This is a genomic window from Streptomyces sp. NPDC052773 (assembly GCF_044547145.1).
Lineage (GTDB): Bacteria > Actinomycetota > Actinomycetes > Streptomycetales > Streptomycetaceae > Streptomyces.
In genome coordinates this window covers 338,013-394,342 of the sequence record NZ_JBITZX010000006.1, presented here as the reverse complement: position 1 = coordinate 394,342, position 56,330 = coordinate 338,013, and the positions used below count along the sequence as shown (strand labels likewise).

48 protein-coding genes, 1 pseudogene and 1 riboswitch (2 of these 50 cut by a window edge) are annotated in these 56,330 nt (G+C 71.7%); of the genes and pseudogenes, 22 read left to right on the top strand and 27 right to left on the bottom strand.

The features are described 5' to 3' along the window. A protein-coding gene (locus ACIG0D_RS16870) for a DNRLRE domain-containing protein (RefSeq protein ID WP_399801031.1) crosses the window boundary here: on the bottom strand, window positions 1-7,613 show its 5' portion. Its footprint begins 1,468 nt before the window's first position; 7,613 of the gene's 9,081 nt are visible here — the first part of the coding sequence; it begins with the start codon at window positions 7,611-7,613; the stop codon falls past the left edge of the window. 369 nt (window positions 7,614-7,982) lie between these two features. Here ACIG0D_RS16870 and ACIG0D_RS16865 point away from each other — a divergent pair, with 369 nt between their 5' ends. Continuing rightward, window positions 7,983-8,441, top strand: a complete 459-nt coding sequence (locus tag ACIG0D_RS16865) for a hypothetical protein (protein WP_399801029.1) — start codon at window positions 7,983-7,985, stop codon at window positions 8,439-8,441. Then, window positions 8,441-10,801: an FG-GAP-like repeat-containing protein gene (locus ACIG0D_RS16860; protein WP_399801026.1), complete on the top strand. Its 2,361-nt coding sequence runs from the start codon at window positions 8,441-8,443 to the stop codon at window positions 10,799-10,801. The genes ACIG0D_RS16865 and ACIG0D_RS16860 overlap by 1 nt, the downstream gene beginning before the upstream one ends. A gap of 20 nt (window positions 10,802-10,821) precedes the next feature. Here ACIG0D_RS16860 and ACIG0D_RS16855 read toward each other — a convergent pair whose 3' ends face one another. The 4 genes and pseudogenes from ACIG0D_RS16855 to ACIG0D_RS16840 all read right to left on the bottom strand — a co-directional run bounded on the left by ACIG0D_RS16855 (window position 10,822) and on the right by ACIG0D_RS16840 (window position 14,248). Continuing rightward, entirely contained in the window at window positions 10,822-11,298 is a 477-nt protein-coding gene (locus ACIG0D_RS16855) for a hypothetical protein (protein ID WP_399801023.1), read from the bottom strand. Between the two features lie 100 nt (window positions 11,299-11,398). Continuing rightward, entirely contained in the window at window positions 11,399-12,004 is a 606-nt protein-coding gene (locus ACIG0D_RS16850) for a hypothetical protein (RefSeq protein WP_399801021.1), read from the bottom strand. Between the two features lie 108 nt (window positions 12,005-12,112). After that, window positions 12,113-12,562 (bottom strand): annotated as a pseudogene (locus ACIG0D_RS16845) (hypothetical protein). Between the two features lie 75 nt (window positions 12,563-12,637). Then, complete coding sequence (locus tag ACIG0D_RS16840) at window positions 12,638-14,248, bottom strand: glycoside hydrolase family 20 protein (RefSeq protein ID WP_399801254.1); 1,611 nt, start codon at window positions 14,246-14,248, stop codon at window positions 12,638-12,640. Window positions 14,249-14,462: 214 nt separating this feature from the next. Between ACIG0D_RS16840 and ACIG0D_RS16835 the strand changes: the two genes are divergently transcribed. The 10 genes from ACIG0D_RS16835 (at window position 14,463) to ACIG0D_RS16790 (ending at window position 21,730) form a co-directional block, all read left to right on the top strand. Beyond that, window positions 14,463-14,987, top strand: coding sequence for a 2-oxo-4-hydroxy-4-carboxy-5-ureidoimidazoline decarboxylase (locus ACIG0D_RS16835; protein ID WP_399801251.1), 525 nt, complete (start codon window positions 14,463-14,465; stop codon window positions 14,985-14,987). Between the two features lie 251 nt (window positions 14,988-15,238). Then, window positions 15,239-15,619 carry a succinate dehydrogenase, cytochrome b556 subunit gene (gene sdhC / locus ACIG0D_RS16830; RefSeq protein ID WP_399801018.1) on the top strand — a complete coding sequence of 127 codons (381 nt, stop codon included), beginning with the start codon at window positions 15,239-15,241 and terminating at the stop codon, window positions 15,617-15,619. A 5-nt stretch (window positions 15,620-15,624) separates the two neighbouring features. After that, window positions 15,625-16,101, top strand: coding sequence for a succinate dehydrogenase hydrophobic membrane anchor subunit (locus tag ACIG0D_RS16825; protein ID WP_365761757.1), 477 nt, complete (start codon window positions 15,625-15,627; stop codon window positions 16,099-16,101). Window positions 16,102-16,118: 17 nt separating this feature from the next. Continuing rightward, window positions 16,119-17,873, top strand: a complete 1,755-nt coding sequence (gene sdhA, locus ACIG0D_RS16820) for a succinate dehydrogenase flavoprotein subunit (RefSeq protein ID WP_399801015.1) — start codon at window positions 16,119-16,121, stop codon at window positions 17,871-17,873. Further along, window positions 17,873-18,634 carry a succinate dehydrogenase iron-sulfur subunit gene (locus tag ACIG0D_RS16815; RefSeq protein ID WP_166001791.1) on the top strand — a complete coding sequence of 254 codons (762 nt, stop codon included), beginning with the start codon at window positions 17,873-17,875 and terminating at the stop codon, window positions 18,632-18,634. The genes sdhA and ACIG0D_RS16815 overlap by 1 nt, the downstream gene beginning before the upstream one ends. A 119-nt stretch (window positions 18,635-18,753) precedes the next feature. Then, window positions 18,754-19,164 (top strand): VOC family protein, encoded by a 411-nt coding sequence (locus ACIG0D_RS16810; RefSeq protein ID WP_399801013.1) that lies wholly within the window; start codon window positions 18,754-18,756, stop codon window positions 19,162-19,164. 108 nt (window positions 19,165-19,272) lie between these two features. Next, entirely contained in the window at window positions 19,273-19,680 is a 408-nt protein-coding gene (locus ACIG0D_RS16805) for a hypothetical protein (protein ID WP_399801010.1), read from the top strand. Between the two features lie 5 nt (window positions 19,681-19,685). Beyond that, complete coding sequence (locus ACIG0D_RS16800) at window positions 19,686-20,264, top strand: thiol-disulfide oxidoreductase DCC family protein (protein ID WP_399801249.1); 579 nt, start codon at window positions 19,686-19,688, stop codon at window positions 20,262-20,264. 9 nt (window positions 20,265-20,273) lie between these two features. After that, window positions 20,274-21,017, top strand: coding sequence for a TetR/AcrR family transcriptional regulator (locus tag ACIG0D_RS16795; RefSeq protein WP_399801009.1), 744 nt, complete (start codon window positions 20,274-20,276; stop codon window positions 21,015-21,017). Between the two features lie 92 nt (window positions 21,018-21,109). Further along, window positions 21,110-21,730, top strand: coding sequence for a Uma2 family endonuclease (locus ACIG0D_RS16790; protein WP_399801006.1), 621 nt, complete (start codon window positions 21,110-21,112; stop codon window positions 21,728-21,730). Here the strand turns inward: ACIG0D_RS16790 and ACIG0D_RS16785 are convergent. After that, complete coding sequence (locus ACIG0D_RS16785) at window positions 21,719-23,029, bottom strand: metallophosphoesterase (RefSeq protein ID WP_399801004.1); 1,311 nt, start codon at window positions 23,027-23,029, stop codon at window positions 21,719-21,721. The two genes, ACIG0D_RS16790 and ACIG0D_RS16785, sit on opposite strands and share 12 nt — an antisense overlap. A gap of 37 nt (window positions 23,030-23,066) precedes the next feature. Beyond that, window positions 23,067-23,306 (bottom strand): SCO4848 family membrane protein, encoded by a 240-nt coding sequence (locus ACIG0D_RS16780; RefSeq protein WP_365761745.1) that lies wholly within the window; start codon window positions 23,304-23,306, stop codon window positions 23,067-23,069. Between the two features lie 91 nt (window positions 23,307-23,397). On the opposite strand from ACIG0D_RS16780, the gene ACIG0D_RS16775 reads away from it, so the two are divergent. Beyond that, window positions 23,398-24,750, top strand: coding sequence for a D-alanyl-D-alanine carboxypeptidase family protein (locus tag ACIG0D_RS16775; protein ID WP_399801001.1), 1,353 nt, complete (start codon window positions 23,398-23,400; stop codon window positions 24,748-24,750). On the opposite strand, the gene ACIG0D_RS16770 is transcribed toward ACIG0D_RS16775, so the two are convergent. From ACIG0D_RS16770 to ACIG0D_RS16755, 4 genes are read right to left on the bottom strand one after another with little or no spacing between them, the layout of a single operon-like run. Beyond that, entirely contained in the window at window positions 24,704-25,678 is a 975-nt protein-coding gene (locus tag ACIG0D_RS16770; protein WP_399800999.1) for a YihY/virulence factor BrkB family protein, read from the bottom strand. The genes ACIG0D_RS16775 and ACIG0D_RS16770 overlap by 47 nt on opposite strands. Then, window positions 25,666-26,127: a GtrA family protein gene (locus ACIG0D_RS16765; protein WP_399800996.1), complete on the bottom strand. Its 462-nt coding sequence runs from the start codon at window positions 26,125-26,127 to the stop codon at window positions 25,666-25,668. The genes ACIG0D_RS16770 and ACIG0D_RS16765 overlap by 13 nt, the downstream gene beginning before the upstream one ends. Next, a complete protein-coding gene (locus tag ACIG0D_RS16760; RefSeq protein WP_399800993.1) occupies window positions 26,124-27,119 on the bottom strand; it encodes a decaprenyl-phosphate phosphoribosyltransferase in 996 nt (331 codons plus the stop codon). The genes ACIG0D_RS16765 and ACIG0D_RS16760 overlap by 4 nt, the downstream gene beginning before the upstream one ends. Next, window positions 27,112-27,678, bottom strand: a complete 567-nt coding sequence (locus tag ACIG0D_RS16755) for a phosphatase PAP2 family protein (RefSeq protein ID WP_399800990.1) — start codon at window positions 27,676-27,678, stop codon at window positions 27,112-27,114. Before ACIG0D_RS16755 ends, ACIG0D_RS16760 begins: the two co-directional genes overlap by 8 nt. 133 nt (window positions 27,679-27,811) lie before the next feature. On the opposite strand from ACIG0D_RS16755, the gene ACIG0D_RS16750 reads away from it, so the two are divergent. After that, on the top strand, window positions 27,812-29,167 hold the full coding sequence (locus ACIG0D_RS16750) for an FAD-binding protein (RefSeq protein ID WP_399800987.1): 1,356 nt from the start codon (window positions 27,812-27,814) through the stop codon (window positions 29,165-29,167). Between the two features lie 230 nt (window positions 29,168-29,397). After that, the gene (locus tag ACIG0D_RS16745; RefSeq protein ID WP_399800985.1) at window positions 29,398-30,153 is read left to right on the top strand and encodes a decaprenylphospho-beta-D-erythro-pentofuranosid-2-ulose 2-reductase; all 756 of its coding nucleotides are present in this window, start codon (window positions 29,398-29,400) and stop codon (window positions 30,151-30,153) included. 72 nt (window positions 30,154-30,225) lie between these two features. Here ACIG0D_RS16745 and ACIG0D_RS16740 read toward each other — a convergent pair whose 3' ends face one another. From ACIG0D_RS16740 to ACIG0D_RS16730, 3 genes are all read right to left on the bottom strand, one after another. Continuing rightward, window positions 30,226-30,804 (bottom strand): 2'-5' RNA ligase family protein, encoded by a 579-nt coding sequence (locus ACIG0D_RS16740; RefSeq protein ID WP_399800983.1) that lies wholly within the window; start codon window positions 30,802-30,804, stop codon window positions 30,226-30,228. Between the two features lie 259 nt (window positions 30,805-31,063). Next, window positions 31,064-32,077, bottom strand: coding sequence for a tryptophan--tRNA ligase (gene trpS / locus ACIG0D_RS16735; protein WP_365761727.1), 1,014 nt, complete (start codon window positions 32,075-32,077; stop codon window positions 31,064-31,066). A 101-nt stretch (window positions 32,078-32,178) separates the two neighbouring features. Then, the gene (locus ACIG0D_RS16730) at window positions 32,179-33,633 is read right to left on the bottom strand and encodes a glycine hydroxymethyltransferase (RefSeq protein WP_399800981.1); all 1,455 of its coding nucleotides are present in this window, start codon (window positions 33,631-33,633) and stop codon (window positions 32,179-32,181) included. A gap of 31 nt (window positions 33,634-33,664) precedes the next feature. Then, window positions 33,665-33,755: riboswitch (ZMP/ZTP riboswitch) on the bottom strand. Between the two features lie 103 nt (window positions 33,756-33,858). Between ACIG0D_RS16730 and rocD the strand changes: the two genes are divergently transcribed. Next, complete coding sequence (gene rocD, locus ACIG0D_RS16725) at window positions 33,859-35,067, top strand: ornithine--oxo-acid transaminase (RefSeq protein ID WP_399800979.1); 1,209 nt, start codon at window positions 33,859-33,861, stop codon at window positions 35,065-35,067. A 10-nt stretch (window positions 35,068-35,077) separates the two neighbouring features. Here rocD and ACIG0D_RS16720 read toward each other — a convergent pair whose 3' ends face one another. The 3 genes from ACIG0D_RS16720 to ACIG0D_RS16710 form a co-directional block, all read right to left on the bottom strand. Beyond that, window positions 35,078-36,262, bottom strand: coding sequence for a glutathionylspermidine synthase family protein (locus tag ACIG0D_RS16720; protein ID WP_399800976.1), 1,185 nt, complete (start codon window positions 36,260-36,262; stop codon window positions 35,078-35,080). Window positions 36,263-36,276: 14 nt separating this feature from the next. After that, complete coding sequence (locus ACIG0D_RS16715) at window positions 36,277-36,636, bottom strand: hypothetical protein (protein ID WP_399800973.1); 360 nt, start codon at window positions 36,634-36,636, stop codon at window positions 36,277-36,279. Window positions 36,637-36,822: 186 nt separating this feature from the next. After that, complete coding sequence (locus tag ACIG0D_RS16710; RefSeq protein ID WP_399800971.1) at window positions 36,823-38,205, bottom strand: PLP-dependent aminotransferase family protein; 1,383 nt, start codon at window positions 38,203-38,205, stop codon at window positions 36,823-36,825. A 47-nt stretch (window positions 38,206-38,252) separates the two neighbouring features. Here ACIG0D_RS16710 and ACIG0D_RS16705 point away from each other — a divergent pair, with 47 nt between their 5' ends. Together ACIG0D_RS16705 and ACIG0D_RS16700 are read left to right on the top strand one after the other, a co-directional pair. Then, entirely contained in the window at window positions 38,253-38,747 is a 495-nt protein-coding gene (locus ACIG0D_RS16705; RefSeq protein WP_399800969.1) for a carboxymuconolactone decarboxylase family protein, read from the top strand. A gap of 44 nt (window positions 38,748-38,791) precedes the next feature. Then, window positions 38,792-39,196 carry a carboxymuconolactone decarboxylase family protein gene (locus tag ACIG0D_RS16700; RefSeq protein WP_399801246.1) on the top strand — a complete coding sequence of 135 codons (405 nt, stop codon included), beginning with the start codon at window positions 38,792-38,794 and terminating at the stop codon, window positions 39,194-39,196. A gap of 18 nt (window positions 39,197-39,214) precedes the next feature. On the opposite strand, the gene ACIG0D_RS16695 is transcribed toward ACIG0D_RS16700, so the two are convergent. The 9 genes from ACIG0D_RS16695 to ACIG0D_RS16655 all read right to left on the bottom strand — a co-directional run bounded on the left by ACIG0D_RS16695 (window position 39,215) and on the right by ACIG0D_RS16655 (window position 51,096). Beyond that, window positions 39,215-40,171 (bottom strand): ABC transporter substrate-binding protein, encoded by a 957-nt coding sequence (locus ACIG0D_RS16695; RefSeq protein WP_399800966.1) that lies wholly within the window; start codon window positions 40,169-40,171, stop codon window positions 39,215-39,217. Between the two features lies 1 nt (window position 40,172). Continuing rightward, on the bottom strand, window positions 40,173-42,128 hold the full coding sequence (locus tag ACIG0D_RS16690) for an ABC transporter permease (RefSeq protein WP_399800964.1): 1,956 nt from the start codon (window positions 42,126-42,128) through the stop codon (window positions 40,173-40,175). After that, the gene (locus ACIG0D_RS16685) at window positions 42,128-43,231 is read right to left on the bottom strand and encodes a glycine betaine/L-proline ABC transporter ATP-binding protein (RefSeq protein WP_399800961.1); all 1,104 of its coding nucleotides are present in this window, start codon (window positions 43,229-43,231) and stop codon (window positions 42,128-42,130) included. Before ACIG0D_RS16685 ends, ACIG0D_RS16690 begins: the two co-directional genes overlap by 1 nt. Next, on the bottom strand, window positions 43,228-44,760 hold the full coding sequence (locus tag ACIG0D_RS16680; RefSeq protein ID WP_399800958.1) for a GMC family oxidoreductase: 1,533 nt from the start codon (window positions 44,758-44,760) through the stop codon (window positions 43,228-43,230). Before ACIG0D_RS16680 ends, ACIG0D_RS16685 begins: the two co-directional genes overlap by 4 nt. A 53-nt stretch (window positions 44,761-44,813) precedes the next feature. Then, entirely contained in the window at window positions 44,814-46,340 is a 1,527-nt protein-coding gene (locus ACIG0D_RS16675; RefSeq protein ID WP_399800956.1) for an aldehyde dehydrogenase family protein, read from the bottom strand. A 220-nt stretch (window positions 46,341-46,560) separates the two neighbouring features. Beyond that, window positions 46,561-47,550: a malate dehydrogenase gene (locus ACIG0D_RS16670; protein WP_365761703.1), complete on the bottom strand. Its 990-nt coding sequence runs from the start codon at window positions 47,548-47,550 to the stop codon at window positions 46,561-46,563. 587 nt (window positions 47,551-48,137) lie between these two features. Then, window positions 48,138-49,304, bottom strand: a complete 1,167-nt coding sequence (locus ACIG0D_RS16665; protein ID WP_399800953.1) for a DUF2690 domain-containing protein — start codon at window positions 49,302-49,304, stop codon at window positions 48,138-48,140. Between the two features lie 423 nt (window positions 49,305-49,727). Beyond that, window positions 49,728-50,192, bottom strand: coding sequence for a DUF3017 domain-containing protein (locus ACIG0D_RS16660; RefSeq protein ID WP_399801244.1), 465 nt, complete (start codon window positions 50,190-50,192; stop codon window positions 49,728-49,730). A gap of 49 nt (window positions 50,193-50,241) precedes the next feature. Next, entirely contained in the window at window positions 50,242-51,096 is an 855-nt protein-coding gene (locus tag ACIG0D_RS16655) for a bifunctional methylenetetrahydrofolate dehydrogenase/methenyltetrahydrofolate cyclohydrolase (protein WP_365767327.1), read from the bottom strand. Between the two features lie 261 nt (window positions 51,097-51,357). Here ACIG0D_RS16655 and ACIG0D_RS16650 point away from each other — a divergent pair, with 261 nt between their 5' ends. From ACIG0D_RS16650 to ACIG0D_RS16635, 4 genes are all read left to right on the top strand, one after another. Next, the gene (locus ACIG0D_RS16650; RefSeq protein ID WP_399800951.1) at window positions 51,358-51,954 is read left to right on the top strand and encodes a hypothetical protein; all 597 of its coding nucleotides are present in this window, start codon (window positions 51,358-51,360) and stop codon (window positions 51,952-51,954) included. A gap of 198 nt (window positions 51,955-52,152) precedes the next feature. Beyond that, a complete protein-coding gene (locus ACIG0D_RS16645; RefSeq protein ID WP_399800949.1) occupies window positions 52,153-52,983 on the top strand; it encodes an FHA domain-containing protein in 831 nt (276 codons plus the stop codon). A 29-nt stretch (window positions 52,984-53,012) separates the two neighbouring features. After that, complete coding sequence (locus tag ACIG0D_RS16640) at window positions 53,013-54,515, top strand: protein kinase (protein WP_399800946.1); 1,503 nt, start codon at window positions 53,013-53,015, stop codon at window positions 54,513-54,515. 143 nt (window positions 54,516-54,658) lie between these two features. Next, window positions 54,659-55,018, top strand: coding sequence for a hypothetical protein (locus tag ACIG0D_RS16635; RefSeq protein ID WP_399800944.1), 360 nt, complete (start codon window positions 54,659-54,661; stop codon window positions 55,016-55,018). Between the two features lie 62 nt (window positions 55,019-55,080). Here the strand turns inward: ACIG0D_RS16635 and purH are convergent, their stop codons facing one another. Further along, on the bottom strand, window positions 55,081-56,330 hold the 3' portion of the coding sequence (gene purH / locus ACIG0D_RS16630) for a bifunctional phosphoribosylaminoimidazolecarboxamide formyltransferase/IMP cyclohydrolase (protein WP_399800941.1). The gene runs 316 nt beyond the window's last position; the window shows 1,250 of its 1,566 coding nt (coding positions 317-1,566); its start codon lies beyond the right edge, outside the window — the gene reads right to left on this strand; the stop codon is at window positions 55,081-55,083.

Sequence of the window (56,330 nt, the reverse complement as noted above, 5' to 3'; positions counted from 1 at the left end):
TTGGCCGCGTCGGGCTTGTCGACGCCGGTGAACTGCTTGTCGTCGTCGGAGCCGTAGGCGGTGTAGCCGTAGGTCGCCCGGGTGGTGCCGGTGTCCTTGGTGATGGCCTCCACGTCACCCTTGGGGTGGTAGAGGAACTGCGAGTACTCCTTGGTGCCGTCGGTGCCGTGCTTGATCTGGGTGAGCTTCTGGCCCCACGGCGAGTACTGGTAGGACTTGGTCGCCTTGCCGGCGACCTCCTCCCGCAGCACCTTGTCCTCCATGCCCAGGTAGGTGAAGACGGTGGTCTTCCCGTTGGTCCCGGACGTGGTCTCCTGCGCCGTGCGGTCGAAGGCGTCGTACGCGTACGTCGTCGTCTTCGCGGACGTGCCGCTGCCGGAGGTGTACTTGGCGATCCGGTCGAAGCCGTCGTACGTGTACTTCTCCTGGACGGAGCCGTTGGAGGACACCGTGTCCAGGCGGCCGAGCGGGTCGTAGTTGTACGTCGAGGCGACACCCGCCGTCGTCGTCTTCAGCAGGCGGTTGCGGTCGTACGTGGAGTACGTGGTGACCGAGCCGACCGTCTGCTCGACGATGTTGGAGTTGCCGTCGTAGACGTACGTCTCCGTGCCGGCCGCGTCACCGGTCTTGGTGACCTTGGCGATGCGGTCCTGCGGGTCGTAGTCGAACGTCGAGACGGTGTTGAGGTACGCCGCCGCGTTGTCGGCGTTCATGACCTTCGCCGTGTCCTTGGAGCGGTTCCCGTTCGGGTCGTACTCCAGGTCGTGCTGGGCCACGACGGTGCCGGCCGAGGTCTTCTCGACCTGCTGCCTGACCGCGCCGTCGAGCCAGTAGGCGTAGTCGACGGTGTTGCCGTTCGGCTTGGTCTGCTTCAGCGGCTGACCGCGGTCGGTGTAGGTGAAGGTGGTGATCTGCTGGTTGCCGGCCGTCGGCGAGTCCGCGTTGGTGATCCGCCAGATCAGGTCGCGGACGTCGTACTCCGCCTTCGACCACGTCACGTCGTGGGTGGTGGTCAGCGGGTTGCCGTTGGCGTCGTAGGTCAGCGAGGTCGTGTTCTTGACCGTGCTGCCCAGCTTCTCCTCGACCTTGGTGAGCCGGTCGAGCTCGTCGTAGGACATCGTGTACGTGTCGGCCTTGGCCCCCGGCGAGAGGTCCTTGACCTCCGTCAGCAGGCTGTTGGCGTCGTACGTGTACGTGAAGTCCTTGCGCTCGTTGTCCGTCTCACCGGTGTTCGAGCGCACCAGCTTGATCGCGTCGGCGACCACCGTGCCGTTCGCCGCGTCGGTCAGGGTGACCTTCTGCGTGCCGGACTCGGTGAAGGTGTACGAGCCGACCGAGATCCAGGTGTCCGACCCGGTGGACTGGTTGACCGTCTTGGTCACCGTGCCCGTCGAGTGGGTGATCTGGAACTTGGCGTCGGTGGCCGCGCCGGTCACGTCGCCGTGCCGGACGAAGACCTCGTACGTGCCGTTCTGCGGGATGTTGAGCTGCCAGGTGAATGTGTCGGCGCCGGTGCCCGCGGCGTTCGTGCGGACGTCGTAGCCCCACTGGCCCATGGCCTGGGTCGCGCCCCAGCTGCCCTGGACGGCCGTGTTGTTGACGTCGGACGAGTCGACGACCACGACCTGGTTGCCCACCGGGATGCCGTCGTCGCTGCGCGACTTCTGGTTGCCCGACGGGTAGAAGTCCCACGTCATCGTCCGCTGCGAGGAGCCGCCGGCGGAGACGAGCGTGTTCTTCGTCTGCTGGCCAAGGGCGTTGTAGTCGTACTTCGTCGTGATGCCGAAGGGGTCCTCGGCCGACTTGGTCCAGCCGTTGTCGTAGTAGGTGTACTTGGTGTCGTTGCGGACCGTCTGGCCCTGCGACGGCGGCGCGGAGACCCGCTCCAGCTGACCGACCGCGTCGTAGTGGTAGTACGTGCGGTCCGGGGTGGAGTAGCGGGTGTCGTCCTTGTCGAAGGGCGACAGCACCTCCTTGACCCGGTTCAGCTCGTCGTAGACCTTCTCGGTGGTGTAGTCGGTCGGGTCGTCGGTGGTGGCGACGCCGCGCGGGCTGATCTCCTTGGTCTGGTTGCCGACCTCGTCGTACTCGAACCGGGTCGTCCGGTAGGTGATGGTGCCGGCGGCGTCCTTGGAGTGCGGGACCCTGATCTCCTTGACCAGGCCACGCCGGTCGTAGGTGGTCTCCGTGGTGTTGCCCTCGGCGTCGGTGGACCGGTCGGTCCGGCCGTCGAGGTCGTAGTGGACGGTGGTGAACTTGCCGGCCGCGTCCGTCGTCTTCACGACCCGGTGGTTCAGGTCGTAGTCGTACTGCGTGGTGAAGTCGTCGGGGTCGGCGGTGGCGTTCTTCTTCGGGTCGACGACCTTGATCAGGTTGCCGACGTTGTCGTAGTGGCTGGTGATCTTGTCGCCCTTGGCGTTGACCACCGAGACCGGCTGGTAGACCTCGTCGTAGGTGTACGTGGTCGTGTAGTCGCCGGCCGTGGTGGTCAGCGTGCCCTTGGGCTCGGTGACCGTCTTGACGTTGCCGACCTTGTCGTACGTCGTGACGGTGCGCCGCTCCGGGTCGGTGGCCACGTCCTTGGGCGTGATCACGTCGGTGACCTGGTCGGCCGCGTCGTACACCGAGGTGGTCTCGGCGCCGTTGGGCGCGTACGCCTTGGTGATGTTGTTGTTGGCGTCGTAGACCGGGGCCGGCGTGGTGATGTACACGCCCGCGGCCTGGTCCTTGGGCTGCTTCTGCTCCAGCGGGCGGCCGAAGTAGTCGTAGTCCTGGGTGACCTTGGCGCCCTTGGCGTTGATCACCTCACGGGTGTTGCCGCGCGCGTCGTAGACGAAGGTCGTGGTCGCCTGCTTGGCGTCGGTGATCTTCGTCGGGTAGCCGTGCGGGCCGTAGTCCGCGTAGGTGGTGGTGTTGCCGTTGGCGTCGGTGTCCTTCTTCGGCTGGCCGTACACGTCGTACTCGGTCGTCGACATGTAGTCGCCGGCCGTGGCGGACGCGACGCCCTCCGGGTCGGTCACGGACGTCTGGTTGCCGAACTGGTCGTAACCGAACTCCCAGACGTTGCCGAGCGGGGAGGTCTTGCGCCACAGGTCGGCGGAGTAGCCGTCGAGCCGGGTCTGGTACTCGTACTTCGTGGCGTTCGCCGGGTACTTCGCCGGGTCGCAGTAGTCGGTCTGGTTGAACGACGTCCACGTCTTGGTGACCTCGGCGTCCCACTGGCGCAGCGGGTAGCCGGTCTTCTGGTCGTAGCAGGACGCCGTCTTCGCGCCGTTGGCCTCCTCCAGGAGGGTGACGTTGTTGTCGGCGTCCCAGCCCAGCTTGGTGGTGCGCGCCTTGGCGTCGGTCAGCTGCACCGGGCGGGCGAAGTCGTCCGTCACATGGGTGGTGACGTGGTTCTCCGCGTCGGTCACCTTGGTGTCGGTGAACTTGGGGTTGGCCGTGTTCACCGCGTAGGCGAAGCCGGTGGTGTACCGCAGGCGGTCGGTGATGGTCTTGGTCCACCAGTGGTACTTGGGGTCGTCGCCGGCCTGCGGCGCGTAGTACGCCAGGTCGGTGGCGTTGCCCCGCGGGTCGGTGGCCTTGACCAGCTTGACGTTCTTGTTGCCCTGCGTCGCGTCGTAGGTGAAGCCGAAGACCTTCGGCTGGGACGAGTCGGGCCCGTCCGTCACCTTGGTCAGCAGCACCTGGTCCGAGTACTCGAAGGTGAGCTTGCGGCCCGAGATGTCGGTGATCGACTGGACGTGGTCCTCGACCTTCGGGAAGGGCGCCTCGGCCTTGTCGTAGTAGTCGATCGTCAGGGACTGCCGGCCCGCCGGGTCGGTGATGTACTTCAGGAACTTGGTCGGCTTGTTGTGCGACCGGCGCTCCTCGTACGTGAACGTCTGCGTGTTGCCGTCGTTGTCGACCGCCGACGTCAGGTAGCCGTCACAGCCGAACAGGAAACGGGTGCCGTCCGGGCGGGTGAGCGTCCAGGCGTCCGGGATGGGGTCCTTGGCCGGCTGGCAGTCCAGGCCCGCCTTCATCGTGACCTTGTAGTGGACGCCCGCGGGGGCCTTCCAGGTCCCGTCGGCCTGCTTGCGGAAGACGTGCGTGGTGCCGTCGCCGTCCGGCAGCCGGATCTCCGTCGTGTTGGCGTTCGGGTTCGGGTGGAAGTCCAGCGGGGCGCCGAGCCGGGTCGGGCCGGAGACCTGCGCGGACCAGCCGTGGCCCAGGACGGTGTCACTGGTGTCCAGCGAGTTGTACGCGAGCCGGACGAAGGTGTTCAGGCCCCGGCCCGGGTTGTTGATCGCGTTGTACTGCCAGACGCTGTTGCCGGCCGCCACGTTGTTCATCAGCGAGGAGCCGGCGCCGGTGTTCTTGCCCGCGTAGGAGTAGAACTTCTCCAGGCCGAGGGTGTTGGACGTCGGGTCCTCCACCGCCACGTTCTGCTTCAGCGGCGGGATGCCGCCGGTGCCCGCGGACAGCCAGGTGCCGTCGGAGACCTTGCGGATGTCCCAGCCGAGCACGTACTCGGTGCGCTTGCTGCCCGAGTCGGAGTTGACCGGCGTGGCGACCTTGGCCTGGATGGTGGCGGACTTGCCCGGCAGCAGCGCCGGGATGGCGGTGCGCAGCTGGTTGCCGCCGGTGGTGACGTCGGTGCCGTCGGGCAGCTTCCAGGTGTACGACAGTTCCCGCTCACCGGCCGCCCAGGCGGTCGCGGTGGTGTTGGTGACCGTGAACTCCACCGTGTAGGTCGAGTTGGGGGTCATCCGGGCGGGGGTGCGCGGCGCGTAGTACGTGTCCTCGGTGGTCGAGTCGACGTAGATGACCTGGATGTACGGGCGCAGCTGCGGGTCGGCGGCCTCGGCGGACAGGAACAGGGTGTGCTCCTGCGGGCCGGTGGACGACTCGTCCTTCAGCCGGACCGCGACGCCCTTGTTGCTGCTGGGCGTCTTCACCCAGGACTGGGTCAGGCCCGTGGCGTCCCACCAGTGGCGGCCGACGTCGGAGACACTGGCGACCGTGTCGGAGACGGTCGCGGACAGGTCGCCGCCGGGCGTGGTCCAGGAGGTGGTGGCGTTGGCCTTGTTCCAGGTGGCGCTCGCCGCGTCGAAGTCGCGGGTCATGCCGTGCAGCTCGTAGATCGCGCCGTCGGAGCCGGTGGTGGTCTCCGCGCCCCACATGTACATCTTCGAGTCCAGGACCGTGGCGGTCGTGGGGATCGAGGTGGTGGGGAACTTCAGCAGCGCGCGGGTCTTGCCGTAGGTGGGCGAGTCGTTGCCGACCTCCAGCCAGGTCTGCCGGGTGTTGGTCAGCGGCTCGGTCAGTCCGGGGCCGTAGTTGGTGTCCGGCTTGGCGGAGGAGAGCGTGGTGTCGGTGACCCCGCCCTGCGCGCCCTGGATGATCTTCATCGTCCGGCCGGCCTTGGGGATGCCCACCACGCGCGTCGGCGAGCCGAGCAGCTGCCCGTCCTTGGTCTTGACGGCCAGCTGGTAGTAGTACGACTTGCCGATCTCGCTCGCCGAGGAGTCCGGCGTCGGGACGGCGGTGGTGTCGGTGTACGTGGTCGCCGACTTGTCGATCGGCGCGACCAGCGTGGCCGCGGACGGGGTGAACGCCTGCTGCGTGGAGCGGTGCAGCTGGTACTCGACGATGTCCAGGTCCGGGTCGCCGGTGGTGTTGCTGTACGCCTTCCAGCTCAGCTCCGGGCCGGTGGAGTGGACGACGGTCGGCGAGTTCAGGGTGGTGCCGACCTTGCCGTACGTCACCGTCAGCCGCGGGATCGTCGAGGTCTCGCCGCCGTAGTCGCCGTCACCCGACTCGTAGCGGGGCCCGCCCACCGGGGTGGAGGTGGAGGTGTCGTTCTGGGCCTGGATGACGAAGCCGTAGTTCGTCGCCGTGCCCGAGAGCCACTTCTGGACGGTGTCGGTGACCGGGAACTTGTGCCACTGGCTGTGCTCGCCCGCGTTCTTGACGATCTGCGCCGGGTTCACCAGGCGCAGCGCGTCGGCGATGTTGCGGGTGGTGGAGCTGCCGGTGTCACCGAGGACGATCTTCCCGGCGGTGCCCTTCCTGAAGTAGTACTGCGTACTGCTCAGGGCCTTCCACGCGGCGGTCGTCCCGGACTGGTTCACGGTGTGGTTGGCCGTGCCGTCGCGGTGCGTGATCGTGTACGGGGCGGCCGTGGCACCGTCCGAGGCGGGCGGGAAGCGCCCCTCGACGCGGTACGAGGCCTCCTCGTTGATCTTCGGCTGCCAGGTGTACGTCTCGCCGGTGGCGGTGTTCTTGTTGTACGCGTAGTCGTCGTTGACCGCCGCGCCGCCGGTCGTCGTGGCGCGCGGCCACTCGCCGACCGCCGCGGTGCCGGTGTCGCCGTCGTCGATCTGGACGGTGGTGCCGGACAGCTCGCCGACCAGGCCGGTGGTGCTGTTCCAGGTGGCGCCGGTCTCGGTCCACGACTGGGTGGCCCGGCGCACCTCCATGGTGACGTTGTTGGTCTCCCCGGCGTGGACCTGGTCGAAGTACATCTCCAGGCGTGCCGAGTCGATCGTGGTGCCCGAGGGGATCTCGTCCAGCGGGAAGTAGATCAGCGAGCGGGAGATGCCGCCGGTGCCGGTGCGGCCGGCCGACAGCTTCCAGCTGGTGGCGTAGTTGGTCGTCGGGTACTCCGACAGGACCATGGTGTCCTGGGCGCTGGACGGGCTCGGCGCGATGGTGATGGTCGGGTCGATCTTCACCGGGTAGCGGCGGTCCTCGGACGCCAGCCACTTCGCGCTCGGGGTGACGGTGAGCTTCCAGTTCTTCCCGTCACGGGTCAGCTTCTGGGTGACCGCGGTGGAGTACGTGCCGCCGGTGGGCGAGTGCGGGACCTTCGCGGCGTCCGTCATGTGCGGCGCCGGGATCACAATGACCGGGGTGTGCGGCAGTTCGCCGTACAGCTCGATCGCGCCGTCCTTGCGCGCCTTCGGGGTCAGCCCGTCGGTGTCCAGGGTGAAGGTGTAGCTGACCGGGCCGGAGGGGGGCTCGGTCAGGACGATGTTCTCCTTCACCTGGCCGCGGCCGACCGTGTACTCGAGGTCGGCGTCGCCGACGGCGTCCTTGTAGGTGACCGTCGCGCCCTTGGCGGCGGGGGTCAGCCTGCGGTCGGCGCCGTCGAGGCCGAGGGTGACGGCACGGCCGTCGGGTGCCGTGAAGCGCAGCAGCTTGCTGCTATGGTCGCCGAACCAACTCCGGCCGGTGTTGGTGGTGTTGGAGAACTCGAAGCCCTTGGCGTCGGTCTTCTCCACCGAGGTGTCGATGGTCTTCCAGACCTTGCCGTCCCGGTACGACAGCGGCTCGGCCGACAGCTCGGCCTCGATCCGTCCGTCGGACAGCTGCCAGAAGCGCGCGGTCTCGGTGCGCTTGCCCTTGAGTTCCCTGACCCGCTCGGCGGGCGGCAGCACCTTGCCCTTGGGCAGTTTCTGCCGGCTGGGTATCTCCAGCCTGCCGCCGACCGGCGGCTTGTCGTCGCCCTCGTCGTCCTCGTCGTCCACGCCGAACCAGCCGGCGATCGTGTCGACGACGCCCTTGTCGTCATCGTCCGACGCCGTCGCCGGTGTGGCGTACGCGAGCTGGGGCAGCGCGGTGCTCATCACCGCCGAAACGACAAGGCAGGAGATGAGTCTCCCGTATCGGACTTTCACGTCCAATGCCCTTTCCGTCATACGGCGCGACCGTTCCCGAATCGACTCCGAATACGGGCACGCCAAACCGCCGACCGGGAATTCCCGACCGGCAAACGGCCTGTCTAATCAGACGCAGAAGCGCAGGTCAAGCGCCTGGACAAAAGGAGCAAGGGGCTCCGCATCGGAGCATCACGCCGCATTCCAGGAATGAATTCGCACCATTTGTCCAGCCACTGGAAAAGCCAGCCTGCCATGCGCTATAACCACCCGGCTCACCATCGGGTATTCACCTCCGAATCACCTGATCCGGCGGAATGACGGAGAAAGTCCAGGCCCATGTCAGCAACCGAAACCAAGAAAGCGGGCGGCGATCGCGGCGCCCTCGTCGTCGGCGGCACCGTGCTGGCCGCCTGCCTCGGTCTCGTCCTGTTCGGCGTGTTCGGCGGCTTCGGCGGCGAGGAGGAGAAGCCGGAGCGGAAGGTGCCCACCGCGGCGGTGACCTACGAGGTCACCGGCAAGGGCCGCGTCGAGGTCAGCTACCTCGCGCGCAGCGAGGAGGGCCGGGCCACCGTCGAGAAGAACGTCGAGCTGCCCTGGAAGAAGACCGTCCGGGTCCCGCTCGGCCAGCCCCCCACCGTGAACATCGTCCTGGACGGCAAGGGCGGTGAGGCCCGGTGCGCCCTCGCCATCCGCGGCCGGCACGTGCAGACCGCCACCGCCTTCGGCACCTACGGACGCGCCACCTGCTCGGGCGAACTGCCCGCGCCCGAGACCACGGAAGAGGCCGCCTCCTGATGCGTCTGCTGCTCCGCACCGCCGTCGCCACCGCCCTGGCGCTCGGCGCCATCGGTCTGATCGCCCCCGCCGAGCGGGCGCACGCCGCGCCCACCGGCACCGTCCACACCATCGACGTCCCCGGCGCCGACCCCCTGCACCGGGCCGTGTCCCCGCGCACCACCCGGCCGTTCAGCATGATCGGCATCACCTGGGACGACCCGCACGCCACCCTGCGCGGCACCGCCGAGGTGCGCACCCGCTCCGCCGAGACCGGCGAGTGGAGCGGCTGGCAGGCCCTCGACACCGATGTCCGCACCCCCGAGACGGGCCCCGACCACGACCGGTCCGGGGTGCGCGGCGGTACCCAGCCGCTGTGGACCGGCCCGTCGGACGGCGTGCAGGTCCGGGTGTCCGGCAAGGCACTGCCGCGCGGGCTGCGGGTGGAACTCGTGGACCCGGACGGCGGCACCGCGTCCCCGGAACGGGACACGGACTCGGGCGCGCTGCGCACCACCGCCGCCGAACCGACCGCCGCTCCCCGGCCCGCCGTCACCCCGCGCTCCGGCTGGGGCGCCGACGAGTCGATGGTCCAGGACCCGCCGACCTACACCACCGACACCAAGGCGGTGTTCGTCCACCACACCGCGGGCACCAGCGACTACACCTGTGCCGAGTCGGCGTCGATCGTGCGCGGCATCTTCACGTACCACGTGCAGAGCAACGGCTGGAACGACATCGGCTACCACTTCCTCGTCGACAAGTGCGGCACCGTCTTCGAGGGCCGCGCGGGCGGCATCGACAAGCCCGTCCTCGGCGCGCACACCTACGGCTTCAACACCGACACCAGCAGCATCTCGGTGCTCGGCGACTACAACACGGCGACCACCAACACCGCGGTGCGCGAGTCGGTCGCGAAGGTCGCCGCCTGGAAGCTCGGCCTGTACGGCGTCAACCCGTCCGGCACGGTGGTGCTGACCGCCGCCGCCGACAACGGCAAGTACACCGCGGGCCAGAAGGTCACCCTGAACCGGATCTCGGGCCACCGCGACGGCTACCCCACCGAGTGCCCCGGCAGGAACCTGTACGCCGACCTGCCCGCGATCCGCACCCTCGCCGCGAACGCCAACAAGCCCGCCGCGTCCGGTGACGTCAACCGCGAGGGCCACGCGGACCTCGCCGTCGGCGTCCCGCGCGCCAACCAGGTGTCCGTGGTGCCCGGGGCCACGCCCGGCCCCTACGGCGCGAACAAGCAGGTCGTCACCCAGGAGAGCACCGGCGTGCCCGGCAGCACCGAGGCGGGCGACGCGTTCGGCGCCGCCACCGCCTACGGCGACCTGGACGCCGACCGCGACGCCGACCTCGCGATCGGCGCACCCGGCGAGGGCGCTACCGACGCGGGCGCGGTGACCCTGCTCGACGGCACCGTCAACGCGCTCGCCCCGAGGGCCGCGGCCGTCTCCCCGGGCGTGGCCGGTGAGCGGTTCGGCGCGGCCCTCGCGAGCGGCGACTTCGACGGGGACGGCGACGCCGACCTCGCCGCGGTGGCCCCGGGCGGCGGACGCGCCTACCCGGTCGACGGCCGCACCGGCGCCCTCGGCACCCCGCTCGCCCTCGCCGACGGCCCGGTCGAGGACCCGGCCGCGGCGGCCGGCGACTTCGACCGGGACGGCTATACCGACCTGGCCGTCACCTTCCGCACCGCGGACGGCGCCACGCCGCTGGTGGTGGCGCGCGGCTCGGCGGCCGGACTGACGGCACCGACCGCGCTCCCGGGCACCGGGGGCCGCTCGCTCGCCACCGGCGACCTGAACGGCGACGGCTACGCCGACCTGGCCGTCGGCCGCCCCGCCGCCGGGGAGGTCGGCACCTTCCACGGCTCCGCCGACGGCCTGACCGGCACCGGCGCCGTCCTCACCCAGGGGACCGGCACCGAGGCGGGCGACGGCCTCGGCACCTCGGTCGCCGTCGGGGACACCGACGGCGACGGCTACGCCGACGTCCTCGCGGGCGCTCCCGGCGAGGACCTGACCGTCGCCGGGACCGAGCAGGCCGACGCGGGCGCGGTCACCCTGTTCCGCGGCGGCGCGGGCGGCGCGACCGAGGCCGGTGCGGCCACCTGGCACACCGACCTGGCGGGCGTGCCGGGCGCGGCCGAGGCGGGCGACCGGCTCGGCTCGGCGGTCGCCCTGGCCGACGTCACCGGCGACGGCCACGCCGACCTCGGCATCGGCTCCTCCGGCGAGAACGCGGGCGACGGGACCGTGCTCACCCTGAACAGCGGGCCGGCGGGCGTGATCGCCGCGAGCGGCCTGTACTTCGGTCCGGGCACCCTCGCCGTACCGGCCGGGCAGGGCATCGGGGACGTGCTGGCCCCGTAGCCCGCGCCGCTCGGAACCGCTCAGTGCCGGGGCGCGCCCGCGGTCGCGTCCCGGCACAGCAGGCGCAGCGAGCCATGGCCCGCGAAGCAGCGGCGGGCCTCGTCGATGGGGTCCCACAGCCGGCCGTCCGGGGTGCGCACCCAGTGGTCGCCGCCGCTCGACCACCACTCGGCGCCGGACTGCCGGGCGATCACCTCACCGGCGTACGCCCCGAAACCGCGCAGCACCGTCTCCACGGCCGGGTACGGGGTGTCCTCGCGGCGCAGCTCGTCGATGAACCGGTCGACGCGCCACAGGCTCTGCGCCGAGTAGTCGAGGCGCATCCGCGCCCCCTCCCGCATCGCCGCGACCGCGTCCGCCGCCCACCGCGCCGGCTTCGTCGCGGCGGAGGGCCTGCTCTCCTGCTGTGTCGTCGTCACATGGGGAAGAGCGCGCCGGACCGGTGAACCGTCACGCGGATCCGGCGGCTTCCCGCAACCGGCGCAGGACCGCCGCATCCGACCGCAGGACGGTCACAGAATTCTCGCGCCGGCGCGGGTTTACGCGTGATTCTCGCGCCCGACCGCGATTTCCGCGTGATTCTCGCTCCGGCGTGGGCTACGCGTGCCGCGCCCGCCGTGAGACGACCGCCCGCAGCACCCGGCGTCCCTCGGTGGAGACGTCGAGCGCGCGGCGCAGGCCGCCGGTGCCGTGCTCGGCGAGGAGTTCCAGGACGGTGATCTGGCGGCGCAGTTCGGCGGCGACGAGCGGGGACATGCCGTCGTTCCGGCTGGTGACGAGCGTCCCGCCGGCCGGCACCGAGTGGAGCGTCTGCCGCAGCGACTCGATGGAGTCGGCGTCCTCGCCGGGGTCGAGCAGCCGGTGCACCTGGAGGGCGGCGACGGAGCAGGCGTCGGCCCATACCCGGGCCTCGGGGGCGGACCGGACGGCGGGGGCGGCGGCCAGCATCCGCCTGACGAGCAGCGCGGCCTCGTCCTCGGCGTCCTCGTCGGCCATCTCGTCCGCGACGCCCAGCTCGGCGCGGACCCGCTCCAGCAGTCCGCCCCACGCGCCGGCGTCCCCGCCGTCCACGAGGTTCGCCCACAGCGGGCGCAGCACCTCGTCGTCCCCGCCGAGCAGCGGCACGCACCGATCCAAACAAGCCAGTCCGCTGGCGGCCAGTCCGCGTTCGTCGGCCTGCGCGATCAGTTCCACCAGGCTCATCCACGTCTCCCTGTCCGGGCCTGTTCCGAGGCCTGCTGAGGCCTGCGATGGGCGCCGACATCAACGGAGCCCGCACTTCCCCTTACTGCGTGCGACCGCCCGGTTGTGTCACAGGGGGACGACACCGAGCCGGTCGAGGAGGTGGAAGAAGAGGTTTTCGGCCAGGGGGTCGGGGTCGGCGGTGAGGACGTCGTACAGCGGCTCGGTCGACACGGCGCGCCCGGCCTCCGCCGCCCAGACGACCGCGCGTTCGGCGGCGTCGCGGGGCGGGAGGAAGCAGTCCTCCAGGGTCAGGACCTCGAGGCCGGCGCCGGGATACCGGGCCGTCGCCGCCCGCGCCAGACAGGTCGTCCACACCCCGCGCTCCTCCGCCGCCGCCTCCACGACCCCACAGGCGCTGTCCATGACCTACCCGAAGAGCGCGGGCGCCCCGGTCTCGCGGGCCGGCGCCTGCGCCCCGGCGATCTCGCCGTCCGCACCCGGCCACTCCCACACCTGCCAGCCGTCCGCCGCGCCGGCGTGCCGCCGCAGGCCCTCCAGGCCCGCCGGCGCCGGCAGCCCGGCCGGTGGCCGCTCCGCGCGGCCGACGACGGAGTACCCCCAGTAGCCCGTGCGCGCCGCCCCCGCCCCCGGTCAGTCCAGCTTGTCCGCCAATGTCCTGAACTCGGACCAGGAAAGCGAGGGTTCGCCCGGGTTCCAGAGCTTCTGCACCGTGGCCCGCAGCGGCATCCGGATGCCCGCCGCGACCTGCTCCTGGGTCTGCGACCCGGCGAGATCGCACCAGACGGCGAACACTCCGCCGAGGATCTGCCCGTCGTACCGCGCGGGCACGGCCTCGGTCCCGCGCAGCACCCGCGGCGTCCACTGCTCGTAGATCCGCTGCCCCGTCGGGTAGACGAAGGTCTGCGGCTGCCCGAGCACGTAGTACAGGAACTCGTCGTTGTAGTTGATCACCCGGCGTCCGGCGCTCAGATACTCGGCCGGCGGCCGGGCCCCGATCTCCTTGCCGGTCCAGTACGCGACCTGGATCCGCTCGTCGGCCCGCACGGACGTGTTCCGGTAGAAGCCGTCGTTCCACGCGCGCGGGGCGGCCTTGCCCTGCACCCGGACGGTCTCCGCGCGGTCGTTGAGCCAGCCGGTGGCGAGGTCGGCGACGGTGCCCCCCTCGCCGTCGGCCCGCCGCGCGGCGGCGGCCAGCTGCGGATACGACGCCTCGGGATCGGCCGCGGTGAGCGCCCGGTACTCGTCCCCGCCGAGATGCCAGGGCGTGCCGGGGAACAGCTCGGCGTACTCGTTCAGCAGGTCGTCGACGATCTCGGCGGCGTCCGGGTTCGAGATGTCGATCGCGCCGGTCGCCGCGACCCCCTGCGCGTTGCGCAGCTGGAGATCGGGGTGGGCGGCGATGACGGCGCCGAGATGCCCGGGCGAGTCGATCTCCGGTACGACGGTGATGTGCCGGCTCTCGGCCAGCTCGACGATCCGCCGCACCTGCGCCTTCGTCAGGTGGTCCTCCGACACGACCTCCGGGTGGGTGTCGGACTCGATCCGGAACCCCTGGTCGTCGGAGAAGTGCAGGCCCAGCTCGTTGAACTTCAGGTCGCCCAGCTCGCGCACCCGGTCCTCGATCCAGGCCGCGTCGAAGTGCTTGCGCGCGATGTCCAGCATGAACCCGCGGCGCTCCTTGGCCGGGTCGTCGCGCACCACGCCCTCCGGTGCGCCGCCGCCGCGCACGGCCTGCTTCAGGGTGCGGGTGCCGTAGAAGACGCCCGCGTCGTCGGGCGCGGTGATGGTGACCCGGCCGCCGCGCACGGTCATGGCGTACGACTCCGGGTCGGCCCCCTCGTCGTCGTTCAGCGCCAGCCGTACGTCACCGGTCCGCAGGTCCCCCTTCTGCCCGCCGTACGCCAGCCCCAGCTCCCGGGCGATCAGCCGCCCCTCGTCGGCGAGGTCCGCGTCGCTGACCACCACCCGGTGCCCGCGCTCGGGCCGCCACCCGGGCCCGCGCGCCGGCGAGTGCGCCCGTACGGCGGGAATGGTGCGCGGCGCGGAGGAGAGGGGGTGAGTGCGGCTGGGGCTCGGTGTCTGCCGCTGCTCCGGCGCGGCGGGCGCCCGCCGCTCGGGCTGCTCCGCGGAGGTCCGCCGGGCCGAGCCCACCGGCTCCCCGCCGCCCTCGCCGTCCCCGCCGGCCCACACTCCCAGCCCCACGCCGGCCAGGGCGACCACGGCGGCGGCCCCGGCGGCCATCGCGGCCACCCGCCTCCGCCTCGCCTGAGTCGCCGACACGCGGCGCCTGTGCTGGCTCACGCCGCCAACGTAAGCCCGAAGCGGACGGCGTACGTCCACGGGAGGTCCTTAAACCTCCCCGTCCGGGTGAAATTCGGGCATCCGTCGGACACACCGTGACCACTCTCGATAACGTGAGGGCACAACTTTCACACCTTCCCTTCGAGGACCCACGCTGCCCGCGCACCGTCTCCCCGACCGGCTCGCCCCACCGGGACAGTCCCGCGGCACCTGTGCCCCGCTGGACGCCTTCAACACCGCCCCCGCGGAATCCGTCCGGCAGTCCTTGCTCACCTGCCTCCACAGCCTCCGCTGGGCCACCAGCGTCACCACCCATCGCCCGTACCCCGACCTGGACTCCCTCCTGGCCGCGGCCGACGAGGCGGCGTACGACCTGTCACCGGCGGACGTGGCGGAGGCACTGGCGGCGGAGTCCCTGCCGGTCCTTCCGGACGGGACGTACGAGGCGGCACATACGGCCCTGAACGCGGCGTACGCCGCCTACGAGGCGCGATTCGGACACGTATTCGTCATCCACGCGAACAACGCATCGCCGGACGAAACCCTCAATCACATCCTGACGGCCATCCGGTCACGATTGGCGAACGATACGGAAGAGGAACGGGTCGTGGTCGTGGACGAACTCCGGCGCCTGGCGAAGGGACGTCTGGTCGAGCTCCTGAGGGGCGCGGGGCTGTAACCGACATGCGGCTACCGCCGCGTGGGCGTGACCAGCCACAACGGCGCCGCACCCGGCACATAACAGCACCCACTACCCCAGAACCCCCAAACCTCACCCATCCGCGTGCCAGTTTGATCACACCGACAGGCCCCGTGTAAGCGCCACAGGCAACCGTCGCTACGATGCTGGGGGCCGGTGGACCGTACCCGGCCGGGCCCGTCCGACACCGAAGCCGGCAGGCCCCAATCCCGCTCCCGGAGGGTTCTTCCGTGCCGGCTGGAACGCTGTACCGCGGACGGGAAGGAATGTGGTCCTGGGTGGCTCACCGAGTCACCGGCGTCCTCATTTTCTTCTTCCTGTTCGTGCACGTGCTGGACACTGCACTCGTCCGTGTCTCCCCCGAGGCGTACGACAAGGTCGTAGCCACCTACAAGACGCCGATCGTCGCCGTGCTGGAGTACGGCCTCGTCGCCGCCATCCTCTTCCACGCGCTCAACGGCCTCCGCGTCATCGCCGTCGACTTCTGGTCGAAGGGCCCGCGCTACCAGAAGCACATGCTCTGGACCGTCGTAGGCATCTGGGCCGTGCTGATGCTCGGGGCGATCTACCCCGTCCTCGGCCACGCCGCTCGTGAACTGTTCGGGAGCTGACGCCCATGTCCACCACTGAGACCACCGCTTCCGGCGTGGGCCCCGTCGAGGGCGGCTACAGCATCGACAACCCCGCGCCCTACATCGAGGCACCGCGCAAGCGCACCAAGAAGACCCCGAAGTCGACCCGGGGCAACTTCGAGCTGGCCGCCTGGCTCTTCATGCGTCTGTCCGGCGTGGTGCTGGTCGTCCTGGTCATCGGCCACCTGCTGATCCAGCTCGTGCTGGACGGCGGTGTCTCGAAGATCGGCTTCGCCTTCGTGGCCGGCCGCTGGGCCTCCCCCTTCTGGCAGGTCTGGGACCTGCTGATGCTGTGGCTGGCGATGCTGCACGGCGCCAACGGCCTGCGCACGGTCATCAACGACTACGCGGAACGCGCGAACACCCGGCTGTGGCTCAAGGGCCTGCTCTACACCGCCACGGTGTTCACCATCCTGCTGGGCACGCTGGTGATCTTCACCTTCGACCCGAACATCCGCTAGACGGGGCTACGAGACTCATGAAGATCCACAAGTACGACACCGTCATCGTCGGCGCCGGTGGCGCCGGTATGCGTGCCGCCATCGAGGCGACCAAGCGCAGCCGCACCGCGGTCCTGACCAAGCTCTACCCCACCCGCTCCCACACGGGCGCCGCGCAGGGCGGCATGGCCGCCGCGCTCGCCAACGTGGAGGAGGACAACTGGGAGTGGCACACCTTCGACACGGTCAAGGGCGGTGACTACCTGGTCGACCAGGACGCCGCCGAGATCCTGGCGAAGGAGGCCATCGACTCGGTCCTCGACCTGGAGAAGATGGGCCTGCCGTTCAACCGCACCCCGAACGGCACCATCGACCAGCGCCGCTTCGGCGGTCACAGCCGCAACCACGGCGAGGCCCCGGTCCGCCGGTCCTGCTACGCGGCCGACCGCACCGGCCACATGATCCTCCAGACGCTGTACCAGAACTGCGTCAAGCACGGCGTGGAGTTCTTCAACGAGTTCTACGTCCTGGACCAGCTGATCACCGAGGAGAACGGCGTCAAGCGCTCCGCCGGTGTCGTCGCGTACGAGCTGGCGACCGGCGAGATCCACGTCTTCCAGGCGAAGGCCGTGATCTACGCCTCCGGCGGCTGCGGCAAGTTCTTCAAGGTGACGTCCAACGCGCACACGCTGACCGGTGACGGCCAGGCGGCCGTGTACCGGCGGGGCATCCCGCTGGAGGACATGGAGTTCTTCCAGTTCCACCCGACCGGCATCTGGCGCATGGGCATCCTGCTGACGGAGGGCGCCCGCGGTGAGGGCGGCATCCTCCGCAACAAGGACGGCGAGCGCTTCATGGAGAAGTACGCGCCGGTCATGAAGGACCTCGCGTCCCGTGACGTCGTGTCCCGCTCCATCTACACCGAGATCCGGGAGGGCCGCGGCTGCGGTCCCGAGGGCGACCACGTCTACCTGGACCTCACCCACCTGCCGCCGGAGCAGCTGGACGCCAAGCTCCCGGACATCACCGAGTTCGCCCGTACGTACCTCGGCATCGAGCCGTACACGGACCCGATCCCGATCCAGCCGACCGCGCACTACGCCATGGGCGGTATCCCGACCAACGTCGAGGGTGAGGTCCTGGCGGACAACACCACCGTCGTGCCGGGTCTGTACGCCGCCGGCGAGGTCGCCTGCGTGTCGGTGCACGGCGCCAACCGCCTGGGCACCAACTCGCTGCTGGACATCAACGTGTTCGGCAAGCGGGCCGGTATCGCGGCGGCCGAGTACTCCCAGAAGGCGGACTACGTCGACCTGCCGGAGAACCCGGAGTCGTTCGTCGTCGAGCAGATCGAGCGGCTGCGCAACTCCACCGGCAACGAGCGGGTCTCCACCCTGCGCCGTGAGCTGCAGGAGACCATGGACGCCAACGTCATGGTGTTCCGCACCGAGCAGACGATCAAGACGGCCGTCGAGAAGATCGCCGAGCTCAAGGAGCGCTACAAGAACGTGGCGATCCAGGACAAGGGCAAGCGGTTCAACACGGACCTGCTGGAGGCCATCGAGCTGGGCAACCTGCTCGACCTGGCCGAGGTCATGGCGGTCTCCGCCCTGGCCCGCAAGGAGTCCCGCGGCGGCCACTACCGCGAGGACTACCCGAACCGCGACGACGTCAACTTCATGCGCCACACCATGGCGTACCGCGAGGTCGGCGCCGACGGGTCGGAAACCGTCCGTCTCGACTACAAGCCGGTCGTCCAGACCCGCTACCAGCCGATGGAGCGTAAGTACTGATGGCTACCCCTGTCCTGGACAAGGCGGAAGCGGCCTCCGCCGCCTCCCCCTACATCACCGTCACCTTCCGGGTCCGCCGGTTCAACCCGGAGGTCTCGGCGGAGGCGACCTGGGAAGACTTCCAGCTGGAGATCGACCCCAAGGAGCGCGTCCTCGACGGCCTGCACAAGATCAAGTGGGACCTGGACGGCACGCTCACCTTCCGCCGCTCCTGCGCCCACGGCATCTGCGGTTCGGACGCCATGCGGATCAACGGCAAGAACCGTCTGGCCTGCAAGACGCTGATCAAGGACATCAACCCCGAGAAGCCGATCACGATCGAGCCCATCAAGGGCCTGACGGTCCTGAAGGACCTGGTCGTGGACATGGAGCCGTTCTTCCAGGCGTACCGGGACGTGATGCCCTTCCTGATCACGAAGGACACCAACGAGCCGACGCGCGAGCGCCTGCAGTCGGCCGAGGACCGCGAGCGCTTCGACGACACGACCAAGTGCATCCTGTGCGCCGCGTGCACGTCGTCCTGCCCGGTGTTCTGGAACGACGGCCAGTACTTCGGCCCGGCCGCCATCGTCAACGCGCACCGCTTCATCTTCGACTCGCGTGACGAGGCGGGCGAGCAGCGCCTGGAGATCCTGAACGACAAGGACGGCGTCTGGCGCTGCCGCACGACCTTCAACTGCACGGACGCCTGCCCGCGCGGTATCGAGGTCACGAAGGCCATCGCCGAGGTGAAGAGGGCGCTGATCACGCGCCGCTACTGAGCCTCGCCGGCCCTCCGGCACCGTGGGCCCCCGTTCCCTTTCCGGGAGCGGGGGCCCACTCGTGTGTCCGGCCGCCGCCAATCACCCGATATGCCCGGTGCACCTCTTATTCTGACGGTATGTCAGATGACGAGTCGTACGAGCTGCTCGGGTTCGACAACGTGCTGCTGCCTGTCGGAGACATCGGTGCGGCCGTGGGGTTCTACGAGCGGGCCGGGTTCACGGTCGGGTTCCGGCTCGACGAGGCCGGGATCGCGCTGCTCAAGGTCGGGGGCGAGACGCCCGGGATCCTGCTGCGGCAGGAGGAGGGGCTGGGGCAGCGACCGCCACTGTGGCCCTCGCCGCGGGTCTGGCTGGAGGTGCCGGACGCACGGGTCGCCGCGGAGCGGCTGTCGGCCGCCGGTATCACTCCCCTGGAGGAGCCCTTCGCCGTGGCCACCGGGTGGACGGTCGAGATCGCCGATCCCTGGGGGAACGTCATCGGGTTCACGGACTACGGCAAGCGGCCGGAGTTGGGGCGCAGGCCCTGAGGCGGGGGTCACACCGGCCGGGCGACCCGTTCGGTTGAACACGTTCAAAAACAGGTCTACAGTCTCTCCCGTCAGCGTTTTGAACGCGTTCAAGAAAGGGTGGGGGACATGGACCGTACGGTCGTCGCCTACGTCATCTACCTGCTGGTGAGCGTCGCCCTGACCGTCTGGGTGGCCCGCACGCTGAGCCGCAACGGGCGGGTCTTCCTCGCCGACGTGCTGCACGGCAACGAGAAGCTCGCCGACGCCGTCAACCACCTGCTGGTGGTGGGCTTCTACCTGGTCAACCTGGGCTTCGTGGCGCTCTACCTGGGCGACGACGAGACCATCACCGACACCCGCGGCGTCTTCGAGGCGCTGTCGACCAAGCTCGGCGTGGTGCTGCTGGTGCTGGGGGTCATGCACCTGGGCAACGTGTACGTGCTGAGCCGGATCCGGCGGCGCGGGGTGATGGAGCGCGAGCAGGTTCCGCCGGTCGCGCCGCAGGGCTGGGTCGCTCCGACGGCCGGGGCGTGACGGCGGTGACCGCCGTCACCGGGGGCGCGGGGAGCGCCCCCACCGCCGACCGGGACGCCGCGCGCGTCCCGGTCCGCCGGCTGACCGTGCTGTACGACGCCGAGTGCGGCCTGTGCGCCTTCCTGCGCGACTGGCTGGTCCGCCAGCGCCGGCTGGTCCCCCTGGAGCTGCTGCCGGCGGGGTCGGCCGAGGCCCGGCGACGCTACCCCGCCCTGAACCACGGGGCCACCCTCGAGGAGATCACCGTCATCGGGGACGCCGGACAGGTGTATCAGGGGACGGCCGCGTGGATCGTGACGTTGTGGGCGCTGCGCGAGCACAGGGGACTCGCGCATCGCCTGAGCACCCCGTCGGGGGCGCTGCTGGCCCGGGGCGCGATGCTGGCCGCGGCGAAGTGGCGGGGTGCGCAGGGGGGCGGTAAGGGCTACCGCCGCGCGGACGGATGGGTATACGAACCCGGCCACGGCTGGAGGTACCACCCGCCCGGCTGCGTCGGCGGGGCCTGCCCGCCAGGCCCCGTGGGGCCCTCCCACCAGTCCGTGGGACCCTCCCACCAGTCCGTAGGACCTTCCCCCACTGGTTAGGCTCCTTCCGTGCCTGCGAAGAACGACAGCCCCGGTGCGGGCGACGTGCCCAGCAAGTCCGAGCAGACCCGTGCGCTGATCCTGGAGACGGCCATGCGCCTGTTCCAGGAGCGCGGCTACGACAAGACGACGATGCGGGCCATCGCCCAGGAGGCCGGGGTCTCCGTCGGCAACGCCTACTACTACTTCGCCGGCAAGGAACACCTGATCCAGGGCTTCTACGACCGGATCGCCGCCGACCATCAGGCGGCGGTCCGCCCCGTCCTGGCCCGGGAGACCGACCTGGAGGCGCGGCTGGCGGGCGTGCTGAAGGCCTGGCTGGACGTGGCCACGCCGTACCACGAGTTCGCGGTGCAGTTCTTCAAGAACGCCGCCGACCCGGACAGCCCGCTCAGCCCGTTCTCCCCCGAGTCGGAGCACGCGCGCCAGGAGGCCATCAGCGTCCACCGGCAGGTGCTGGCCGGGGCCACGAAGACCAAGGTGCCGGAGGAACTGCGCGAGATCCTGCCCGAGTTGATGTGGCTGGCCCAGATGGGCCTCTGCCTGTACTGGATCTTCGACCGCACCGAGGGCCGCGAGCGCAGCTACCGCCTCGCCGAACGCGGCGCCCGGCTCACCGCCCGCGGTGTCTACCTGGCCCGCTTCCGCGTCCTGCGCCCCCTGGTGCGCGAGGTCCACGAACTGTTCACGGACTTCCTGCCGGGGATGACGCGGGTGCTGCCGGATCCCGGGGACACGGGGCGGGGGCAGTGACCCTCTTTCCGGGTGAAGGGGGCGGAACGGGACGTCCAGCGTCCGGCCTGCCTACGATGATGCTCTCGACACCAGCCCACGGGAGGCACGTGATGTCCGCAGCACCTGTCGAGTACGGCCCCGAGGAACCGGCGCGCAAGCGGCCGAAGACGCTCCTCGACATGGCCAACGACATCTCGGACCGCTGCCCGGGCTACCGCGTCGAGATCATCGGAGGCCAGATCCTCGTGTCCCCGCCGCCGGACGCCGCCCATGCGCGGGCCCTGACCAAAATCATGGTCCCGTTCATCGCGGCAGGCCTCGACGAAGACGAGACGAGCGTCGTCCAGGGGGTGGGGCTCTGGCTTCCCGACATGGTCGATGACTTCGCCGTCCCGGATCTGTCCGTGGTCGACGCCGACATCGACAAGCACTTGATCAAGCACAACTGCTACGACCCCATCTGCTTCCGGCTCGTTCTGGAAGTCACCTCCAGCAACTTCCGCACGGACCTGCGCGTCAAAGTTGCCGCGTACGCCGAGGCCCGGGTCCCCGTTTACGTCGTCGTCGACCGCAAGCACCAGCGCCTCCACGTTCTCACCGACCCTGCCGGGGACGAGTACGCGAGCCACCGCGTCCACGCCCCCGGCGAGATCGTCGCCTTGCCCGACTCCGTCGGCGCCAAGGTCACCCTCGACGTCGCCCACATCCTCAAAGCAGGCTCACCGGGCTGACGCCAGCTCCACCACCGTGATGTCCGACGGCGCCCCCACCCGGGTCGGCGGCCCCCACGCGCCCGCGCCGCGGCTGACGTACAGCTGGGTGTCGCCGTAGCGCTCCAGGCCGGCCACCGTGGGGTTGGCGGCGGCCGCGAGGAGGCTGCCGGGCCAGAGCTGGCCGCCGTGGGTGTGGCCGGAGAGCTGGAGGTCGACGCCGTGTTCGACGGCGTCGTGGATCTGCACCGGCTGGTGGGCGAGCAGGACGCACGCGCGCGCGGTGTCCCGGTCGCCGAGCGCCTTGACGAAGTCGGGGCCCTGGCCCTCGTCCTCGCCGGCCACGTCGTTGACGCCCGCGAGGTCGAAGTACGGCAGCTCCGTGCGGTCGTTCTCCAGCGGGCGCAGCCCCAGGCGCCGTACCTCCTCCACCCACTGCTCGGCGCCGGAGAAGTACTCGTGGTTGCCGGTGACGAAGTACGCCCCGTGCCGGGCTCTGAGCTGCGCCAGGGGCGCGGCGGCCGGGCCCAGGTCCTTCACGCTGCCGTCGACGAGGTCGCCGACGACCGCGATGAGGTCGGGCTGGGTCGCGTTGATCGTGTCGACGACCTTCTGGGCGAAGCCGCGGCCGAGCACCGGGCCCAGGTGGATGTCGCTGACCACCGCGATCCGGAACCCGTGCGCCCCGCGCGGGAGCTTGGCCAGCGGGACGGTGACCCGCTTCACGCGCGGGCCGCGCAGCACGCCGTAGGAGCCGTGGCCGACGGTGCCTACGGCCGCCGCGGCGGCGGCGCCGGCGACCACGCGGGAGACGAAGAGACGGCGGGAGGGGCCGGAGGGCTCGGAGGGGTTCGAGGGCTCCGGTGCCGGGGAGTTCGCGCCGGGGCTCCCGGGTGCCTCGGTGTCCCGGCCGTCCTCGGCCGGGTCCGCCGTCCGGGGCGGGGCGCCCGCCGGTATCGGCTCGGGCCGGCGCACGTCGGCCGCGGCGGGCGGTGCCGTCGCGCGGTCCCGGCGCTCCAGGTACCGGCGCAGGAGCGGTCGTACGGCCTCGCCCACGAGCAGGGCGAGCAGCAGGTAGATCGACAGTGCCAGCCACAGGAAGCCGGGCCAGGCCAGGGTGCGCTGGAGCCAGAAGGGGGCGCCGGTGCGTTCGGCGACCAGCGCGGCGACGGCGAGCACCCAGCCGCCCGCGATCAGCGCCGCACCCGCTCGGCGGGCCGCCCCCGGGGCGCGGGTGGTGTCGCGGAACAGGCGGCGCCACAGGTACCAGTTGGCCGCCACGAGGACGCTCACCGTGACGAGCAGGAAGACGATCACCATGCCGTTGCTCTCTCCTGGAGGCGGTAGGGCCGCAGTGCTATGACGTTCGGCGCAGTGCGCGCAGTCCGCGCAACCCGATGACCCCGATGACCGTCCCCAATACGAAGGAAACGACGGCGAGCAGCAGGTGGACCCAGAAGTAGGTCGTCGGCTCGCCGTCGTCGAACGCCAGCCCGCTGCTGTCCTTGATCAGGTTTTTGACGAAAGTGACCCAGATGACCCAGCTCCATACCCCGAAGGCGAGCAGGAACCAGGAGATCGGGCGGCTGAGTTTCATGCGTTCAGTATCGCCGCCCGCCACCCGGAGCCTTGGCCGGGGTGGGGAGGGGGACGGGACTTCCGGGCGCCTGCCCTGTACGTTCTCGCTCGTGCCCGCACCCGAGAAGACCGCGAAGCGGCCCCTGTTGCTCGCTTCCGTGACCCTGTTGTCGCTTTCGCTGACCGCTCCCGTCGCAGTCGCGGCGCCGACGCCGACACCGGCCCCGACATCGAAGGCGACGTCCACGTCGAAGCCGGCGAAACCGTCTCCGTCCGGTTCGGCGAGCCCGTCGGCCACTCCCCCGGCGAACATGTCGACCGTCGGCGGTGAGCGGCTCGGGCAGCCGGGCACCCAGGTGAACCTGGCCCCGGGGGTGCCGGTGCTGCCGAAGGACGTCACCGCGCGGTCGTGGATCGTGGCCGACGCCGAGTCCGGCGAGGTGCTCGCCGCGCACAACGCGCACTGGCGCCTGGCCCCGGCCTCCACGCTGAAGATGCTGTTCGCCGACACGCTGCTGCCGAAGTTCCCCAAGGACATGAGGTACAAGGTCGCGGCCGAGGACCTGGCCGACGTCGGCGCCGGCTCCAGCATGGTCGGGATAAAGGAGAAGGAGACGTACTCGGTCCACGACCTGTGGCTCGGTGTCTTCCTGCGCTCCGGCAACGACGCCGTGCACGTGCTGTCCGCGATGAACGACGGTGTCGAGAAGACCGTCCGGGAGATGAACCGGCACGCCGAGGAGTTGCAGGCCCTCGACACGCACGTGGTCAGCCCCGACGGCTACGACGCTCCGGGGCAGGTCTCGTCCGCGTACGACCTGACGCTGATCGCCCGCTCCGGGCTGCAGAAGAAGGACTTCCGCGAGTACTGCTCCACGCTGACCGCGAAGTTCCCCGGCCAGACGAAGAAGAACAAGAAGGGCAAGACGGTCCGCGAGACCTTCGAGATCCAGAACACCAACCGGCTGCTGACCGGCGACTACGACATCGACCAGTACCAGGGCATCGCGGGCGTCAAGAACGGCAACACCACCAACGCCGGGGCGACGTTCACGGGCGTCGCCGAACGGGGCGGCAAGGTGCTGCTCGTCACGGTCATGAACCCGCAGAAGAGCGACCACAACGAGGTCTACAAGGAGACCGCGCGGCTCTTCGACTGGGGCTTCCAGGCGGCCGGGAAGGTGCAGCCGGTGGGTGAGCTGGTGCCGCCCAAGGGCGCCGCCCAGCCCGGCGCCCAGCCGGACACCACGGCCTCCGCGCCGGCGGGCGCGGGCGAGGCCGGGGGTGCCGCGGGCGGGGGCACGTCGAAGAAGCCGGTGGCGAGCGCCACGGCGCGCAGCGGCTCCAGCGGCATGGGCGTCGCCCTGGGCATCGCGGGCGGTCTGCTGGTGCTGCTCGGCGGTGCCGCGTTCCTGGTCAACCGCCGCTGGCCGCTGCCGGACCTGGTGCGCCGCCGGCGGTGACCCCGCCGGCGGTGACCCCGTCGGCGGCGGAGGCCCCGTCGCGGGCACCGGCCCGGTCGTCGGTGGTGATCCCGTCGGCCTCCTTGCTGGGCGTCGCCGTCCAGGATGCGCAGAACAGCAGCAGCTTGCAGGTGAAGTTGATCCACAGCAGCAGGGCGACCGGCACGCCGAACGCGCCGTACATGCTCTTCGCGGCCACGCCCTGCATATAGCCGCTGATCAGCAGTTTCAGCAGCTCGAAGCCGATCGCGCCGACCAGGGCGCCGACCACCAGGCGGTGCCGGGTCGGCTCGACGCCGGGCAACAGCGTCAGGACGTACAGCAGCAGCAGGAAGTCGGCGAGGACGGCGACGGCGAACGCGATGATCCGCAGCAGCACGCTGCCCCAGCCCTGCTCGTCCAGGCCCAGCTGGCGGGCGATCCAGCCGACGGCCGCGGAGGCGACCATGGACACGGCGAGGGTGACCAGGACCGCGCCGCCGAGACCGATCAGCACCCCGCCGTCCTTGGCCTTGCGCAGCAGGGGGTTCTCCTCGTCGTCCGGCAGTTCCCACACCGCGCGCAGGCACTCGCGCATGGAGCCGACCCAGCCGATGCCGGTGAACAGCAGCACGGCGCCCGCGATGATCCCGATGGTGCCGGCGTTGTCGACCAGACCGGCGATGTCCAACTGGTCGGAGATGCCGGGGATCTGCTCGGCGACCTTGTCCTCCAGCTCCTTCTGCCGGTCGGCGCCGAGCGTGCCGGCGCCGACCGCGGCGGCGACCGTGAGCAGCGGGAACAGCGCGACGAAGCTGGTGAACGTCATCGCCGCGGCCAGCCGGGTCCAGTGCACGCGGTCCAGCCGCTCGCAGGAGCGCCACGCGTGTGTGGCCATCAGCCGGGCGGCCCACGGCCCGACGACCGGAAGGTTCTTCAGCCAGTCCATGATCCGACCTTGCCCTCGCAGCGGAACACCCATGTTCTAGTGCCCCAGAATCGGAGGATCGTGGCCAGTGCCATGCCGATTCCCGCGCCGGAGACGGTGTCCGCGCGCTGCGAGGTGTAGCCGAGGCCGTAGTGGCTGACGGCGAGACAGAGCAGTTGGACGAGGGCGCCCGCGACGTTCACCGCGAAGAACACCGCGTACCGCCGCCAGGGGCTGCCCGTCGGGCGGTCCCGGTAGGTGCCGAGCGCGTTGCCCGCGTAGGCCACCGTGCAGCCCGCCACGAAGGAGAGCGCCTTCGCGGTGAGGGGATCGAGGGCCAGGGGGCCGCGCAGCCAGGTGAACAGGGCCAGGTCGGTGGCGTAGGCGAGGAGGCCGACGGCGGCGAAGGAGAGGAGTTCCCGGGGGCGGAGCCGGAGCCGGTGCCCCGCGCGGAGGGGCGCCTCGGTCACCAATCGGCCACCGCCAGGCCGTACATGGCGAGCCAGACCAGGCCGATGAGGGCGAGCGGCCGGTCCCGCAGCACCACGTCCTCGGGTTCGCCCGCGGTGCCGCGGTCGGCGAACACGGCGTACCGCAGGATCGCCAGGATGAAAGCGATCATCGACAGCTGCCGCCAGGGCAGCAGTCCGGTGTGCGGGGCGCCGCCCGCCTCCAGCGCCCACAGGCAGTAGCCGAGTACGGCGACCCCGGCGGCCAGCTGCCACACGAAGCGGAGGTAGCCGGTGGTGTACTCGGTGAGCAACGCGCGCGTGGCGCCCGCTTTCCCGGCCATCTGGACGGCCTCGGAGTAGCGCTTCGCCGAGACCATGAACAGCGCCCCGAACCCGGTCGTGATCAGGAACCAGCGCGACAGCGGGATGGAGAGCGCGAGCCCGCCGGCCATCGCCCGCATCAGGAACCCGGTCGTGACGACGACGAGGTCGACGACCAGGACGTGCTTGAGGCTGACGCAGTACGCCAGTTGCATGCCGAGGTACGCCGTCAGCAGTGCCGCGACCGCCGGGGACGCGAGCCATGCCGCGGCGGCCGGCGCGAGGACGGCGAGCGTGCCGCCCACCGCGTAGGCGACCGGCACGGGGACCTGTCCGGCGGCGACCGGGCGGTGCCGCTTGGTGGGGTGGGCGCGGTCGGCGTCCGCGTCGCGCGCGTCGTTGACCAGATAGACGGCGGCGGCGCAGGCGGTGAACAGCGCGAAGACCAGCGGCAGCCGGGTGAGCGCGTCCCGGGAGACCAGCTCGCCGGCGGCGGCCGGGGCGGCGACGACGAGGAGGTTCTTGACCCACTGCTTGGGTCGCGCGGTCTTCAGGAGGCCCTGGAGGACTCCCCGCAGGTGTGTGCCCGCGCGGGGCTCCTCGGGTGGGCGGGGGCGGGGCGTGCGGGCACCTAGGAGGGGCGGCTCCTGGGCGCGGGTGCCGTTCGCCATGGGCGCTGCCTCAGTCATGCCCGCTCCCTGTCGTGTCGTACGCGGTCATGCCGTACGCGCCCCTGTGTACGCCCTGTTGGACCCAGCGCGCCCCGATGCGCGCGGTGAGCGCCCCCAGGGCCGCGCCGGCCGCCACGTCGGAGGGGTAGTGGACGCCCACGACCAGGCGCGAGAGGCACATCGCGGCGGCGAGCGGCGGGATGACCTGGGCCCCGACGGTGCCGAGCGCGCCGTAGGCGACGGCCGCCGCGGCGGCGGAGGCGGCGTGGGAGCTCGGAAAGGAGTGCCGTCCGGCGGTGCGCACCAACGGCTCGACGTGCGCGGGGCGCGGACGGCGCACGATCCGTTTCACACCCATGCTGGCGATGTGCGCGCCCGCGATGAGCGCGGTACCGCGCAACCAGGCGCCACGGCGCGCGCCGTCCACGGCGGCTCCGGTGAGACCCGCCGCGAGCCAGAGCGCCCCGTGCTCGCCGGCCCAGGACAGGGCGCGCGCCGCGGCCGCGACGCGCGGGTCGGAGCCGTGGGCCCGGAGCGCCGAAAGGATTCGGTGGTCCATGTCGTCGAGGTCGTCCATGTGGACTCACTGTTCACGCCGACCCGGCCGTAAGTCCGGCAATATTGAGCGACATCCCATTAATCACCCATTTCGGGGAGGGAATGGATGTTTCACAACCAACCCCTCGCATAGGAGCGATACGGTCACCGACATGCCTGCCGAGACCGTCTCCGTCACGGGATGGGGCCGCACCGCCCCCACCACCGCCCGCCTGATCCGCCCACGGACCTACGAGGAGGCCGTCGCCGCCGTCCGCGACTGCGGGGCCCGCGGGGGCATCCCCCGGGGCCTGGGACGGGCGTACGGGGACGCGGCGCAGAACGCCGGCGGAGCGGTCCTCGACATGACCGGCCTGGACCGGATCCACGCGATCGACGCCGCGAACGGCACCGTGCTGTGCGACGCGGGCGTCTCCCTGCACCGGCTGATGCGGGTCCTGCTGCCGCTCGGCTGGTTCGTGCCGGTGACCCCCGGCACCCGCTATGTGACGGTCGGCGGCGCGATCGGCGCCGACATCCACGGCAAGAACCACCACGTCTCCGGGTCCTTCTCCCGGCACGTGCTGTCCTTGGAACTCCTCACGGCCGACGGCGGCATCCACGGCGTGAGCCCCGGCACCCCGCTCTTCGACGCGACCACCGGCGGCATGGGCCTGACCGGCGTCATCCTGACCGCGACGATCCAGCTCCAGCCGGTCGAGACCGCGTGGATGTCGGTCGACACCGAACGCGCCCGCGACCTCGACGACCTGATGGCCCGGCTGACCGACGGCGACCACCACTACCGCTACTCCGTCGCCTGGATCGACCTGCTGGCGCGCGGCGCCGCGACCGGCCGCGCGGTGCTCACCCGCGGCGACCACGCGCCCCTGGACGCGCTGCCCCGGGGCGCCCGCGCGCGCAGGGACCCGCTCGCCTTCCACCCCTCCCAGCTCCCGGCCGCCCCCGCCTTCCTCCCCGAGGGCCTGCTCACCCGGCGGACGGTGGGCCTGTTCAACGAACTCTGGTACCGCAAGGCCCCCCGCGCGCGGACCGGCGAACTCCAGAAGATCTCCACCTTCTTCCACCCCTTGGACGGGGTGCCACACTGGAACCGGATCTACGGCCGCGGCGGCTTCGTGCAGTACCAGTTCGTCGTCGGATACGGCCAGGAGGAGGCCCTGCGCCGGATCGTGCGCCGGATCTCCGAGCGGCGCTGCCCGTCCTTCCTGGCCGTCCTCAAGCGGTTCGGGGACGCCGACCCGGGCTGGCTCTCCTTCCCCTCCCCCGGCTGGACGCTGGCCCTCGACATCCCGGCCACCCTGCCCGGCCTCGGCGCGTTCCTCGACGAACTCGACGAGGAGGTCGCCGCCGCGGGCGGCCGGGTCTACCTCGCCAAGGATTCCCGGCTGCGGCCCGAGCTGCTCGCCGCGATGTACCCGCGCCTGGACGACTTCCGCGCCCTGCGCGCCGAACTCGACCCGCGCGGGGTGTTCGTCTCCGACCTCGCCCGCCGCCTCTCCCTCTAGGGGGTGTCTCGCCGATCACGCCGGGCTCCCGTCGCCTGGCACCGCGCCTCGCCGCGTTGTCGTCGGTCGCCGATTCCCCCACGCTCGGCTGCGCTCGCGCGGGGGCACCCCCATCGCATCGACTCCCTCCTCCGCCTTGCGATGCACGGCACCAGACGCCGCTCGCTGATCCGACCTGATCGACGAAACACCCCCTAGCCCCCGCTCTCGTCACCCTCTTAGGAGCCGCCGTGAAGGACGCCTTCGGCCTCCCCCAGTCCCTGCTCGTCCTCGGCGGTACGTCCGAGATCGCGCTGGCCACCGCGCGCCGGCTGATCACCCGCCGCACCCGCACGGTTTGGCTGGCCGGCCGCCCGTCCCCCGGCCTGGAGCAGGCCGCCGAGAGCCTGCGCGCGCTCGGCGCCGACGCGCGCACCGTCGCCTTCGACGCGCTCGACCCCGAGTCGCACGAGACGGTCCTCGGCAAGGTCTTCGCCGAGGACGACATCGACATGGTGCTGCTCGCCTTCGGCATCCTCGGCGACCAGGCGCGCGACGAGCGCGAGCCGGTGAGCGCGGTGCGCGTCGCGCAGACCAACTACACGGGCGCGGTCTCGGCGGGCCTGGTCAGCGCCCGCGCGCTGCAGGCGCAGGGCCATGGCTCGCTGGTGGTGCTCTCCTCGGTCGCCGGGGAGCGCGCCCGCCGCTCCAACTTCATCTACGGCTCCAGCAAGGCCGGCCTGGACGCCTTCGCCCAGGGCCTCGGCGACGCGCTGCACGGCACCGGCGTCCACGTCATGGTCGTCCGCCCCGGCTTCGTCCGCTCGCGGATGACCGCCGGACTGGAGGAGGCCCCGCTCGCGACGACGCCCGAGGCGGTGGCCGCGGCCATCGAGCTGGGTCTGCGCCGCCGCTCGGAGACGGTGTGGGTGCCGGGCGCCCTGCGTGTGGTGATGTCGGCGGTGCGGCATGTGCCGCGGGCGGTGTTCCGCAGGCTGCCGTTCTGAGCGGCCGGGCCGGCGCTGCGCGGGCGTCCGGCCGGGCGCACGCCCCGGTACGGCGGGCGGCGGGCCGGCGCCTCAGTGCAGGGTGCCCTGCTCCTCCGCGGGCGCCGATGCCTGCGTCGGCACGACCGAGCCGCCGAAGGTGAACTCGCGCAGCTTGCGCCACACCCCGTCGGCGCCCTGCTCGTAGAGGGCGAACCCGGTGCAGGGCCACTCGGCCTCGTAGTCGGCGAGTTCCTCGAACGCCCGGTCCATCGCCGCGTCGTCGATGCCGTGCGCGACGGTGACATGCGGGTGGTACGGGAACTGCAGTTCGCGTGCCACCGGCCCGGACGCGTCACGGACCTGCTTCTGCAGCCACGTGCACGCCTCGGCACCCTCGGCCACCTGGACGAAGACGACGGGTGACAGCGGACGGAAGGTCCCCGTCCCGGACAGCCGCATCGGGAACGGCCGCCCCGCCGCCGCGACCTCCACGAGGTGCGCCTCGATGGCGGGCAGCGCGCTGTCGTCGACCTCGGTCGGCGGCAGGAGGGTGACGTGCGTGGGGATGCCGTGAGCCGCGGCGTCGCCGAAGCCCGCGCGCCGCTCCTGGAGCAGGCTGCCGTGGGGCTCCGGGACCGCGATCGACACACCGATCGTTACGGTCCCCACGTCGTCTCCTGTCGTCGTGTCGGTACGTCTGTGCGGTACGTCTGGGTGAGCGCGGACGGCCGCGGATGCAGCCGTCCGGCTATCGACTGTACGGCCCCGGCCCGGCCCTGGGCAGGCGCAGCCGTAGTGATGTGCAGCGCTGTACGTGGTGCGGACCGAACCGGATCTTCCGTGCACGACCCGCGAGCCGTTCGGCACTCCGCCGGTACACGGCGCACTACGCGCCCCGTGCCCGGCTCGGTGCCCGGCCGCTCCCGGCTCAGTGCTTGGCCGGCAGGAAGCCCACGCGGTCGTAGGCCTGCGCCAGCGTCTCCGCGGCGACGGCGCGGGCCTTCTCCGCGCCCTTGGCCAGGATCGAGTCGAGCGTCTCCGGGTCGTCCAGGTACTGCTGGGTGCGCTCCCGGAACGGCGTCACGAACTCGACCATGACCTCGGCGAGGTCGGTCTTGAGCGCACCGTAGCCCTTTCCGGCGTACTGCTCCTCCAGTTCCGCGATTCCCGTCCCGGTGAGGGTCGAGTAGATCGTGAGGAGGTTGCTGACGCCCGGCTTGTTCTCCGGGTCGAAGCGGATGACGGTGTCGGTGTCGGTGACGGCGCTCTTGACCTTCTTGGCGGTGGTCTTCGGCTCGTCGAGCAGGTTGATGAGGCCCTTCGGCGTCGACGCCGACTTGCTCATCTTGATCGCCGGGTCCTGGAGGTCGTAGATCTTCGCCGTCTCCTTGAGGATGTACGGCTTCGGGACCGTGAACGTCTGGCCGAAGCGGCCGTTGAAGCGCTCGGCGAGGTCGCGGGTCAGCTCGATGTGCTGGCGCTGGTCCTCACCGACGGGCACCTCGTGCGCCTGGTAGAGGAGGATGTCCGCGACCTGGAGGATCGGGTACGTGAACAGGCCGACGGAGGCCCGGTCGGCGCCCTGCTTGGCGGACTTGTCCTTGAACTGGGTCATGCGGGACGCCTCGCCGAAGCCGGTGAGGCAGTTCATGACCCAGCCGAGCTGCGCGTGCTCGGGGACGTGGCTCTGGACGAACAGGGTGCAGCGCTCCGGGTCGAGCCCGGCCGCGAGCAGCTGGGCGGCGGCGAGCCGGGTGTTGGCGCGCAGCTCCTTCGGGTCCTGCGGGACCGTGATCGCGTGCAGGTCGACGACCATGTAGAAGGCGTCGTGGGACTCCTGCAGGGCCACCCACTGGCGGACGGCGCCGAGGTAGTTGCCGAGGTGGAACGAGCCGGCGGTGGGCTGGATGCCGGAGAGCACGCGGGGTCGGTCATTCGCCATGCCCACCATTCTCTCAGAGCGGTGGGGGTGGTCCCGGGGGTGGGGAACTGCGGACCGTGATGGGTCGGTCGCGCAGTTCCCCGCGCCCCTCACGGGGCGGTTCAGCCCAGGTCGATCTCCGGGTACAGGGGGAAGCCCGCGACGAGGTCCGTGGCGCGCTGGGCGATCTCCTGCGCGACCTTCTCGTCGAGGACGTGGGCGGCCTTGGAGGGCGCGCCGGACTTGGTGGTGCCGGGCTCGGCGGTGGTGAGGACGCGGTCGATGAGGGCGGCGACCTCGTCCATCTCGGCGGTGCCCAGACCGCGGGTGGTCAGGGCGGGGGTGCCGATGCGGATGCCGGAGGTGTACCAGGCGCCGTTGGGGTCGGCGGGGATCGCGTTGCGGTTGGTGACGATCCCGGACTCCAGCAGCGCGGCCTCGGCCTGGCGGCCGGTGAGGCCGTAGGAGGTGGCGACGTCGATCAGGTTGAGGTGGTTGTCGGTGCCGCCGGTGACCAGGGTGGCGCCGCGCCGCATCAGGCCCTCGGCGAGCGCGCGCGAGTTGTCGACGATGCGCTGGGCGTAGTCCCGGAAGGCGGGCTGCCGGGCCTCGGCGAGGGCGACGGCCTTGGCGGCCATGACGTGCGGGAGCGGGCCGCCGAGGACCATCGGGCAGCCGCGGTCGACCTGGTCCTTGAGGGAGTCGTCGCACAGGACCATGCCGCCGCGCGGGCCGCGCAGCGACTTGTGGGTGGTCGTCGTGACGATCTGGGCGTGCGGGACCGGGTCGAAGTCGCCGGTGAGGACCTTGCCCGCGACCAGGCCCGCGAAGTGGGCCATGTCGACCATGAGGGTGGCGCCGACCTCGTCGGCGATCTCCCGCATGATCCGGAAGTTCACCAGGCGGGGGTAGGCGGAGTAGCCGGCGACGAGGATCAGCGGCTTGAACTCGCGGGCCTGGGCGCGCAGCGCCTCGTAGTCGATCAGGCCGGTGGCGGGGTCGGTGCCGTAGGAGCGCTGGTCGAACATCTTGCCGGAGATGTTCGGGCGGAAGCCGTGGGTGAGGTGGCCGCCGGCGTCCAGGGACATGCCGAGCATGCGCTGGTTGCCGAAGGCCTGGCGCAGCTCGGCCCAGTCGGCGTCGGTCAGCTCGTTGATCTGGCGGACGCCGGTCCGCTCCAGGAAGGGCGCCTCGACGCGGTCGGCGAGGACGGCCCAGAAGGCGACGAGGTTGGCGTCGATGCCGGAGTGCGGCTGGACGTAGGCGTGGCGGGCGCCGAACAGCTCCTTGGCGTGCTCGGCGGCGAGCGACTCGACGGTGTCGACGTTGCGGCAGCCGGCGTAGAAGCGGCGGCCGACGGTGCCCTCGGCGTACTTGTCGCTGAACCAGTTGCCCATGGCCAGCAGGGTGGCCGGGGAGGCGTAGTTCTCGGAGGCGATCAGCTTGAGCATCTCGCGCTGGTCGGCGACCTCCTGGCCGATGGCGTCGGCGACGCGCGGCTCGACCGCGCGGATCACGTCGAGGGCGGCGCGGAAGGCGGTGGACTCGGTGGAGAGGGGAGCAGACGCGTCAGACATCGGGACCTCCGGACGTGGCGTTCGGCGTACACGGTTCGGCCCAGGCGCACGGCACAGTTTCCCGTTCGGGCCGCTCCCCGATGGTCGGTCCCATCCCAAGCGCGCCAGTCACGGCCCTGGGCTCAGCCTACCGGGCGCGCCGGAGAGCGAAGTTCCCGCGTCCACCATGCGAGCGAGGATAGGAAGGAGGGCGTCCTTGCTTCCGGTTCACCTTCTGGAGGGGCCATGACCGCCACGGACGACCTGATCGCGACCGCCGAGGCCCACAGCGCGCACACCTATCACCCGCTGCCGGTGGTGGTCGCCACCGCGGACGGGGCGTGGATGACGGATGTGGAGGGGCGGCGCTATCTGGATCTGCTGGCCGGCTACTCGGCGCTGAACTTCGGGCACGGCAACCGGCGGCTGGTGGAGGCGGCGAAGGCGCAGCTGGACCGGGTGACGCTGACGTCCCGGGCGTTCCACCACGACCGGTTCGGGGCCTTCTGCGCGCGGCTGGCGGAGCTGTGCGGGATGGAGATGGTGCTGCCGATGAACACGGGGGCGGAGGCCGTGGAGACGGCGGTGAAGACGGCCCGGAAGTGGGGTTACCGGGTGAAGGGGGTGCCCGCGGAGATGGCGAAGATCGTCGTCGCGGGCGGCAACTTCCACGGCCGTACGACGACGATCATCAGCTTCTCCACCGATCCGGAGGCGCGGGCGGACTACGGCCCGTACACGCCGGGGTTCCAGATCGTGCCGTACGGGGACGTGACGGCGATGCGCGAGGCGCTGACGGAGAACACGGTGGCGGTGCTGATCGAGCCGATCCAGGGCGAGGCGGGGGTGCTGGTGCCGCCGGCCGGTTATCTGCCGGCGGTGCGGGAGCTGACGCGCGAGCGGAACGTGCTGCTGATCGCGGACGAGATCCAGTCGGGGCTGGGGCGGACGGGGCGGACGTTCGCGTGTGAGCACGAGGGGGTGGTGCCGGACGCGTATGTGCTGGGCAAGGCGCTGGGCGGCGGGATCGTGCCGGTGTCGGCGGTGGTGTCGTCGGCCGAGGTGCTGGGGGTGTTCCGGCCCGGGGAGCACGGGTCGACGTTCGGCGGGAATCCGCTGGCGTGCGCGGTGGCGCTGGAGGTGATCGCGATGCTGCGGTCCGGTGAGTACCAGGCGCGGGCGGCGGAGCTGGGTGAGCATCTGCACCGTGAGCTGGCGGCGCTGGCCGGGACCGGGCGGGTGACGCAGGTGCGCGGGCGGGGGCTGTGGGCGGGGGTGGATGTGCATCCGCGGTACGGCACGGGGCGGGAGGTCTCGGAGCGGCTGATGGACCGGCGGGTGCTGGTGAAGGACACCCACGGCTCGACGATCCGGATCGCGCCGCCGCTGGTGATCGGCAAGGAGGACCTGGACTGGGGGCTGGCGCAGCTGCGGGCGGTGCTGGACATCGCCTGAGGTGCGGTCCCTAGAGGATCACGTGCGGCAGGAAGCGGGCGTACTCGTCGGTGATCAGGCCGGAGGACTCGCGGATGCCGAGGCCGGCGGCCTCGCCCTCGACGACCCAGGTGCCGAGGACGACGTGGTTGCCGTCGAAGGCGGGCAGCGGGGCGAGCTGCTGGTAGCAGCAGGGTTCGTCGCGGACGACGGGCGGGGTGCCGGGCGGGTGGACGGTGACGCCGGCGCCTTCGCGGCCCAGCAGGGGCTTGGCGACGTAGCCGGTCGTGGTGGCGAGGTCGCGGGGGCCGTCGAGGTGGGCGGGGAGGAGGTTGGGGTGGCCGGGGTAGAGCTCCCAGAGGACGGCGAGGAGGGCCTTGTTGCTGAGGAGCATCTTCCAGGCGGGCTCGATCCACAGGGTGGTGCCGGTGCCGCCGCCGTTGTCGAGGGTGTCGAGGACGTGGCCGGCGAAGCGGTCGGTGGTGAGCCATTCCCAGGGGTAGAGCTTGAAGCAGCTGCGGATGAAGCGGAGCCGCTGGTCGACGAAGCGGCCGGAGAGGCGGTCCCAGCCGATCTCCTCCATGGAGATCCAGCCGGTGTCGAGGCCGGCCTGTTCGGCGGTCTCCTTGAGGTAGGCGACCGTCATCAGGTCCTCGCCGAGTTCGTCGGCGCTGGAGTGGGCGAAGTAGAGCGGGCTGCCCGGCGGGAGGAGGCGGGCCTGCCCGCGCCAGGCGTCGACGAGGCGTTCGTGGAGGGAGTTCCACTGGTCGGCGCCGGGGAAGCGCTCCTCCATCCAGAACCACTGGGGGGAGGCGGCCTCGACGAGGGAGGTGGGGGTGTCGGCGTTGTACTCGAGCAGTTTCGCCGGGCCGTGGCCGTCGTAGCGCAGGTCGAAGCGGCCGTAGAGGGAGGGGAGTTCGGCGCGGCGGTGCCAGGACTCGGCGACGGCGGCGGCCACGCGGGGGTCGGTGATGCCGAGGTCGGCGAAGCGGTCGGCGGTGACGATGTGGTCGGCCGCGGCGAGGCACATGCGGTGCAGTTCCTCGACGACCTCCTCCAGGGCCTCGATCTCCTCCAGGGAGAAGACGTAGTAGGCGCTCTCGTCCCAGTAGGGGCGCAGGGAGCCGTCCGGGTGGCGGGTGAGCGGGTAGATCAGGCCCTGTTCCTCGACGGTCTGCTGCCAGCCGGGGCGGGGTTCGATGGTGCGGCGTTCCATGGTGCGGGTCGCGCTCAGCCGCCGCCGCTGCCGGAGCCGGAGCAGCCGAAGCCGCCGCGGTCGACGGCCTCCTCGCGGCTGAAGGTGCCGTGGTCGGCGTAGCCGCCGCTGACCTCGGCGTCGTAGTACCAGGCGGCGTCGGCGCGCTTGCCGCTGCTCTTCTTCTTGCCCTTGCCGCCCTTGCCGGACGAGGAGGATCCGGACGAGCAGTTCTTGTCGGCGATGACCTTGTAGCCGTTGACGTAGTCGTAGCTGTCGCGGTCGACGCAGCGGCGGTCGGGGTCGGAGCCGCAGGAGGTCAGCGCCGCGGCGATCACGCCCATCCCGCCGAGTACGACGGTGCTGGAGCGCAGCCGCCGCCGGTTGTCCGCCATGTCGTTTCTCCTCCCCCGGTTACCCGCCGCCCGTACGCTGCCCGTGTCCGCGGCGCCGGCCCGCGATCATACGGGGCCTGACAGGGACCGGTCACACACGGGTGCCCGGGGGGTGTCTCGTCGATCATGCCGGGCTGCCGGCGTCTGGTGCCGCTCGCTGATCCGGCATGATCGACGAGACACCCCCTAGGGCAAGACGTTGCACAGGGCCTGAAGGGTTCCCGTCCAGGCGTGGTCGGGTGGGGTGCCGTAGCCGACGACCAGGGCGTCGACGGGGTGGGCGGTGGCGGTGGGGTGCCGGTAGCGGGAGAGGCCGTGTACGGCGAGGCCGTGCCAGGTGGCGGAGCGGACCACGGACTGTTCGGTGCCGGGCGGGAGGCGGAGCACGGCGTGCAGTCCGGCCGCGATGCCGGTGACGGTCACCTCGGGGGCGCGGGCGGCGACGGCGGCGACCAGGGCGTCGCGGCGGCGCCGGTAGCGCAGCCGGGCGGCGCGGACGTGCCGGTCGTAGGCGCCGGAGGTGACGAACTCGGCGAGGGTGAGCTGGTCGAGGACGGGCACGGAGGAGCCGCCGAGCGCGCGCACCTCGTCCACCAGCGACGGGGGCAGCACCATCCAGCCCAGGCGCAGTCCGGGGGCGAGGGATTTGCTGGCGGTGCCCAGGTAGACGACGTGGTCGGGGTCGAGGCCCTGGAGGGCGCCGACGGGCTGGCGGTCGTAGCGGAACTCGCCGTCGTAGTCGTCCTCCAGGATCAGTCCGCCGCTGCCGCGGGCCCAGTCGACGACGGCCGCGCGACGCTCGGGGCGCAGGGCCACGCCCATGGGGAACTGGTGGGAGGGGGTCAGCAGGACGGCTCCGGCACGCTCCAGCCCGTCGAGCGCGGTGCCGGACGCGTCGAACGGCAGCGGCTCGGTGCGCAGCCCGGCCCGCTCGATCAGGTCCCAGTGCGCGTCGAGGCCGTACGACTCGACGGCGAGGGTGCGCCGGCCGCGCGCGTGCAGGAGCTGGGCGAGCAGCCGCAGCCCGTGGGCGAAGCCGGCGGTGACGACGATCCGGTCGGGGTCGGCGCGTACGCCGCGGGCGCGGGCGAGGTACCCGGCGAGCGCGGTGCGCAGTTCGATCCGGCCGCGGGGGTCGCCGTAGCCGAGGGCGTCGTTGGGGGCCGCGGTCAGGGCGCGGCGGGCGGCCTTGAGCCACTGGGTGCGGGGGAAGGAGGCGAGGTCGGGGGTGCCGGGGATCAGGCTGTACGCGGGGTGGCCGGTGCGGCTCGGGGTGGGGGCCGGGCGGCGCGCGGGCGGGGTCACGGCGCGGTCGGCGACCCGGGTGCCGGAGCCCTGGCGGGCGGTGAGCCAGCCCTCGGCGACCAGGTCGGCGTAGGCGCCGGCGACGGTGTTGCGGGCGAGGCCGAGGTCGGCGGCGAGCGAGCGGGAGGAGGGCAGCCGGGTGCCGGGGGCGAGGCGGCCGGTGCGGACGGCGTCGCGCAGGGCGTCGGTCAGGCCGCGGCGCACTCCCCCGCCGGCCGGTTCGAGGTGCAGGTCGATGCCCAGAGTGGCCCATGGTTTCGGCATGGAAATGGACCATACGCCTGGGCAGCTTTCTTCCTAGGGTCGAGGGCATGACCACAGAGACCGTGACCTACGCCCCCGAAGCCGCCCCGCGTCTGGAGTGGGCCAAGCTCGTCCCCGACGTCTACAAGGCGATGATCCGGCTCGACGCGGCGGCCCGGCAGGGCCTGGACCACAAGCTGTACGAGCTGGTGAAGATCCGCGCCTCCCAGATCAACCACTGCGCCTTCTGCATCGACATGCACACCAAGGACGCCCTCGCGGCCGGTGAGAGCGTCGAGCGGATCGTCCAGCTCGGCGCGTGGGAGGAGTCCCGGCACTTCTACACGGAGAAGGAACTGGCCGCGCTGGAGCTGACGGAGGCGGTGACCGTCCTGACGGACGGGTTCGTGCCGGACGAGGTGTACGAGCGGGCGGCGAAGCACTTCGAGGAGACGGAGCTGGCCCAGCTGATCGCCGCGATCACGGTGATCAACGCCTGGAACCGGTTCGGAGTGACCTGCCGGATGACGCCGGGGCACTACCAGCCGGGCGGCCACAAGTGACCACGGCCCGCACCACCCGCCTCTCCCCCGAGGTCCGCACGGCCATGCGGTCCCTGAGCGCCACCGCCAAGCGGGGCCTCGGGGACCCGGCCCTCGCCGAACTCGTCCAGATCCGCGCCTCGCAGCTCAACGGGTGCGCGTTCTGCCTGGACATGCATCTGGCCATCGCCCGCGAGCACGGGGTGAGCGAGCGCCGGCTCGACCTCCTCGCCGTCTGGCGGGAGGCCGGTGACGAGGTCTTCGACGAGCGCGAGCGGGCCGCCCTGGCGCTGACGGAGGCGGTCACCGTGCTCACGGACGGGTTCGTGCCGGACGAGGTGTACGAGACGGCCGTCAAACACTTCGACGACGCCGAACTCGCCCACCTCGTCGCTCTGATCACCGTGATCAACAGCTGGAACCGGCTGATGGTGACCCGGAGGATTCCGCCGGGGGCCACGGAGTGGTGACCGCGCGGCCGTCGCCGGTCAGCGCGGGAGCCACGCCTTCCAGGTGGCCTCGTGCCGCTCGACCCACCGCTTCGCCGCCTCCTCGGGGCTGAGCTTCTGCTCGGCGATCATGAGGGAGACCTCGTTCTGGTCCGCGGTGGTCCACTTGAAGTTCTTCAGGAAGGCCGCCGCGTCCCCGCCCTTCTCGGCGAAGCCGGTGTTGAGGTACTTCTGCAGCGGGGTGTGCGGGTAGGCACAGGCGACCTTCTCCGGGTCCGCGTCGCAGCCCTCCTTGTAGGGCGGCAGCTTCACCTCGGTCATCGGGACCTTCTCGAACAGCCACTGCGGGGAGTACCAGTACGTCAGGAAGGGCTTCTTCTCCTTGGCGAACTGCTTGATCTGGGTGATCTGCGCGGCCTCGGAGCCGGCGAAGACGACCTTGTAGTCCAGGCCGAGGTTCTTCACCAGGGCCTTGTCGTTGGTGACGTAGGACGGCGAGCCGTCCATCAGCTGGCCCTTGCCGCCGCTCTCCGCGGTGCGGAACCGGTCGGCGTACTTGTTCAGGTTCTTCCAGTCGGTGACGTCCGGGTGCCGCTTCGCGAAGTACGTGGGGACGTACCAGCCGATGTGCCCGGTCACCCCGAGGTCGCCGCCCCGGGTGACGGTCTTCTTCTCCTTGACGTACCGCTGTTCCTGTTCGGGGTGGCCCCAGTCCTCCAGGAGCGCGTCGACGCGGCCCTGGCTGAGCGCGTCCCAGGCGGGGACCTCGTCGACCTGAACGGTGTCGACGCGGTAGCCCAGTTCGTGCTCCAGCAGGTACTGGGCGACGGCCACGTTGGCCTGGGCGCCCACCCAGGACTGCACGGACAGGGTGACCGTCTTCGCGCCCTGGGCGTTCGCGAACGGCGAGGCCTGCTTGGTCATGTCGGCGGCGCCGCAACCGGTGGCCAGCGTCAGCACGGCCGCCGAGGCGGTCAGGGTGGTACGGCGGAACATGTCACGCTCCCTTCGTCGTACGGCGGTCGGTGGGCTGGGTCACCCGGTCGAGCATCAGGCCCAGGCAGACGATCGCGGCGCCGGCGACCAGGCCGGTCGCGAGGTCGCCCTGGGCGAGGCCGAAGACGACGTCGTAGCCGAGCGCGCCGCCGCCGACCAGGCCGCCGATGATGACGACGGCGAGGACGAGCACCACGCCCTGGTTCACCGCGAGCAGCAACGAGCGGCGGGCGAGCGGCAGTTGCACCTGGCGCAGCTGCTGGCCTCCGGTCGCGCCGAGCGAGCGGGCCGACTCCAGCGCGGCCGGATCGACCTGGCGCAGGCCCTGCGCGGTGATACGGACGACGGCGGGCAGCGCGTAGACGACGGCCGCGGCGACGGCCGGGGCGCGGCCGACACCGGCGAGCGCGACGACCGGGATCAGGTACACGAACTGCGGCATCGTCTGGCAGACGTCCAGGACCGGCCGCAGCAGCCGCTCGACGCGGTCGTTGCGGGCCGCCGCGACACCGGTCGCGACGCCGAGGACGAGGGTGACGGCGACCGCGGCCAGCACCTGCGACAGGGTGTCCAGGGACGGCTCCCACACGCCGAGGACGCCGATCGCGGCCATGGCGAGCACGGCGGTCAGCGCGGTGCGCCAGGTGCCGATCAGCCAGGCGAGCGCGGCGACGATCAGCAGCACCGACCACCACGGCAGCCAGGTCAGGCCGTCGCGGAGCGGGTCGAGGACCCAGGTGGTGAAGCGGGCCGCCCAGTCGGCGGTGCCGCCGATGACGGGCACCCCGGAGTAGAGGTGCGCGGTCATCCAGTCCACGGCCCGGTTGACCGGCTCGGCGATGTTCACCGTCCAGGCGTCGGGCCAGTCCGTACGGCCCGTCAGGCGCCCGGCGACGGCCACGGCCGCGGTGCCGACGACGGCGCCCAGGGCGTACGGCCACACCCTCCGACCGGGTGGGGCGGCACCCGCCGCACCCGCGCCCGCCGCGCCCGTCACACGGTCCAGGACGACCGCCAGCAGCACGATCGGGATGCCCGCCGCCAGGGCCGCGCCCACGTCGACCGAGGCCAGCGCCTGGTAGACGCGGTCGCCGAGGCCGCCGGCGCCGATCACCGAGGCGATCACGGCCATGGACAGCGCCATCATGATCGTCTGGTTGACGCCGAGCAGGAGTTCCTTGCGGGCCAGCGGGATCCGGGCGGTCAGCAGCCGCTGCCGCGCGGTCGCGCCCAGCGACTCGACGGCCTCCAGCACGCCCCGGTCGGCGCCGCGCAGGCCGAGCGCGGTGAGCCGGGCCATGGGCGGGGCGGCGTAGACGACGGTGGCGAGGACGGCGGCGGGCACGCCGATGCCGAAGACGAGGACGACCGGCAGGAGGTAGGCGAACGCCGGGAGCACCTGCATGGTGTCCAGCACCGGCCGCAGGACCCGGTCCATCCGGGCGGACAGGCCCGCCGCGAGCCCCAGCAGGATGCCCACGACGACCGAGGCGAGCACCGCGACCGTCATCAGGGCGAGCGTCTGCATGGTCGGCACCCACATGCCGAGCAGGCCGCAGGCGAGGAACGCCGCCGCTGTGCCGAGCGCGAGCCGCAGGCCCGCGGCCCGCCAGGCGAGGAAGGCGCCGAGTGCGGTCACGCCTGCCCAGCCGATGGTGAGGAGGGCGAGGTAGACGGCGCGTACGGACAGCACGACGGCGTTGCTGACGTGACCGAAGAAGTACAGGAACAGGGGGTGGCTGTCCCGGTTGTCGATGATCCAGTCGCTGGTGCTGGTGAGTGGGGCGGTGAGGTCGACGGTGAGCGCGTCGGGCCAGGTGCCGCTGGACCAGCGGGCGTGGGCCAGGGGGACGAGGATCGCCGCGATCACGGCGAGGGTGGCCAGCTTGGTGGCGGGGCGGTTGCGCAGCAGGGCGGTGGGGAGGGTGCGTACGGGAGTCGCGGTGAGCGTTGCCATCAGACGGCCTCCGCGGCTACCTGAGGACGGCTGCTCACCGGTGGCTTGTCAGCCACTCCCGCCACGACCTCCAGCAGGCCCTCGTGGTCGACGACCCCGAGGCAGCGCGGGCCGTCCATCACCCGGGCGGGTTCGCCGCTGCGGGCCACCGCCTCGATCGCCTCCGCCACCGTGGCGCGCGGGGTGACCGCCGGGCCGCTCCCCGCCTCCTCCGCCGACGCGGGGCGCATCGCCGTCCGTACGGTCATGACCTGTTCGCGGGGGACGTCGCGGACGAACTCGCGGACGTAGTCGTCGGCCGGGGAGCCGACGATGTCCTCGGGGGTGCCGAGCTGCACGATGCGGCCGTCGCGCATCAGGGCGATCCGGTCGCCGAGCTTGAGGGCCTCGCTCAGGTCGTGGGTGATGAAGACCATCGTGCGGCCCTCCTCGCGGTGCAGCCGGACGACCTCTTCCTGCATGTCCCGCCGGATCAGCGGGTCGAGGGCGCTGAACGGCTCGTCGAAGAGCAGCACCTCGGGGTCGACGGCGAGGGCGCGGGCGAGGCCGACGCGTTGCTGCTGGCCGCCGGAGAGCTGGCCCGGGCGCCGCTGTTCCATGCCTTCCAGGCCGACCTTGGCGACGACCTCGGCGGCCTTGGCGCGCCGTTCGGCCTTGCCCATGCCCTGGATCTCCAGGCCGTAGGCGACGTTGTCGAGGACCGTGCGGTGCGGGAGGAGGCCGAAGTGCTGGAAGACCATCGCCGCGCGGTGGCGGCGCAGTTCGCGCAGCCGGGCCTTGTCCATGGCGCGGACGTCCTCGCCGTCGATGACGATGGTGCCGGCCGTCGGCTCGATCAGCCGGGTCAGACAGCGCACCAGGGTGGACTTGCCGGAGCCGGACAGGCCCATGACGACGAAGACCTCGCCCTTGCGGACGTCGAAGGACACGTCGCGGACGGCCGCGGTGCAGCCGGTGCGCTCGCGCAGGTCGGCGGGGGCGAGGGCGGCCAGCTCGGGGTCGGCGGGCACGCGGTCGGCCTTGGGGCCGAACACCTTCCACAGGCCCTCGACCGAGAAGACGGGAGGCGTGAGGGTTTCGGGGGTGGGGTTGGCGGTACTCATCGGGCGTCACCGCCGATCAGGTCGACGGCGCGCTCCCCGACCATCAGCACCCCGATCATCGGGTTGACGGCGGTCATGGTGGGGAAGACGGACGCGTCGGCGATCCGGATGCCCTCCAGGCCGCGGATGCGCAGTTCGGGGTCGACGACGGCCAGTTCGTCGTCGGCGGCGCCCATCTTGCAGGTGCCGGCCGGGTGGTAGACGGTGTGGGCGACCTTGCGGGCGTACTCGCTCAGCTCGGCGTCGCCGACGACCTCGGGGCCGGGGCAGACCTCGCGCTTGAGCCAGCCGGCCAGCGGCTCGGTCTTGGCGATCTCGCGGGCGATGCGGATGCCGTCGACGAGGGTGCGGCCGTCGTAGTCGTCCTCGTCGGTGAAGTAGCGGAAGTCCAGGGCGGGCTTCACGGCCGGGTCCGGGCTGGTCAGGTAGAGCCGGCCGCGGGACTTCGGCTTGGGGATGTTCGGGGTCATGGACACCCCGTACGGGGGCCGCTCGTAGCCCAGGCGCTCCGGGTTGTCCGTGAAGGGGATCTGGTAGAAGTGGAACATCAGGTCGGGGCCCTGGTGTTCGGGGTCGCGGCGCACGAACAGGCCCGCGTCGGAGTCCATCGCGGAGTTCTCCGGGATGGGGCCGTGGGTCTCCCAGACGATCACCGACTCGGGGTGGTCGAGCAGGTTCTCGCCGACGCCCGGCAGATCGTGGACCACGGGTATGCCCAGCGCCTCCAGGTCCGCCGCCGGTCCGATGCCGGAGTGCAGCAGCAGCCGCGGGGAGTCGATCGCGCCCGCGCACAGCACGACCTCGTTGCGGGCCCGGATCAGCAGTTCCTCGCCGTCCTTGGTGCGCACGTGGACGCCCTCGGCGCGGGTGCCGTCCAGCTCGAGCTTGTACGCCCAGGTCTCCAGCAGGATCGTGAGGTTGGGGCGCTCGTCCATCACGGGGTGGAGGTACGCCACGGACGCGGAGGACCGCTTGTTGTCCTCCGGGTGGTAGGCGAGGTCGAAGAAGCCGACGCCCTCGGTGAACGGCTTCTTGTTGAAGCCCTCGACGCGCGGCACGCCGAGCGCGGTCTGCGCGGCGTCGACGAAGTCGCGGGCGATGGCGTTCCGGTCCTTCTCGTCGACCGGGACGATGTTGTTCTTCAGGCGCGCGAAGTACGCCTCCATGGCGACCGCGCCCCAGCCCTTGGCGCCGGCCTCCTCCCACTCGTCCCAGTCGGACGGCAGCGGCTTGAAGGCGATCAGCGTGTTGTGGGAGGAGCAGCCGCCGAGGACGCGGGCGCGGCTGTGCCGGATGTGGGAGTTGCCGCGCGGCTGCTCGACGGTGGGGTAGTCGTAGTCCAGCTCGCCGCCGAGCAGGCCCATCCAGCGGCGCAGGGTGAGCACGTCGTCGCGGCCGACGTCGCTGGGGCCGCCCTCGATGACGGCGACGGTGACGTCCGGGTTCTCGGTGAGGCGGGAGGCGATGACGGAGCCTGCCGTACCGCCGCCGATGACGACGTAGTCGTAGACGTGGTTGTTCTCGGGCATGGGGGTACTCCAGGTGGGGCTGGGGCAGGGGAGCGTGCGGGAGAAGGTGGAGGTCAGCCGGCGAACCAGCGGACGGGCTTCGGGGCGAGGTTCTGGTAGAGGTGCTTGGTCTCGCGGTACTCGGCGAGCCCGGTGGGGCCGAGTTCGCGGCCCGTGCCGCTCTTGCCGAAGCCGCCCCACTCCGCCTGCGGGAGGTAGGGGTGGAAGTCGTTGATCCAGACGGTGCCGTGCCGCAGCCGGCCGGCGACCCGGCGGGCCCGGCCGGCGTCGGCGGTCCAGACGCCGCCCGCGAGGCCGTACTCGGTGTCGTTGGCGAGGGCGACGGCCTCGTCCTCGGTGCGGAAGGTCTCGACGGTGAGGACGGGTCCGAAGACCTCCTCGCGGACCACGCGCATCTCGCGGTGGCAGTGGTCGAGGACGGTCGGCTCGTAGAAGTAGCCGCTCTCGGGCCGGATCTCGCTGGGCTCCGGGCGCTTGCCGCCGCAGCGCAGTACGGCGCCCTCCTCCAGCGCGGAGGCGACGTACGCCTCGACCTTGGCGCGGTGCTGCTCGGAGACGAGCGGGCCGCACTCGACGCCGTCCGCCGTGCCCCGGCCGAGCCGGATCCTCTGCGCGCGGCGGGCGAGTTCGGTGACGAAGCGGTCCCGGACGGACTCCTCGACGATGAGCCGGGCGCCGGCCGAGCAGACCTGGCCGCTGTGGATGAAGGCCGCGTTGAGGGCCTGGTCGACGGCGGTGTCGAAGCCCTCCTCGGTGGCGCAGGCGTCGGCGAAGACGACGTTGGGGTTCTTGCCGCCGAGTTCGAGGGCGACCTTCTTCACGGTGGGCGCCGCGGCCTGGGCGACCTTGACGCCGCTGACCAGGCCGCCGGTGAAGGAGACCAGGTCGACGTCGGGGTGCTCGGCGAGGCGGGCGCCGACGGTGTGGCCGGGGCCGGTGACGATGTTGGCGACACCGGCGGGCAGTCCGGCCTCCTCCAGCAGCGCGATGAGGGCGATCGTCGTCATCGGCGTGATCTCGCTCGGCTTGACGACGAAGGTGTTCCCGGCCGCGAGCGCGGGCGCGATCTTCCAACTGGCCTGGAGCAGCGGGTAGTTCCAGGGGGTGATCAGCGCGCAGACGCCGACCGGCTCGTGGACGACCACGCTGTGGATGTCGGGCGAGCCCGCGTCGACGACCCGGCCGGGGGCCTCCGCGGCGACGAGGTCGGCGAAGTAGCGGAAGGCGTCGGCCACGCAGTCGATGTCGACGCGGCCCTCCTCGACCGTCTTGCCCGCGTCGCGGCTCTCCAGCAGCCCCAGCTCCTCGCGGTCGCGGACCAGCAGGTCGGCGACGCGGCGCAGCAGGGCGGCGCGCTCGGCGACGGGGGTGCGCGGCCAGACGCCGGCGCCGCCGTCGAAGGCGGCGCGGGCGGCCTCGACCGCGAGGTCCGCGTCCTTCTCGTCGCCCTCGGCGACCAGGGCGAACGGTGCGGCGTCCGCGGGGTCGAGGATCGCGCGCGTGGCCCCGGAGACGGCGTGCCGCCACTCGCCTGCCGCGTGGATGCTCTTCCGAGCCTGGAGTTCCGTACTGTCCGCCATGCCTGGTGTTGCCTCTCGTTCCTGTGTGTCCCCCCGCTCAGGACCGTGAGCACCTGCCCTTGCCCCTCGGATGCATGCGCAATCCCTGTCCGAAAGTGCGCTGCGTCACTAAGGATGCGGACATTAAGGACAATTCAGCAGCTCGGACGTGGCGGGGACCACCGGAACGCCGAAGGCCCCGCCGGGGGCGGGGCCTTCACGAAACGCGGGGAGCGAGGGCTCAGATGAGACCGAGGCCGCGGACCGCCTCGCGCTCCTCCTCCAGCTCCTTGACGGAGGCGTCGATGCGGGCGCGGGAGAACTCGTTGATCTCCAGGCCCTGGACGATCTCGTACTTGCCGTCCTTGCAGGTGACCGGGAAGGAGGAGATCAGGCCCTCCGGGACGCCGTAGGAGCCGTCCGACGGGATGCCCATGGAGACCCAGTCGCCCTCCGGGGTGCCGTTGACCCAGGAGTAGATGTGGTCGATGGCGGCGTTGGCGGCGGAGGCGGCCGACGAGGCGCCGCGGGCCTCGATGATGGCGGCGCCGCGCTTGGCGACGGTCGGGATGAAGTCCTCGGCCAGCCACTTCTCGTCGTTGACGACCTCGGCCGCGTTCTTGCCGCCGACGGTGGCGTGGAAGATGTCCGGGTACTGGGTGGCGGAGTGGTTGCCCCAGATGGTCAGGCGCTTGATGTCGGAGACCGTGGAGCCCGTCTTCTTCGCGAGCTGGGTCAGCGCGCGGTTGTGGTCGAGGCGGGTCATCGCGGTGAACCGCTCGGCCGGTACGTCCGGGGCGGCGGCCTGGGCGATCAGGGCGTTGGTGTTGGCCGGGTTGCCGACGACGAGGACGCGGATGTCGTCCGCGGCGTGGTCGTTGATGGCCTTGCCCTGCGGCTTGAAGATGCCGCCGTTGGCCTCGAGCAGGTCGCCGCGCTCCATGCCCTTGGTGCGCGGGCGGGCGCCCACGAGGAGGGCGACGTTGGCGCCGTCGAAGGCCACGTTCGGGTCGTCGGTGATCTCGATGCCCTGGAGCAGCGGGAACGCGCAGTCGTCTAGCTCCATCGCGGTGCCCTCGGCGGCCTTCAGGGCCGGCGTGATCTCCAGGAGGCGCAGCTTGACCGGCACGTCCGCGCCGAGCAGCTGGCCGGAGGCGATGCGGAAGAGCAGGGCGTAACCGATCTGGCCGGCCGCGCCGGTGACGGTGACGTTCACGGGAGTGCGGGTCATGGCGTTCTCCGTATGACAGCTGGCGGTGGGGCGTCCCTGCCCCGGGGGTTCGGATGATCGATCTCTTGGCGTCAAGAGATAATCCGCGGGTCAGGCTATCGCGCATCCGGGATCCCGGACCGCCGGGCCCGTGTGGCCCAGCCCACAGACCGCCCGAGTGCCGCATCCGGCCCGCGCCCATGCGAAGAATCCGGCCAATGCCCGTATGAAGGTCCCACCCGAGCCCATCGGAAGAATCCGGCCGAAGCCCGTACGAACTCCGGCCGGAGTCCCGGCGCGGAGGCCGGTCCAGGCCCTGACGGAAGAAGCCGATCCAGGCCCTGACGGAAGAAGCCGATCCAGGCCCTGCGAAAGAAGCCGATTCAGGCCCTGACGGAAGAAAAGGCGGCCGCCCGTCCGGGAGAGGGGGAGACGGAGGCGGCCGCCGTGCGGGGGTACCGAGTCGTGCCGGACTCCCGTGGGGGTACCTTCCGCCTGCCCCCGATCCGCACGGCCATACCTGTTTTCCCCGGCTTTTCCCCGACCGGTTTCCCCGAGCGGTTCTCCACGGCCGGGGACACCGCCTCCGGTACGGCCGTCCGCGGCCGTCACGGCTGCTGCGTGCAGCCCTTCCGCCCGGTCGCCAGCGTGGCGCAGGCGATCGCCTCGCCCGCGTCCTTGACGGCCACCATCGGGGTGTACGCGATGGTGTCGCCGGCCACGGTGATCGAGCCGTTCTCCCGGGCCTTGCCCGCGCTCACCTCGACCTTGTCGCCCTGCGCGGCCTGGGTGATCCGGCCCCAGGCTGCGCCGCAGGTCCGGCTGTAGCGGACCTCGACGACCGTGGTGCCGACGGTGGCGGTCTGGGCGGTGGTCACCAGGTCGCCGCTGCACCCCATGCTCTCCGCGTCCTTGCCGGTGCAGCTGTCGCCGCTGCACTTCACGCCGGGCGGCAGTTCGGCCTCGGTGGTGACGGAGGGCGAGGGGGAGGCCTTCGTACCGGCGTCGTCGTCACCGCCGCCGCCGAGGTAGAAGGCGCCGGCCACCACGACCAGCACACCGACGAGGCCCGCGGCGAACATCGTCATCCGTCGCCTGCCGCCGCCGGCGGGTGCGGCGGCCGGTACCGGCACGCCCCCGGACGCTCTGCCGCCCGCGCCGCCTCCCCCTTGGGCCGCGCCGCCCGCCGCCGCGCCGGCCGGACGGCCGCCCCTCGGCGCCGGTCCGGCGTATCCGGCCATGTTCCAGGAGTTGGCCGCCGTCGTGCCGCCGGAGGTCCGCCGGCCGGCCGGTGACGTCCGTCCGTCCGCGTCGGCGGCGGTCGGCTGCGGCGGCACCGTCGGGGCGACGCCCGCCGGGCCGGCGATACCGGGTGTGGCGGTGGCGCTGCCGCCGCGGCGGGCGGTCTTGCCCTTGGCGTTCGCGGGCGGCGGGCCGAACTCGCTGAGCGCGGCGCGCGCCTGGGAGATCCGGATGGCCTCCATGGTCATGTCGTGGCGCATCTCCGAATGGCTCCAGGCGCGTTCGGCGAGCTCCCACATCGTGGTCAGATGGATCGGATTGGTGCCGGTGACCTCGGCCAGGGCCACGATCGCGCCCTTGGGTGCGAGCAACCGGCCGCCCAGGTAACGCTCCCAGGACGTCTTGCTGTAGCCGGTGCGGTCGGCGAGCGCGGCGACGCTCAGGCCGCTGCGGTCCACGAGCCGCCGCAGCTGGCTGGTGAACTCCCTGATCTGCGGATCGAGTTCCTCCGGCAAGGCCTTCCAACGAGGCATTGCTTCCCCCCTCTTCCCCCCGGGTAGTGCTGGCTGTTCCCCCGCCCACTGGGATGCGCGTCGTCAGGGTCTCAGTTCCCCCGGCGGCGGCGCACCCCCGCACTGTCCTGATTGCCCGGCCTTATGGCCCGATGGGACAGATTAGTCAAGCTGTGCGGCGCCTTGGCCGCACATCCCCGAACTTGTCAATACATCGACACAACGGGGGCACATGGTCCGTCTCGTCCGTATCAGGCCTTGTCAGGCCGCCCACCGGCACCGTCGTGCCGATGTGCGACAGCGCGCGGACACCGTAGCGGAACGGTCACTTCCGTGCCACAGCGAACGGACAGACGTTGAACGGGCCGTTCGGGTGCGGAAGGTTGGTCGTGGGCGGCGGCCCGTCCTTCCTCGGGGGAGAGGACGGGCCGCCGCACCCGGCGCTCAGCCGCTGACCGTGAAGTGCAGCGTGTCCTTCAGGAACGGGATCTCCAGCTTGGGATCCGGCTGCGCCATCAGCGCCAGCAGGACGATCACCGTGCCCAGCGCGCCGTACGTCGCGATGTCCGTGAACCGGGACCGTACGGCGAGCATGCCGACGCCGGGCAGCAGCCAGCGCAGCACCGCGCCGCCGAGCAGCGCCGCGCCCACCAGCAGCGTGCCGATCCGGAACGCGTCGAACGCGGTCAGCAGCAGGCCCAGGCCGACCGTGGCGAGCACGGCGAGCATCGGCCACTGCCGGGCGGGCGCCGGAGCGTCCCCGGAGGCGGCCCGGCCGCCGCCCTCGGGGCGGGCGGTGTCCCGGGTGAACAGCGGGAAGCGGCGGGTGACCCGGCGCGGCCTGCCCTCGGCGTCGGGGGCGCTGATCGGGTCGCGCACCTCGACGGTCTCGGGGGTGTCACCGATGATCCGCGGTTCCTCGTCGGCGGCCGGGTCCGGGCGCCGCGCGTCCTGGTGGTCAGCCGACACTGCGCTCCGCCGCCTCGACCACGTTGACCAGCAGCTGCGCCCGGGTCATGGGGCCGACGCCGCCCGGGTTCGGGGAGATCCAGCCGGCCACCTCGGCCACCCCGGGGTGGACGTCGCCGACGATCTTGCCCTCGGCGTTGCGGGAGACACCGACGTCGAGGACGGCCGCGCCCGGCTTGACGTCCTCGGGGCGGATCAGGTGGGCGGACCCGGCGGCGGCGATGACGATGTCCGCGCGGCGCAGATGGGCCGACAGGTCACGGGTGCCGGTGTGGCACTGGGTCACGGTGGCGTTCTCGCTGCGCCGGGTGAGCAGCAGCGGCATCGGGCGGCCGATGGTCACACCGCGGCCGACGATCACGACCTCGGCACCCTTGATCTCCACGCCGTAGCGGCGCAGCAGGGTGAGGATGCCGTTCGGCGTGCAGGGCAGCGGGGCGGGCTCGTTGAGGACGAGCCGGCCGAGGTTCATCGGGTGCAGGCCGTCGGCGTCCTTGGCCGGGTCCATCAGTTCCAGGATCCGGTTCTCGTCGATGCCCTTCGGCAGCGGGAGTTGCACGATGTAGCCGGTGCAGGCCGGGTCCTCGTTGAGCTCGCGGACGACCGCCTCGATCTCCTCCTGCGTCGCCGTGGCCGGCAGTTCGCGCTGGATGGAGGCGATGCCGACCTGGGCGCAGTCGCGGTGCTTGCCGGCGACGTACTTCTGGCTGCCGGGGTCGTCCCCGACCAGGATCGTGCCGAGGCCGGGCGTGACGCCCTTCTCCTTCAGCGCCGCCACGCGGGCGGTCAGATCGGACTTGATCGCGGCTGCGGTGGCCTTGCCATCGAGAATCTGGGCGGTCATGGCCCCATCCTCCCGGATGACCGGCCCCCGGTTCCAATCCGGGGCCGTTCCCGCCGGTCCGCCTCGCCCCGGCCCTCGGCGTTGTTGCACTTGCACAACACCTGGGAAACCCGGCTGGACAATCCGCAGGTGGCTGAAGAACGATGAGGACGGCAGTGCCGCGGGGCAGTACCGGGGGGACGAACCGCATCCAACAGAAACCTTCCTCCGCATCGCGCCGCGCCTCGTCCCCGCATCCAGGCAAACGGAGGAAAGACCGCCATGAGTTTCGGCGACCCGAACAACCCCTACGGGCCCCCGCCCCAGCAGCCCTCCCCCGGCGCTCCCGGCTACGGCTACCCGCAGCAGCCCCAGGCCCCGGGCTACGGCTACCCGGCCGCACCCGGCTTCGGCGGCGGCTACCCCGCCCCGCCCGCGGTCATGCCCGGCAGCGTCAAGGCCGCCCGCGTGATGCTGTTCATCCTCGGCGGCTGCCAGGCGATCATCGGCCTGCTGATGATGATCGCCAGCGCCTGGTTCGCCGACTACTTCAGCGAGATCGCCTCCGACGACCCGAGCATCTCGGCCGAGGACGCGGACGCCGTCGCCAGCTTCGGCGCGGGCGTCATGATCTTCTTCGGTGTGCTCGTGCTCGGCTTCGCGTTCTGGGCCATCTTCACGGGCGTCAAGTTCGCCTCCGGCCGCGGCGGCGTCCGGATATCCGCGATCATCTACGCCTCGTTCGTCACGCTGTTCAGCGTGATCAGCCTGCTGGGCGCCAACGTCTTCGCGCTGATCAGCCTGGTGCTCGGCATCCTGATCATCGTCTTCTGTGCGAACAAGAACGGCAGCTACTGGTTCAACCGACCGCAGTACTGAGCGAAGCGCCGAGCGCGGTACCGGCACGCGAGCGCGGTACCGAGCGCCGGCCGCACCGTCCGCGCGCCGTTCACACCCAAGGGCCGTGTCTCACCCGATCGAGGGGGGACACGGCCCTGGTGCGTCGCCCTGACCTGGCCTGGGTAGCTGTCGAGCCCGACAGGCTGTCGGGCACGGGCCGGGCACGGGAGACGCACCTTGTACAGCATCATCGTGGTACCTCCGCCGACCGAGGAGGACCCGCGCGGCGACCGGCGGTTCCGGCTCGCCCCCGGTGAGCGGCTGGCCTTCGGACGCGGCGCCGGAAACGACCTCGCCATCGCCCACGACGGTGTCTCCCGCAGGGCCGGACAGATCGCCGCGCAGGGCGCGTTCTGGCTGCTGAGCAACCTCAGCCGGGAGCAGACGTACGTCGTGGAGAACCCGGAGGGGGCCGGCGAGCACATCAAGGTCGGCCCGGGGCGGCTGGACGCGCCCGTGCCCTTCGAGTTCTCCCGGATCGTGCTGCCCGCCGCCGGTGATCTGCTGCCGCTCGAGGTGTGGGCGCCGCGCCACGACTATCTGGGCCCGGAGTCCGGGCTCGACGGTGCGACCACCGCGCCCGCGTTCTCCCTGGACCGCAGCAAGCGCTACTTCGCGGTGCTGGCCGCCCTGTGCGAGCCCCGGCTGCGCGGCGCGCCGCACGCCCCGCTGCCCACCGTCGACCAGGTCGTCGCCCGGCTGCGCCCCGGCTGGCCGGCCGCGTCGCGCACCTCCGTGCAGTGGAACATCGACTACCTCGCCGTGAAACTCCGCCTGAAGCCCGGCCCCGACACCGCCGACACCGGTCCCCGCCTCAACGGCAAGAAGGAGTCCCTGGTGTCCCTGGCCCTCCGCTTCGACCTGGTCCGGGAGGACGACTTGCGCGTTCTCACGGCGGAGCATCCGCCCGCGCCGCAGCCGCCCGCCGACTGCCCGGCGCCCACGCGGCGGCCCGCCGTCGCCCCGGCCCCCCTGCCGCGGCCCGCCCACGACCGGCCCGTCGGGTGACCGGACGGGAGGGGCCGTACGCGGTACCGGTGCCGCGCGGGTACCGGGTCGGGAACTGGGAGGTGCGGGGGCCGATCGCCACCGGGGCGTTCGGCAGCGTGTACGAGGGGCGGCGGACCGGAGAGGACGACGCGCTGCCGCGGACCGCCGCGCTGAAGTTCCTGCCCACCGGCACCAGCACTCCCCGTCAACTGGCCCACCTGCGGGAACTGATCGACCGGGAGGTCGAGTTGCTCCGCCGGGTGGCGCGGCCCCGGCTGATCCGGATGTACGAGACGCTGACCGTCGACGACCCCGCCCGCCCCGGGCTCGACGGCGCGACCGTCCTGGTCCTGGAGAAGGCGGAGGGCTCGCTGACGGCCCTGCTCGCCCGGACCCCGCGCCCGCCGTCCGGCCCCGCCCTGCTGGCGCAGATCTGCGAGGGCCTGCACCAGCTGCACACGGCGGGCTGGGTGCACGGTGACCTGAAACCGGCCAACGTGCTGCTGATGCGGGACGGTTCGGCCCGCCTCGCCGACTTCAACATGGCCGCCGAACTGGAGGGCACCCACGCCTACACGCCCGCCTTCTCCACCCCCGACTACACCCCGCCCGAACTCCTCTGGTCGGAGATCGGCGAACGTGGCCGCCGGATCCGCCCGTCGGCCGACGTCTGGGCCTTCGGCGTCCTCGCCCACCTCGTCCTCACCGGCGCCTTCCCGCTGCCCGGCGCCACCCCGACGGCCCGCCGCGACGCCGCCGCCACGTACGCCCGGGGCGCCGACGAGCTGCGGCTGTCCCCCGAACTCCCGGAGCCGTGGCGGGAGATCGTACGGTCCTGCCTGACCCGGACGCACGAGGAGCGGACCGGCGGGGAGGCGCTGCTGCGCCGGGTGCGGGAGGCGGCGGGCGAGGCCCGGCCGTCCCGCCTTCGCCGTCGTACGGCCGCCGCGGTCACGGCGGCGGCCGTCGCGCTCGGGTACGCCCTCGGCCCGTGGGCGGGCGACGGCGGCGGGCCGGGGCCGGGCCGTCCGGGCGCCACCGCGTCGGCGGTCCCGGAAGCCGCGTACGGTGCCGCGGAACTGCGGACCGACAAGGGCATCCCGGTCCCCTACCGCCGCCTCATCGTCGACGCGGCGCACTCCTGCGTCCAGCCGGAGGTCTCCCCGGCGCTGATCGCGGCGATGCTGAAGGCGGAGAGCGACTTCGACCCCGAACTGTCGGATCCCGCGCGCGACGAGTACGGCATCGCCCGCTGGACCCCGCGCGTGCTGCGCTGGTGGGTCCGCGAGGACGGCCTGCCCACCGAGAAGACCCCGAAGCCCCCCTTCTCGCCGGCCGAGTCGATCCCGGCGATGGGCCGCTACCTCTGCTTCATCGAGCCACGGCTGAAGTCCTCCCTGCCCGGCGACCGGCGGGTGCTGGTCGCCGCCGCGTACCGGACGTCGTACGACAAGGTGAACGAGACGGGCGGTGTGCCCCCGAAGTACCGGGCCTACGCCGACGAGGTCGCGCACTACCTCCAGGAGTACACGCCGCTGCGCTCCACGTGACCCTGAGACTTCCGAGGTACCCCGGCGCCCGGGGAGGCGGCACGGTGGAGCACGACCGAGAGCGGTCCCGGCTCTCTCGGGGGAGAGCCGGGACCGCCCGCCGTACCCACGGCACACACGCACCACGACTGGGGGAAACAGTCATGACCACGATGCTCCGCAAGGCCCTCGCCCTCGGCGCCGCCACCGTCACCGCCGGCGCCGCGCTCACCCTGACCACCGCGGGCGCCGCCCAGGCCGCCGCGCCCTGCTGGCGGGACGGCTCCGTCTGGTACTGCAACAACGCGACCGGCGCCAACGTCTACGCGGGCGCGAACAGCAACCGCGTCGTCGGCCGGATGTACTCCAACCCGTCCTTCTTCGTCTGCAAGTTCGACGGCGGCCAGAACCACGGCGGCCCGCACCCCACCCGCTGGGTCTACACCCAGGCGGACAACGGCGAGTGGGGCTGGATGAGCGACAACGACATCAGCTCGGAGACGGACCCGCTGCCGTCCTGCTGACAACAGGGTGAAGGGCCCGCCGGTCGTGGCCGGCGGGCCCTTCACCGTACGGGCGCCGCGGCTCAGTGGAAGAAGTGCCGCGTCCCGGTGAAGTACATCGAGATGCCCGCCTTCTGCGCGGCCTCCACGACCAGCTCGTCACGGACCGAGCCGCCCGGCTGGACGATCGCCCGGACGCCGGCGGCGCCCAGGACGTCGATGTTGTCGGGGAAGGGGAAGAAGGCGTCGGACGCGGCGTACGAGCCGCGCGCCCGCTCCTCGCCCGCCCGCTCGACGGCCAGCTTGCAGGAGTCGACGCGGTTGACCTGGCCCATGCCGACGCCGACGGAGGCGCCGTCCTTGGCGAGCAGGATCGCGTTGGACTTCACCGCGCGGCACGCCTTCCAGGCGAACGCCAGGTCCTTCAGCTCGTCCTCGGACAGCGCCTCGCCCGTCGCCAGGGTCCAGTTGGCCGGGTCGTCGCCGTCGGCCTGGAGGCGGTCGGTCTCCTGGAGCAGGACACCGCCGTCGACCGGCTTGATCTCGACGGGGTTCGCCGGGGCCTCGGGGCAGCGCAGCACGCGGATGTTCTTCTTCCGCGCCAGGATCTCGACCGCGCCCTCCTCGTAGTCGGGCGCGACGATGACCTCGGTGAAGATCTCGGCGACCTGCTCGGCCATCTCCTTCGACACGGGGCGGTTCACGGCGATCACGCCGCCGAACGCGGACAGCGGGTCGCAGGCGTGCGCCTTGCGGTGCGCCTCGGCGACGTCCGCGCCGATCGCGATGCCGCACGGGTTGGCGTGCTTGATGATCGCGACGCACGGCTCGTCGTGGTCGTACGCGGCACGGCGGGCGGCGTCCGTGTCCGTGTAGTTGTTGTACGACATCTCCTTGCCGTGCAGCTGCTCGGCCTCGGCGAGGCCGCCGCCGGCGCCGGTGACGTAGAGCGCGGCGGGCTGGTGCGGGTTCTCGCCGTAGCGCAGGGTGTTCTTCCGCTCCCAGGTGGCGCCCAGGAAGTCGGGGAACGGCGAGTCGTCGACCGGGGCGTACTCGCTCGCGAACCAGCTCGCCACGGCCACGTCGTAGGCCGCCGTGTGCTGGAAGGCCTCGGCGGCGAGCCGCTTGCGGGTGGCGAGGTCGAAGCCGCCGTTCTTCGCCGCGTCCAGGACGTCGGCGTAGCGGGCCGGGCTGGTGACCACGGCGACCGAGGGGTGGTTCTTGGCGGCGGCGCGGACCATGGACGGGCCGCCGATGTCGATCTGCTCGACGCACTCGTCGGGCGAGGCGCCGGAGGCGACGGTCTCGCGGAACGGGTAGAGGTTCACCACGA

Bases quoted from the DNA above. Each gene is read 5' to 3' on its own strand.
- ACIG0D_RS16865 (WP_399801029.1), top strand. From the start codon at position 7,983: ATGTCAGCAACCGAAACCAAGAAAGCGGGCGGCGATCGCGGCGCCCTC.
- ACIG0D_RS16860 (WP_399801026.1), top strand. From the start codon at position 8,441: ATGCGTCTGCTGCTCCGCACCGCCGTCGCCACCGCCCTGGCGCTCGGC.
- ACIG0D_RS16855 (WP_399801023.1), bottom strand. From the start codon at position 11,298: ATGCGGCGGTCCTGCGCCGGTTGCGGGAAGCCGCCGGATCCGCGTGAC.
- ACIG0D_RS16850 (WP_399801021.1), bottom strand. From the start codon at position 12,004: ATGAGCCTGGTGGAACTGATCGCGCAGGCCGACGAACGCGGACTGGCC.
- ACIG0D_RS16840 (WP_399801254.1), bottom strand. From the start codon at position 14,248: ATGGCCGCCGGGGCCGCCGCCGTGGTCGCCCTGGCCGGCGTGGGGCTG.
- ACIG0D_RS16825 (WP_365761757.1), top strand. From the start codon at position 15,625: ATGTCCACCACTGAGACCACCGCTTCCGGCGTGGGCCCCGTCGAGGGC.
- sdhA (WP_399801015.1), top strand. From the start codon at position 16,119: ATGAAGATCCACAAGTACGACACCGTCATCGTCGGCGCCGGTGGCGCC.
- ACIG0D_RS16815 (WP_166001791.1), top strand. From the start codon at position 17,873: ATGGCTACCCCTGTCCTGGACAAGGCGGAAGCGGCCTCCGCCGCCTCC.
- ACIG0D_RS16810 (WP_399801013.1), top strand. From the start codon at position 18,754: ATGTCAGATGACGAGTCGTACGAGCTGCTCGGGTTCGACAACGTGCTG.
- ACIG0D_RS16805 (WP_399801010.1), top strand. From the start codon at position 19,273: ATGGACCGTACGGTCGTCGCCTACGTCATCTACCTGCTGGTGAGCGTC.
- ACIG0D_RS16790 (WP_399801006.1), top strand. From the start codon at position 21,110: ATGTCCGCAGCACCTGTCGAGTACGGCCCCGAGGAACCGGCGCGCAAG.
- ACIG0D_RS16785 (WP_399801004.1), bottom strand. From the start codon at position 23,029: ATGGTGATCGTCTTCCTGCTCGTCACGGTGAGCGTCCTCGTGGCGGCC.
- ACIG0D_RS16780 (WP_365761745.1), bottom strand. From the start codon at position 23,306: ATGAAACTCAGCCGCCCGATCTCCTGGTTCCTGCTCGCCTTCGGGGTA.
- ACIG0D_RS16770 (WP_399800999.1), bottom strand. From the start codon at position 25,678: ATGGACTGGCTGAAGAACCTTCCGGTCGTCGGGCCGTGGGCCGCCCGG.
- ACIG0D_RS16760 (WP_399800993.1), bottom strand. From the start codon at position 27,119: ATGACTGAGGCAGCGCCCATGGCGAACGGCACCCGCGCCCAGGAGCCG.
- ACIG0D_RS16755 (WP_399800990.1), bottom strand. From the start codon at position 27,678: ATGGACGACCTCGACGACATGGACCACCGAATCCTTTCGGCGCTCCGG.
- ACIG0D_RS16750 (WP_399800987.1), top strand. From the start codon at position 27,812: ATGCCTGCCGAGACCGTCTCCGTCACGGGATGGGGCCGCACCGCCCCC.
- trpS (WP_365761727.1), bottom strand. From the start codon at position 32,077: ATGGCGAATGACCGACCCCGCGTGCTCTCCGGCATCCAGCCCACCGCC.
- ACIG0D_RS16730 (WP_399800981.1), bottom strand. From the start codon at position 33,633: ATGTCTGACGCGTCTGCTCCCCTCTCCACCGAGTCCACCGCCTTCCGC.
- rocD (WP_399800979.1), top strand. From the start codon at position 33,859: ATGACCGCCACGGACGACCTGATCGCGACCGCCGAGGCCCACAGCGCG.
- ACIG0D_RS16720 (WP_399800976.1), bottom strand. From the start codon at position 36,262: ATGGAACGCCGCACCATCGAACCCCGCCCCGGCTGGCAGCAGACCGTC.
- ACIG0D_RS16715 (WP_399800973.1), bottom strand. From the start codon at position 36,636: ATGGCGGACAACCGGCGGCGGCTGCGCTCCAGCACCGTCGTACTCGGC.
- ACIG0D_RS16710 (WP_399800971.1), bottom strand. From the start codon at position 38,205: ATGCCGAAACCATGGGCCACTCTGGGCATCGACCTGCACCTCGAACCG.
- ACIG0D_RS16705 (WP_399800969.1), top strand. From the start codon at position 38,253: ATGACCACAGAGACCGTGACCTACGCCCCCGAAGCCGCCCCGCGTCTG.
- ACIG0D_RS16700 (WP_399801246.1), top strand. From the start codon at position 38,792: ATGCGGTCCCTGAGCGCCACCGCCAAGCGGGGCCTCGGGGACCCGGCC.
- ACIG0D_RS16695 (WP_399800966.1), bottom strand. From the start codon at position 40,171: ATGTTCCGCCGTACCACCCTGACCGCCTCGGCGGCCGTGCTGACGCTG.
- ACIG0D_RS16690 (WP_399800964.1), bottom strand. From the start codon at position 42,128: ATGGCAACGCTCACCGCGACTCCCGTACGCACCCTCCCCACCGCCCTG.
- ACIG0D_RS16685 (WP_399800961.1), bottom strand. From the start codon at position 43,231: ATGAGTACCGCCAACCCCACCCCCGAAACCCTCACGCCTCCCGTCTTC.
- ACIG0D_RS16680 (WP_399800958.1), bottom strand. From the start codon at position 44,760: ATGCCCGAGAACAACCACGTCTACGACTACGTCGTCATCGGCGGCGGT.
- ACIG0D_RS16675 (WP_399800956.1), bottom strand. From the start codon at position 46,340: ATGGCGGACAGTACGGAACTCCAGGCTCGGAAGAGCATCCACGCGGCA.
- ACIG0D_RS16670 (WP_365761703.1), bottom strand. From the start codon at position 47,550: ATGACCCGCACTCCCGTGAACGTCACCGTCACCGGCGCGGCCGGCCAG.
- ACIG0D_RS16665 (WP_399800953.1), bottom strand. From the start codon at position 49,304: ATGCCTCGTTGGAAGGCCTTGCCGGAGGAACTCGATCCGCAGATCAGG.
- ACIG0D_RS16655 (WP_365767327.1), bottom strand. From the start codon at position 51,096: ATGACCGCCCAGATTCTCGATGGCAAGGCCACCGCAGCCGCGATCAAG.
- ACIG0D_RS16650 (WP_399800951.1), top strand. From the start codon at position 51,358: ATGAGTTTCGGCGACCCGAACAACCCCTACGGGCCCCCGCCCCAGCAG.
- ACIG0D_RS16635 (WP_399800944.1), top strand. From the start codon at position 54,659: ATGACCACGATGCTCCGCAAGGCCCTCGCCCTCGGCGCCGCCACCGTC.